This is a genomic window from Allostigmatella hybrida (assembly GCF_020103775.1).
In the GTDB taxonomy this organism is placed as follows: domain Bacteria; phylum Myxococcota; class Myxococcia; order Myxococcales; family Myxococcaceae; genus Hyalangium; species Hyalangium aurantiaca.
Genome location: NZ_JAHXBH010000034.1, coordinates 1 through 55,749, shown reverse-complemented (window position 1 = coordinate 55,749; position 55,749 = coordinate 1). Strand labels below are relative to the sequence as shown.

At 68.6% G+C, this 55,749-nt stretch carries 51 protein-coding genes, 1 tRNA gene and 1 pseudogene (1 of these 53 only partly in view); 26 read left to right on the top strand and 27 right to left on the bottom strand.

All coding sequences use genetic code 11. The annotated features are described in order from the left end of the window. From KY661_RS32635 to KY661_RS32605, 8 genes are all read right to left on the bottom strand, one after another. Positions 1-920 carry the beginning of a tetratricopeptide repeat protein gene (locus tag KY661_RS32635; protein ID WP_225413926.1) on the bottom strand. The gene continues 11,350 nt to the left of window position 1, outside the view, so the window shows 920 of its 12,270 coding nt (coding positions 1-920); the start codon lies at positions 918-920; its stop codon lies off the left edge, out of view. Between the two features lie 116 nt (positions 921-1,036). Beyond that, positions 1,037-2,716 carry a DEAD/DEAH box helicase gene (locus KY661_RS32630; RefSeq protein ID WP_317987320.1) on the bottom strand — a complete coding sequence of 560 codons (1,680 nt, stop codon included), beginning with the start codon at positions 2,714-2,716 and terminating at the stop codon, positions 1,037-1,039. A gap of 2 nt (positions 2,717-2,718) precedes the next feature. After that, positions 2,719-2,916 (bottom strand): hypothetical protein, encoded by a 198-nt coding sequence (locus KY661_RS37440; protein ID WP_263437554.1) that lies wholly within the window; start codon positions 2,914-2,916, stop codon positions 2,719-2,721. Positions 2,917-2,941: 25 nt separating this feature from the next. Continuing rightward, complete coding sequence (gene cglE / locus KY661_RS32625; protein WP_075011277.1) at positions 2,942-3,577, bottom strand: adventurous gliding motility protein CglE; 636 nt, start codon at positions 3,575-3,577, stop codon at positions 2,942-2,944. Positions 3,578-3,679: 102 nt separating this feature from the next. Next, the gene (gltG, locus tag KY661_RS32620; RefSeq protein WP_225413924.1) at positions 3,680-5,596 is read right to left on the bottom strand and encodes an adventurous gliding motility protein GltG; all 1,917 of its coding nucleotides are present in this window, start codon (positions 5,594-5,596) and stop codon (positions 3,680-3,682) included. A 69-nt stretch (positions 5,597-5,665) separates the two neighbouring features. Beyond that, entirely contained in the window at positions 5,666-5,932 is a 267-nt protein-coding gene (gene cglF / locus KY661_RS32615; RefSeq protein ID WP_225413923.1) for an adventurous gliding motility protein CglF, read from the bottom strand. Positions 5,933-6,057: 125 nt separating this feature from the next. Further along, positions 6,058-7,482 carry an adventurous gliding motility TPR repeat lipoprotein GltE gene (gltE, locus tag KY661_RS32610; protein ID WP_398577279.1) on the bottom strand — a complete coding sequence of 475 codons (1,425 nt, stop codon included), beginning with the start codon at positions 7,480-7,482 and terminating at the stop codon, positions 6,058-6,060. Continuing rightward, entirely contained in the window at positions 7,482-11,054 is a 3,573-nt protein-coding gene (locus KY661_RS32605) for a tetratricopeptide repeat protein (RefSeq protein ID WP_225413921.1), read from the bottom strand. Before KY661_RS32605 ends, gltE begins: the two co-directional genes overlap by 1 nt. A gap of 277 nt (positions 11,055-11,331) precedes the next feature. Between KY661_RS32605 and KY661_RS32600 the strand changes: the two genes are divergently transcribed. The 5 genes from KY661_RS32600 (at position 11,332) to KY661_RS32580 (ending at position 15,737) form a co-directional block, all read left to right on the top strand. Next, positions 11,332-11,976 carry a hypothetical protein gene (locus KY661_RS32600; protein ID WP_225413920.1) on the top strand — a complete coding sequence of 215 codons (645 nt, stop codon included), beginning with the start codon at positions 11,332-11,334 and terminating at the stop codon, positions 11,974-11,976. Positions 11,977-12,031: 55 nt separating this feature from the next. After that, positions 12,032-12,985 (top strand): ATP-binding protein, encoded by a 954-nt coding sequence (locus tag KY661_RS32595; protein ID WP_225413919.1) that lies wholly within the window; start codon positions 12,032-12,034, stop codon positions 12,983-12,985. A gap of 142 nt (positions 12,986-13,127) precedes the next feature. After that, positions 13,128-13,565: an Hpt domain-containing protein gene (locus tag KY661_RS32590; RefSeq protein ID WP_225413918.1), complete on the top strand. Its 438-nt coding sequence runs from the start codon at positions 13,128-13,130 to the stop codon at positions 13,563-13,565. Next, on the top strand, positions 13,562-14,656 hold the full coding sequence (locus tag KY661_RS32585; protein ID WP_225413917.1) for a protein-glutamate methylesterase/protein-glutamine glutaminase: 1,095 nt from the start codon (positions 13,562-13,564) through the stop codon (positions 14,654-14,656). The genes KY661_RS32590 and KY661_RS32585 overlap by 4 nt, the downstream gene beginning before the upstream one ends. A gap of 115 nt (positions 14,657-14,771) precedes the next feature. Beyond that, a complete protein-coding gene (locus tag KY661_RS32580; protein WP_225413916.1) occupies positions 14,772-15,737 on the top strand; it encodes a TerC/Alx family metal homeostasis membrane protein in 966 nt (321 codons plus the stop codon). 18 nt (positions 15,738-15,755) lie between these two features. On the opposite strand, the gene KY661_RS32575 is transcribed toward KY661_RS32580, so the two are convergent. Together KY661_RS32575 and KY661_RS32570 are read right to left on the bottom strand one after the other, a co-directional pair. Beyond that, the gene (locus KY661_RS32575; protein WP_225413915.1) at positions 15,756-18,293 is read right to left on the bottom strand and encodes a N,N-dimethylformamidase beta subunit family domain-containing protein; all 2,538 of its coding nucleotides are present in this window, start codon (positions 18,291-18,293) and stop codon (positions 15,756-15,758) included. A 128-nt stretch (positions 18,294-18,421) separates the two neighbouring features. Next, positions 18,422-19,618, bottom strand: a complete 1,197-nt coding sequence (locus tag KY661_RS32570; RefSeq protein WP_225413914.1) for an aspartate kinase — start codon at positions 19,616-19,618, stop codon at positions 18,422-18,424. Between the two features lie 74 nt (positions 19,619-19,692). Here KY661_RS32570 and KY661_RS32565 point away from each other — a divergent pair, with 74 nt between their 5' ends. The 4 genes from KY661_RS32565 to KY661_RS32550 are packed head-to-tail and all read left to right on the top strand — an operon-like array spanning position 19,693 to position 24,291. Next, complete coding sequence (locus tag KY661_RS32565; RefSeq protein WP_225413913.1) at positions 19,693-20,421, top strand: ABC transporter ATP-binding protein; 729 nt, start codon at positions 19,693-19,695, stop codon at positions 20,419-20,421. Positions 20,422-20,452: 31 nt separating this feature from the next. Next, positions 20,453-21,256, top strand: coding sequence for an ABC transporter permease (locus KY661_RS32560; RefSeq protein WP_075011265.1), 804 nt, complete (start codon positions 20,453-20,455; stop codon positions 21,254-21,256). 3 nt (positions 21,257-21,259) lie between these two features. Continuing rightward, positions 21,260-22,813, top strand: coding sequence for a GldG family protein (locus KY661_RS32555; protein ID WP_225413912.1), 1,554 nt, complete (start codon positions 21,260-21,262; stop codon positions 22,811-22,813). Beyond that, positions 22,810-24,291 (top strand): DUF4340 domain-containing protein, encoded by a 1,482-nt coding sequence (locus KY661_RS32550; RefSeq protein ID WP_225413911.1) that lies wholly within the window; start codon positions 22,810-22,812, stop codon positions 24,289-24,291. The genes KY661_RS32555 and KY661_RS32550 overlap by 4 nt, the downstream gene beginning before the upstream one ends. 8 nt (positions 24,292-24,299) lie before the next feature. On the opposite strand, the gene KY661_RS32545 is transcribed toward KY661_RS32550, so the two are convergent. After that, positions 24,300-25,004 carry a metallophosphoesterase family protein gene (locus KY661_RS32545; RefSeq protein WP_075011286.1) on the bottom strand — a complete coding sequence of 235 codons (705 nt, stop codon included), beginning with the start codon at positions 25,002-25,004 and terminating at the stop codon, positions 24,300-24,302. Next, positions 24,988-25,812 (bottom strand): nucleotidyltransferase, encoded by an 825-nt coding sequence (locus KY661_RS32540; protein ID WP_225413910.1) that lies wholly within the window; start codon positions 25,810-25,812, stop codon positions 24,988-24,990. The genes KY661_RS32545 and KY661_RS32540 overlap by 17 nt, the downstream gene beginning before the upstream one ends. Before the next feature lie 260 nt (positions 25,813-26,072). Between KY661_RS32540 and KY661_RS32535 the strand changes: the two genes are divergently transcribed. Beyond that, positions 26,073-26,522 carry a CHRD domain-containing protein gene (locus KY661_RS32535; protein WP_225413909.1) on the top strand — a complete coding sequence of 150 codons (450 nt, stop codon included), beginning with the start codon at positions 26,073-26,075 and terminating at the stop codon, positions 26,520-26,522. Between the two features lie 116 nt (positions 26,523-26,638). Next, positions 26,639-26,914: a DNA-directed RNA polymerase subunit omega gene (gene rpoZ, locus KY661_RS32530; RefSeq protein WP_075011260.1), complete on the top strand. Its 276-nt coding sequence runs from the start codon at positions 26,639-26,641 to the stop codon at positions 26,912-26,914. Here rpoZ and KY661_RS32525 read toward each other — a convergent pair. Genes KY661_RS32525 through KY661_RS32515 form a run of 3 tightly spaced genes read right to left on the bottom strand, consistent with a single transcriptional unit; the run spans position 26,911 to position 28,674 of the window. Beyond that, positions 26,911-27,381: an NUDIX hydrolase gene (locus tag KY661_RS32525; protein ID WP_225413908.1), complete on the bottom strand. Its 471-nt coding sequence runs from the start codon at positions 27,379-27,381 to the stop codon at positions 26,911-26,913. The genes rpoZ and KY661_RS32525 overlap by 4 nt on opposite strands. Before the next feature lie 38 nt (positions 27,382-27,419). Further along, a complete protein-coding gene (locus KY661_RS32520; protein WP_225413907.1) occupies positions 27,420-28,067 on the bottom strand; it encodes a hypothetical protein in 648 nt (215 codons plus the stop codon). 10 nt (positions 28,068-28,077) lie between these two features. Further along, positions 28,078-28,674, bottom strand: coding sequence for a hypothetical protein (locus KY661_RS32515; protein ID WP_177241580.1), 597 nt, complete (start codon positions 28,672-28,674; stop codon positions 28,078-28,080). Between the two features lie 400 nt (positions 28,675-29,074). Here KY661_RS32515 and groES point away from each other — a divergent pair, with 400 nt between their 5' ends. The 6 genes from groES to KY661_RS32485 all read left to right on the top strand — a co-directional run bounded on the left by groES (position 29,075) and on the right by KY661_RS32485 (position 34,788). Then, complete coding sequence (gene groES / locus KY661_RS32510) at positions 29,075-29,365, top strand: co-chaperone GroES (RefSeq protein ID WP_002615502.1); 291 nt, start codon at positions 29,075-29,077, stop codon at positions 29,363-29,365. 42 nt (positions 29,366-29,407) lie between these two features. After that, on the top strand, positions 29,408-31,060 hold the full coding sequence (gene groL, locus KY661_RS32505; RefSeq protein WP_225413906.1) for a chaperonin GroEL: 1,653 nt from the start codon (positions 29,408-29,410) through the stop codon (positions 31,058-31,060). Positions 31,061-31,222: 162 nt separating this feature from the next. After that, complete coding sequence (gene grxC / locus KY661_RS32500; protein WP_225413905.1) at positions 31,223-31,480, top strand: glutaredoxin 3; 258 nt, start codon at positions 31,223-31,225, stop codon at positions 31,478-31,480. Between the two features lie 93 nt (positions 31,481-31,573). After that, a complete protein-coding gene (locus tag KY661_RS32495; RefSeq protein WP_225413904.1) occupies positions 31,574-31,960 on the top strand; it encodes a hypothetical protein in 387 nt (128 codons plus the stop codon). A gap of 220 nt (positions 31,961-32,180) precedes the next feature. Then, complete coding sequence (locus tag KY661_RS32490; protein WP_317987321.1) at positions 32,181-33,563, top strand: sigma 54-interacting transcriptional regulator; 1,383 nt, start codon at positions 32,181-32,183, stop codon at positions 33,561-33,563. Between the two features lie 37 nt (positions 33,564-33,600). Next, positions 33,601-34,788, top strand: coding sequence for a hypothetical protein (locus KY661_RS32485; RefSeq protein ID WP_225413902.1), 1,188 nt, complete (start codon positions 33,601-33,603; stop codon positions 34,786-34,788). Positions 34,789-34,874: 86 nt separating this feature from the next. On the opposite strand, the gene smc is transcribed toward KY661_RS32485, so the two are convergent. The 3 genes from smc to KY661_RS32470 all read right to left on the bottom strand — a co-directional run bounded on the left by smc (position 34,875) and on the right by KY661_RS32470 (position 40,882). Next, a complete protein-coding gene (gene smc, locus KY661_RS32480) occupies positions 34,875-38,474 on the bottom strand; it encodes a chromosome segregation protein SMC (protein ID WP_225413901.1) in 3,600 nt (1,199 codons plus the stop codon). Positions 38,475-38,700: 226 nt separating this feature from the next. Then, positions 38,701-40,062 (bottom strand): hemolysin family protein, encoded by a 1,362-nt coding sequence (locus KY661_RS32475; RefSeq protein ID WP_225413900.1) that lies wholly within the window; start codon positions 40,060-40,062, stop codon positions 38,701-38,703. Between the two features lie 4 nt (positions 40,063-40,066). Next, on the bottom strand, positions 40,067-40,882 hold the full coding sequence (locus KY661_RS32470) for a tetratricopeptide repeat protein (RefSeq protein ID WP_075011250.1): 816 nt from the start codon (positions 40,880-40,882) through the stop codon (positions 40,067-40,069). Positions 40,883-40,945: 63 nt separating this feature from the next. Here KY661_RS32470 and KY661_RS32465 point away from each other — a divergent pair, with 63 nt between their 5' ends. Continuing rightward, entirely contained in the window at positions 40,946-42,124 is a 1,179-nt protein-coding gene (locus KY661_RS32465) for a CapA family protein (RefSeq protein WP_225413899.1), read from the top strand. Positions 42,125-42,161: 37 nt separating this feature from the next. Here KY661_RS32465 and KY661_RS37435 read toward each other — a convergent pair whose 3' ends face one another. Beyond that, positions 42,162-42,287: a hypothetical protein gene (locus tag KY661_RS37435; RefSeq protein WP_263437553.1), complete on the bottom strand. Its 126-nt coding sequence runs from the start codon at positions 42,285-42,287 to the stop codon at positions 42,162-42,164. Positions 42,288-42,441: 154 nt separating this feature from the next. Here KY661_RS37435 and prfA point away from each other — a divergent pair, with 154 nt between their 5' ends. From prfA to KY661_RS32445, 4 genes are all read left to right on the top strand, one after another. Further along, positions 42,442-43,536, top strand: a complete 1,095-nt coding sequence (prfA, locus tag KY661_RS32460; protein WP_075011248.1) for a peptide chain release factor 1 — start codon at positions 42,442-42,444, stop codon at positions 43,534-43,536. Further along, positions 43,533-44,414, top strand: a complete 882-nt coding sequence (prmC, locus tag KY661_RS32455) for a peptide chain release factor N(5)-glutamine methyltransferase (protein WP_225413898.1) — start codon at positions 43,533-43,535, stop codon at positions 44,412-44,414. Before prfA ends, prmC begins: the two co-directional genes overlap by 4 nt. Before the next feature lie 10 nt (positions 44,415-44,424). Beyond that, positions 44,425-45,690 carry a UDP-N-acetylglucosamine 1-carboxyvinyltransferase gene (gene murA / locus KY661_RS32450; RefSeq protein WP_225413897.1) on the top strand — a complete coding sequence of 422 codons (1,266 nt, stop codon included), beginning with the start codon at positions 44,425-44,427 and terminating at the stop codon, positions 45,688-45,690. A 112-nt stretch (positions 45,691-45,802) separates the two neighbouring features. After that, a complete protein-coding gene (locus KY661_RS32445) occupies positions 45,803-46,189 on the top strand; it encodes a zf-TFIIB domain-containing protein (protein WP_225413896.1) in 387 nt (128 codons plus the stop codon). A 43-nt stretch (positions 46,190-46,232) separates the two neighbouring features. Here the strand turns inward: KY661_RS32445 and KY661_RS32440 are convergent, their stop codons facing one another. Next, positions 46,233-47,072, bottom strand: coding sequence for a discoidin domain-containing protein (locus KY661_RS32440; RefSeq protein ID WP_225413895.1), 840 nt, complete (start codon positions 47,070-47,072; stop codon positions 46,233-46,235). 136 nt (positions 47,073-47,208) lie between these two features. On the opposite strand from KY661_RS32440, the gene KY661_RS32435 reads away from it, so the two are divergent. Further along, positions 47,209-49,113 (top strand): ABC transporter substrate-binding protein, encoded by a 1,905-nt coding sequence (locus tag KY661_RS32435; protein WP_225413894.1) that lies wholly within the window; start codon positions 47,209-47,211, stop codon positions 49,111-49,113. 72 nt (positions 49,114-49,185) lie between these two features. Next, positions 49,186-49,258: transfer RNA gene (locus KY661_RS32430), tRNA-Gly, on the top strand. A gap of 226 nt (positions 49,259-49,484) precedes the next feature. Here KY661_RS32430 and KY661_RS37840 read toward each other — a convergent pair. The 7 genes and pseudogenes from KY661_RS37840 to KY661_RS32395 form a co-directional block, all read right to left on the bottom strand. Next, positions 49,485-50,126, bottom strand: a pseudogene (locus tag KY661_RS37840) (tyrosine-type recombinase/integrase); the annotation flags it as partial. A gap of 699 nt (positions 50,127-50,825) precedes the next feature. Then, positions 50,826-51,053: a helix-turn-helix domain-containing protein gene (locus tag KY661_RS32420; RefSeq protein ID WP_225413893.1), complete on the bottom strand. Its 228-nt coding sequence runs from the start codon at positions 51,051-51,053 to the stop codon at positions 50,826-50,828. Further along, complete coding sequence (locus KY661_RS32415; RefSeq protein WP_225413892.1) at positions 51,046-52,107, bottom strand: AAA family ATPase; 1,062 nt, start codon at positions 52,105-52,107, stop codon at positions 51,046-51,048. The genes KY661_RS32420 and KY661_RS32415 overlap by 8 nt, the downstream gene beginning before the upstream one ends. Next, entirely contained in the window at positions 52,104-52,346 is a 243-nt protein-coding gene (locus KY661_RS32410) for a hypothetical protein (RefSeq protein ID WP_225413891.1), read from the bottom strand. Before KY661_RS32410 ends, KY661_RS32415 begins: the two co-directional genes overlap by 4 nt. Further along, positions 52,343-52,582: a helix-turn-helix transcriptional regulator gene (locus KY661_RS37835; RefSeq protein WP_225413890.1), complete on the bottom strand. Its 240-nt coding sequence runs from the start codon at positions 52,580-52,582 to the stop codon at positions 52,343-52,345. Before KY661_RS37835 ends, KY661_RS32410 begins: the two co-directional genes overlap by 4 nt. A gap of 45 nt (positions 52,583-52,627) precedes the next feature. After that, a complete protein-coding gene (locus tag KY661_RS32400) occupies positions 52,628-53,320 on the bottom strand; it encodes a hypothetical protein (protein ID WP_225413889.1) in 693 nt (230 codons plus the stop codon). Positions 53,321-53,645: 325 nt separating this feature from the next. Then, positions 53,646-53,801, bottom strand: coding sequence for a hypothetical protein (locus KY661_RS32395; protein ID WP_225413888.1), 156 nt, complete (start codon positions 53,799-53,801; stop codon positions 53,646-53,648). Between the two features lie 382 nt (positions 53,802-54,183). On the opposite strand from KY661_RS32395, the gene KY661_RS32390 reads away from it, so the two are divergent. Together KY661_RS32390 and KY661_RS32385 are read left to right on the top strand one after the other, a co-directional pair. After that, positions 54,184-55,083, top strand: a complete 900-nt coding sequence (locus KY661_RS32390) for a DUF2381 family protein (protein WP_398577280.1) — start codon at positions 54,184-54,186, stop codon at positions 55,081-55,083. Between the two features lie 22 nt (positions 55,084-55,105). Next, a partial coding sequence (locus KY661_RS32385) for a serine/threonine protein kinase (protein ID WP_225413886.1) occupies positions 55,106-55,749 on the top strand: 644 nt, incomplete at its 3' end.

Below are 55,749 nucleotides of genomic sequence, written 5' to 3'. Positions count from 1 at the left end.
ATGAGGTTGAGGGCCTCGGGCATCCCGGGCCACAGCAGGAAGCTCCGGTCCAGCGCCTCCTTCACCTTGCCGCCCGACGCCGGGTCGTACCAGGCGAAGAGCTTCGCCACGAGCAGCGACAGCCTCGCCGCGCTCTTGCGGTCCCGCTCCTCCAGCGACATCCCGCGCAGCACGCGGACGCGGTCGCGCCACGTCTGCTCGAAGCGCTGCAGCGCCTTCTGCGTCTTGTCCACCCGGGCGTTCTGGGGCTCCATCCCGCGAGCCACTTCCAGCGTGCGTCCGGCCAGCTCATGCTCGGTGGGGTCATCCACCAGCCGCTCGGCGAAGGCCGCGTACTCGTCGGCCATGCCCTCCCCCCCGAGCGCCTCCCGCTCGCTCTCCAGCGCCTCGAAGGCCGCCTGGAAGCGGTCCTCGGACACCAGCAACTGGCGCATGCGCCGGAAGGTGGCCCGGTCCGGCGCGGCCTTCACGGCCTGCTGCAGGCACGCCACCGCACGGTCCCGCCGGTAGAGCTTGGTCTCGTAAAGGTCCGCGGCCTTCACATAGAAGGCGGCGCCCTCGGGCCCGAAGGTCAGGGCCCCCAGCCGCTCCAGCACCTCCGCGAGCGAGGCCACGTCCTGCTTCGCCTCGTAGAGCGCCTTCAGCCCCCGCAGCACCGGCAGCGGCTCCTGCGCCATGAGCAGCGCGCGGCGCAGCAGTTCCTCGGCGCGGGCAGGGTTGCGAAGCCGCTCCAGCACGAGGTCCGCGGCACGCGTCAGCAGACGCGCGGCGTCCGGGGCGGGCACCTCCTTGCCGCGGCCTTCGTAGAGCCGGATGAGCTCTTCGACGCGACCTGCCTTCTCCAGCGCGGCCTCGGTTTCGATGAAGGACCGGTCATCGGTCGCACGCGTGGAGAGTCGCGAGAAGGAGGTCTGTTCCATTGAAAGGCGGGGCCTCGTGGGAAAAGGGGCACAACGCACGGAGGCGCCAGAGGCCGCAACTCTAGCGACCGCAAGCGCCTCCGATCAATTGAGCAAAATTCGCCAAACGGCGAGATTTATTGACTTTCTTGCTCTCCGGGCGAGGAGTCAGGCGCCGGGCCGTCCCCGGAGTCGGAGTCCTTGGACGCCGAGGCAACAGATGGAGGCGGAGCCTCGGGCAGGGCGTTGGCGCGCTCGACCCCCGCGGCATCGTTGAGGCGGGTGTAGAGCTCGATGGCCTTGGCGCGCTGCTGCAGCTCCTCGGCGAGTTGAGCGGCACGGCCCAGGTTGCCCAGCTGCTCGTACAGCGGAAGCGCCTTCTCCTTGCGGCCTGCCTGCTCCCAGGTTTCGGCCGCAGCGGCGGTCTCCCCCAGCAGTTCCAGCCAGCGGGCACGCCCGGCGGGCTTCTTCTCCTCCTCGGCACGGGCCAGCTCGCGCTGCGCGAGCGTCTTGGCCTCTTCATCCAGCTTGAGCCGCTGCATGAAGTGGAACGCCTTGGGGGGCGGCAGCGGGCTGAGGATCTCCACGGCCTCCCGGCGCTGTCCCGCCGCGGCCAGGAGGGTCGCCGCGCCCAGCCGGTCCCCACGCTCCACGAGCGACTTCACCTCAAGCGCCCGGACGCGGTTGGCCCCGGGAAGATCCCGGGCCCGCTCGTAGGCCTTGCGGGCCTGGGTCAGCTTGTTGGCCCGCTCGTACGCAAGCGCCGCCTGGTCGAACTGACGCGCCCGCTCGTACAGACGGGCCACGTTCTCGAAGTCGCTCTTGGCGACGTAGTGCTCCATCAGCAGCTCGTACGCCCCCGCCTTCTCCAGCGTGGGCGCGATCTGGTCCGCGGGCAGGCCGGACACGAGACGGCGTGACGTCTCCTGATCCTTGCCCTGAAGCGCCGCGCGCAGGGCGCTCTTGAGATCGCCCCCCGCCTCGAAGAGGCGCGTGGCCTCCACGAAGGAATTGTTGCGCTCGTGCAGCCGGGCCGCGTCGCGGGTACGGCCCAGGGTCTCGAGCTGCTTGGCCTGCTCGGACCAGTCTCCCGTCAGCTCGGGCATCGGACGGCGCTCGCCGCGCTCGCCTCGCTCGGGCCGCTCGCCGCGCTCCGGACGGGCCGCCCTCTCGGGCCGGGCCGGGCGCTCGCCACGCTCCGGACGGTCCCGGCGCTCGCCACGCTCACCCCGCTCGGGACGGTCCCGGCGCTCGCCACGCTCGGGACGCTCGCGGCGCTCGCCCTCCGGACGGGCAGGAGCCTCCTCCTGCTCCGGGCCGGGCTGACGGCCGCTCACCCCAAACGCCACCTCGGCCCGCTCGCGGTCACCCGCGGCGCGCCACACCTGTCCCACCAGGAACATGACGTTCAGGTAGGCCGTGTGCTTCTCGCGAACGGGATCCCCCGCCGGGGCCGCCGGAGCGCCCTCGGCGGCAGGAGCCGCGCCCTCGGCGGCAGCGGCAGGAGCCGCGCCTTCCCCTTCAGCGGCAGGAGCTGCCTCGGAAGGCGCGGAAGCCGCGGGTGCCTCGGCGGCAGGCGCGGCCTCGGCGGGGGCGGCCCCCTCGCTGGCCGGTGCCTCGGCAGCAGGCTCGGCCTCGGGCGCGGGCGGCTTCGGCTGACGCTGCACGCGCAGCATCGTTGTGATGAGGCGGCCCCTCGTGTTGAGGTCCAGGTCCTCCAACGACTTGACGCGCATGGGACGCAGCGCACGGACAATGGCCTCGAGCGAGCTCTTCTGCGCCGCCAGGTCCCCCTTGGAGAGCGCCTTCTCCAGCACGCTCAGCTCCGAGATGACCCGCTGCCCCGGCCCTCCAAAACCAGGCTCTTCCCGGTCCCGGCCACGGCCACGGCCCGGTCCATCCCCACGGCCCCGGCCTCCGCCGTCACGGCCCCCGAAACCTCCGGGCCCGTCCCGACGAGGACCTTGTCCAGGCCCACCACCACGCGGTCCACCACCGCGCGGTCCACCGCTTCCATTCTCCTGAGGCACGTGTCTCTCCCGCTAGAACGCGTAGCGAAGGTTCGGCGACACCGCGAACCCGAACGATCCCGAGGAGACCAGATAGCTGGCCGTTACCTCGAGGCCCACCGAGAAGTGGCGCAAACGCGTGTAGTACTCCACTCCAGGTCCCGCGAACACCAGAATGTCGGAGTCCGGCAGGAGCAACTTGGGCGAAAACATTGTGTAGCCCACGCCGCCGCGGGCGTAAATCCAGGTCCGCTTCACGTCCTGGTTGTCCTCGAAGCCCACCAGGTGCATCCGCGCCACCGCGCCCGGCACCAGGTAGGAGAAGTCACCGGAGGCCGCCCCGCCGGAGTTACCGGTGTAGTCGGAGCCCGCGCGGTTGGCCGCCCCCATCAGGAAGATGCCCAGCGACAGGCGCTCGCCGATGTCGACGCCCACCTCCACCTGAGCCATCTGCCCCGACGAGAAGGGCCGCTCGCCCTCCTCCGCCGGCGGGTTCACCAGGAAGGACGGCCCTCCTTGCACGGAGAAGTAGAAGCCGCGCTCGATCTCATTGAACGTCGCGGCCGGCCGGTCCTGCACCGAGTTGGTGTCCGAGGTGGACTGCTGGGCACCTGCGAGCGTGGGCGCAGCCAGCGCGGAGAAGAGGACGAAGGGGGCGAGAGCTTTCATGCGGATCGTGACGTTATCGCGTTGGCGGCGTTGCGCGCCGAAAAAGCGACGCGGGCGGCCCCGATCCCGGGACCGCCCGCGCGCACAGCCTTGCGTCCCGCGTTAGTCGCCGGACTGCTTGAAGATGAACGGATAGGTGACGATCACCACCCCGCCGCCCTTGGGCTTGGGGAACTGCCAGGTGCGCACGCGGCCCGCCACGCAGCTCTCCAGCTCCGCGTTGCCCGCGGTGGACTGGGCCACGTCGGAGGAGACCACCCGGCCCTCGGCGTTGATGACGAACTTCACCGCCACCTTGCCGCCCAGCTTCGGGTACTTGGTGAGCTGGCTCTCGTAGCAGAACCGGATCTGGCTGCGGTTGCGCTGAATCACCTGGCGGATGAGTTCCTTGTCCAGCGAGCCCATGACCAGGGGCTCCGACGAGGTGATGCCCACGTCCACGCTCTGCTTGCCGCCGAGCACACCTACACCGGAGCCATAGCTGGAGGTACCGCCGCCACGGCCCTTGGTGCCGATGCCGCCGATGCCGACGGTGTCACCCGTGCCGCCGCCGCCGCCACCGCTGCCGCGGATGCCCAGGCCGCCGAACCCGCCCGAGGCGCCCGCCTTGGCACCGAACATGTTGCCCATGGCGTTCTTGAGGTCACCGCCCAGGCCCGCGCTGCCGAAGATGGCGGCCGCGCCACCCTTGCCGCCGAAGATCTTCTGCGTCAGGGCCTTGGCCTGCGCGGTCTTGTCCTTGGTGGCGGTGCGGTTGTTCGTCTTGACCTCGTCCTTCTTGCCCATCTGGCCTTCGTCTTTTTTCTGCTTGGCGGCCAGCTCTCCGCTCTTCTTCTTTTCCTTCTCGGCCTTCTGCTGGTTGAGCTTCTCGAGGAACTTGTTCTTCTGGTTCTCGGGAGGCTTGATGATGAGCTTGGCCAGGCGCGCGTTGTTGCCCGCCAGCTCGTCGGCGAACGCCTCGCCGTCCCCGCTCCGGTTGGCCGCGCTGATGACGAACATCGTCCCGGCGAAGAACGTCAGCAGGAAGATGTTCAGCGTGCGGTAGTCCACCGAGTCGGCGAACGGCACGTGGACCTTCTTGGGCACCGGCTGGAAGCACACCTCCAGCGTGACGCCGCCCAGGTCCACCCAGCAGAAGTCCTCGGACTCCAGCGTCAGCCCGTACACGCCGCCGTCGTTGGAGGCCTTGCCGGACTCGATGACGCCCTTGAGATCCAACGTCTCGCCCTTGCGGACCAGCTCACCCTTCATCTTCCCCGTGAAGAGCAGCGTGAAGGACTGCCCGTCCGTGCGCATCACCTCCATGCGGGGATTCTCCAGCTTGGAGTCCCCCATGACGAAGTTCACGCCCGCGGCGCTGCCCACCGTGAAGGACTGCTTCTTGCCGGGGGCCAGGAGAAACTCGCCCACCCGCTGATCGCCCCACATGAAGCGCAGGGACGCCCCGAGCGGACCGTTCGACTTGCTCCGGCGCACGGTGCGCACGCGCTCGACGGGGGCCTCCGGCTCGGCCACCTGCGCCTGCACCGTCTCCTGCTTCTGCGTCGCCAGGAACGAGGCGTCCATCGCCGGCGCGGGCTCGGCCACCACGGGCGCCGCGGCCGCCTGGGCCAGGGACGAGGCCAGCGGGGCCTCGGCGATCGGCGCGGGCGCCGCGGCCACCGCCGCCGCAGACTCCGTGCCGGACACCGCGGCCGCCAGGTTCACCGCGGCCATGGCCGCCGGGTTCTCCAGGCGGATGGTGGTGCCACCCACGCGGATCTCGTCGCCGAAGGCAATGCGCCCCTTGTTGACGCGCTTGCCGTTGACGTAGGTGCCCTCGACGCTGCCCATGTCGATGATGGACAACGAGCCGTCCGCCGCCGCCTCGATGACGGAGTGGATGCGGCTGACCTTCTCGTCCTCCAGGCACAGGTGCGCCGAGGACAGGCGGCCGATCTTGATGATGTCCCGGTCGAAGTCCTTCGACGAGACCAGGGTTTCGTTCTTAAAAACTTTGAGCGTCAGAGGAACGGCCATGAAGGCTCCGGTTGACTGTCCGCAGTGTTCGACACCGCGTGCGGTAGAAGGTTCCCGTACGGCGCGGAATTACAGCTCTCCCACCGACTGCATCACCTTGTCCTGAAAATCCTCGCGGATGCGGATGAGGTTGGAGTGCTTCACCTTCTTGCGCGCCTCCACGTACTCACCGTCCGGCTTCGTGAGGTCACCCTCGATGGTGTCGTCCTCGAAGTCGATGTTGGTCGCCTTGTTGTAGCGCACATTGCCCTCACCACCCTGCGCGGCACCGCCCTCATCTTGGGCAAAGGCCGGAGCCATCGAGAGCATCACGCACGCCATCACGAGCTTCCGCATTACTGCCTCCACGGGCCGGTTGGCCCGAATACGTCCACCGATTCTTCCACTATTTCAGGAATCCAAGTGCGGATCACCTGGCGAGGCCCTTCGGTCCTTCCGGGCCCCGCCAAGCGCTGACCGCCCTACATGAAGTCGTCTTCAGGCTCGTCGGAATCCGCCTGAGCTGGATTTTTCGGCTCAGGCGTCCCTGCGCCCGGATCGGCCGCCCCGGCCCCTGCGGCAGGGGCCGCCTGGGGAGCCTGCGCGTTGCCCGCGGCATTGACCGCCGCCCCACCGGCCGGCTTCTGCTTGGCCTCCTCGGCCTGCATCAGCTTCTGCTGCTCGGCCTGGAGCGCCTCCATCTGCTTGGCCTGGGCCTCGGCGGACTTGGCCTCGTTCTTGGCCTGGATGACCAGCTCCGCCTCGCGCAGCAGGTTGAAGACGGGCGCCTCGGCGTTGAGGGCCACGTCGCCCCCGGCCATGCCGATGTACTTCTTGTAGAGCTCCACGGCGCGCTCGGGGGCGTCCTTGGCGCGGTGCAGGATGATGGCGCGGTTGAGGTAGATGGCGGCCAGCTTCGGGTCCAGCTTCTCGGCCGCGTCATACTCCTGCATGGCCTTGTCGTACTGGCCCTGGCCCTTGTAGGCGATGCCCAGGTTGAGGTGCGCGGCGGCGCTCTTGGCCCCCGCCTGGAGGATGCGGCGCAGGTGCTCCTCGGCGCCGGGGTAGTCCTCGGCCTCGAGCGCCAGCTGCGCCAGGACGATGTGCGAGGGCACGTAGTCCGCGCGGGTCTCCAGGGCGCGCTTGAACTGGAGCCGCGCACTGTCCGCATCCCCCTCCTGCTCGAGGATGAGGCCGATGGTGTGGTGCAGCTCCGGGTCGTTCTCGTCGAGCTTCAGGGCGCGCAGGGCCACCAGCTTCGCCATCGCCAGCTGCTTGCGATCGAGGTAGCTGCGCATCATCACCTTGAGCGCCGTGGTGGACTGGGGCTCGCGCATGAGCGCCGCCCGGGAGAACTCCATGGCCCGGTCGTGGTCCCCCGTCTGACGGTAGATCTCCGCCAGGCGGGCCCGGCTCTGGGCATCGTCCGGGTAGCGCTTGAGCACATCCTGGTACAGGGCCACCGCGCCGCCGATGTCTCCGTCGTTCTGGAGCAGGACGGCCATGTTCTCGGAGGCCTGGCGCAGCGACGGCTTCTTCTTCAGCGCGGACTGGTACCAGGCCTTCGCCTCATCCTTCTTGCCCTGCCGCTCGGCGACGACGCCCAGGTTGTAGTCCGCCTCGGCCACGTTCGCGTCCGCCTCCAGGGCGGCCTTGAACTTGCGCTCCAGCGACGGGTAGTCGAACGCCTTGGACTTCTTCTGCGCGTCGAACGCCTTCACCGCGTCCTCGAAGAGGAGCTTGGCGCGGTTCGAGATGGACACAGGCTCGTTGTTGGCCTGCGGCTGCGGGGTGAGGTTCTTCGGGCCCGTGGGGCCCGTGGCCGAGGAAGAGGCGCAGCCCGTGGCGAGCAGCACCACGGCGGCCATCCACAGCGACGTACGGAGGCAACGGGTAGGGTTCATCATTACAGGAAGTCCTCAGGCTCTTCGTCGTCCGCGGACGCGTTCTTGGGCGCGGAGCCGTCCTGGGCCCCGGCCGGCCGGGCACTGACGTCGGTCGCCGTCTGCTCACGCAGCTTCTTGGTGAGGTCGGCCAGGTCCTCGCGAAGCTCCTCGGTGCGCGCCTGCTGGGCAGGCTCGTCCTCCACCACGGGCGGCGGGACGTCCTGAATGGCCACCAGCACATCGCCCCCGAGGGCCAGCTCCGAGCCCTTCTTCAGGGACACGCGCTCCTCGTGCACCTCCGGGTACTGATCCGGACGGTACGTGGTGCGCAGCATCTTCAGGCTCTCGCGCGAGCAGTCGTTGAAGAAGTCCAGCTCCTGGCTCTTGGCCACCGCGGTGGCGAACGCCTCGGTGGCCTTGTCGCGCAGCGGCGTGGCCTGGTTGGAGAACTCGTCGCGCAGCGCCTGCTCGGTCTCCGCGTCGATGCCCGGGGGCATGGGCGCGTTGTTAATCTTGTCGGCGAACTCGTGGTAGGCGAGGCCGATGCGGTGCAGCGCGCAGATGGCGGACTCGGGGGCGCCGAAGGACACCGTCTGCACGTACTTCTTCTGCACCACGTCCAGCGCGCGGCCCTTGTCGGCGATGGAGGCCTTGAAGCGCTCGGGGCTGGCGGGCCGGCCCCAGGAGAACTTCAGGCGCAGGTACTCCCGCCAGTCCGGCTCGACGCTCAGGAACTGAGCGCGCGCCACGGGCGACAGTGCCGTCTTCTCCAGGCTCTTCTGCATGCGGTTGGGCAGCTTGTCGTAGTACTCGAAGATGCGGTCGTAGAGGCGCTTGGTGTCCTTGGCCCGCTTCAGCTTGTTCTCGAAGATGTCGACGATGAGGCCCTCGGCCGTCAGCACCTTGCTGGGCGAGCGCAGGTTGTCCTTCTCGTAGTCCTCCAGCATCTTCATCGCCTTGCCGTAGGCGCCGTTCTTGCCGTGCAGGGACACGATGGACAGGTAGATCTGCTCGGCGTCCTTCGCCTTGGGCCACGTCTCCAGGTAGCGCTCGCGGTTGCGCAGCGCCTGCTTGTACTGGCCCAGACCCTCGCGGTAGGTGGCGGCGTTGAACAGGGCGATCTGCGCCTTGCTCTCCTCCCACTTCTGGGGAGCGGCCGGCTTGTCGTCCGCGGCGCCCTTCTTGGCGCCCTTGGCCGGCCGGGCCTTGCCCGCGCCCTTCTCGGCCAGGCTGCGCTCGTAGCCCTTCACGTACAGCTCGTACGTGTCGGCGGACTGCGAGAAGTCCCCGATGGCCTCCAGCGCCTCGGCGTTCGCGTAGATGGAGTCCGGCACGAAGCGCGAGCGCGGGTACCGGGAGATGAGGTTCTGGCGGACCTCGATGGCCCGGTCGAGCATCTTCGCTTTGAAGAAGTCCACCGAGGCGTTGTAGAGCGCCTGATCCGCGATGGTCGTCTCGGGGAAGTCCTTCACGAAGGCCAGGTAGGCCTCGGCCGCCTTGGAGAACTGCTTCTTCTCCTCGAGCTGGGCCACCAGCGCGAACGAGGACTGCTCGATGAGCTTGGAGAGGTCCTCGCGGAACTTGCCCACCGCCAGCTTGTCGTTGGCGTAGAACTTCCGCGCCCACTCGTTCACCTTCGCGTAGTCCTTCTGCAGGTTGTACGAGTCGAGCACCAGGTTGGCGGCCACCTCGCCGGCGCGCTCGCCGGTGTCGAACTTGTAGTCCGGCTGGTTGAGCGCAATGTCGCTGAAGCGGGCCACCGCCTCGTCGAAGTGGTTGTAGCGGTAGTAGATGTTGGCGGCCTTGAAGTTGATCTCCACCCGCTTCTCGGCCTTGACCACGTACTTGAGGTAGCGCTCACACGCCTCGAGCAGGCCCTTGCGCGGCTCGGGGATCTCGATCTTCTTCTTGCTGTCCCCGGTGGCCGGATCCTTGAGCGTGCCCTTCTGCTCGGCGGCCTTGACGACCTCGTCGTAGGCGAGCACCGCGTTGTAGGCGGCGTTGTTCAGCCACTTGCCGGGCTTGCCGGGCTTGGGGTTGCCCTTGTCGTCCTTGGCCTCCAGCAGCTTGGCGTCCTGGAGGACGACGAGCGTGTAGTTGAGCGAGGCCTTCTCGTAGTTGTGCAGGTGATCGTTGAGCAACTCCGCCCAGAAGAACCGCATGTCGTACGCCTTGGGGTTCTCCGGGAAGAGCGTGAGGTAGTCGCCGTAGATGGAGTCCGCGTAGCGGAACGTCTCCTCGTCGCGCGTCTTCTTGGCCTCGTTGTGCCAGGTGACGGCGAGGTTCGACAGGGTGCGCTCGGCCAGCTCGTTCGCGTCGGCCAGCAGCCGCTTGTCCTTGTCCTCCTTGATGATGCCGGAGGCCTCCACTTCCTTGGTGATCTTCACCAGGCGGCGCACCTGGGCCACGGTGCGGTCCTTGTTGCCCATGCGCAGCACGCAGTCGACGATCTTCGCCTGGAAGCCCGGCGACTCGGGCGACAGCGGCTTCTCCTTGATGAGGGCGTTGTAGGTGATGGCCGCCTCGCGGTCCTTGCCATCGCCGTAATAGAGGTTCGCGAGCTGGCGCATCATCGCGTAGCGGTCATCCGGCTTGGTGGCCACCTTGCTGAAGTCGTCGCGGGCCTGCATCACGTCGCCATCGCGCGCGTAGGTGCGCACGTAGTCCGTGCGGGCCTCGCGCACGAGCGTGTTCTTGCCGCTCTTGCCGCCGTCCTTCTCGATGGCGCTCGCGCCGGCCAGCTCGCCGTAGAGCACCACCGTCTTGAACTTGTCCTTCGCCTTGGCGTACTCGCCCATGTTGAAGTAGCACCAGCCCTGCTTGTAGATGGCGAAGGCGTAGGCTTGGCTCTCGGTGAACTCCGCGGCGCGCCGGTAGGCCTCCAGGGCCTTCTCCAGCTCGGTGCGCTTCCCCTTGGAGCCGTTGAAGTAGTACTCGCCGAAGGCCAGGTACACGTCCGGCAGGAACTTGGACTGGGGGAACTTCTCCACCAGGCGCTTGTAGGCCACCAGCGCCTTGCGGTCCTGGCCGTCCTCCATCAGGAAGTTGCCCAGGAAGAAGAGCACCTCGTCGCTGCGCTCGAAGGTGGGGTACTCCTGGACGATCTTCGTGTACTGCTCCATCGCGTGCTTGCCGTACTCCTTGGCGCGGGCGAGCAGTTCCGCCTTCTCCGCCTTGGCACGCTGCTGGCCCGCCGCATCGTTGCGGTTCATGGCCTGGATGAGATCGTCGTCCTTCCGGTTCGCCTCGAACTCGAAGTGCTTCGACTCTTCCCAGTAGAGCTCGCCCAGGCGGAACAGGAGGCTGGGGGCCTCGGCCTGATCCGCCGACAGGGCGATGATCTTCTTCAGGGACTCGATCTGCTCGCGGCGCTTGGAGGCAACCTGCGTCTCCACGCCCAGGCGGAACTGATCGTATTGGAGGGCCGGAGCGGCCTTCTCCTCTTCCTTCTTCCGGGTGATGTCGCCTGCGAGCGATTTATCCACCGTGGTGGCCGACTTCTTGCCGAGGTCGGCTTCACGAGGCGTCTTCTTCCCCTGAGCATTTGCAACCGATGCCAGGAGCACGAGGCAGACGAGGAGCGTGCGGCCCATGTCTCTCCTATCTCGAAACGTTCGCCCCTGGACGCCTGCTTGGCGGGCAAGTGGCCGGGACTCTTTAGGAATTTCCATTCGAGGGCGGCACTATGCCCAGGGTCCGCAAGGCCGGTCAACTGAGCCTGCTCGGCCGCTGTTGACGGAAAATCAGACTGGAAAAGTGCCGCGACGCTGCGTGAAGAACGTCCGGAACATTGCCATGTCGGACCCAGGGGGTATGGGAGGAGCAGCGGTCGATTGCCTGGCCGCTCTACCTGGGACCGTCCGCCGGATCATGAGCCTCCTGCCCGAAAGCGCCAGCTTCGAAGAGCTGGTCCAGGACTACTTCCTCGCGGTGCGCGGTGCGGGGCTGATGCTGTCGGCGCTCGACACCGAGCTGTTGAACTCCTGGGCCCGCCTGGGGGTGCCCTTCCAGGTGGTGGCCCGGGGCATTGCCCGCTCCGCGGAGAAGGCCCTCTGGGATGCCCGCCCCGGGGAGCCCGTGCTGCGCAACCTCCGGGCGTGCCGTCGGCAGGTGGACGCGGAGATCAAGAAGTACCTGGCGCGCAGCGCGGGCGCGGGGCAGACGGAGTCCGAGCGCCGCAGCCCTACCTGGGAGGAGACACGGCACGCGCGCCTGCGGGCCACCCTGGAGCGGATCTCCGAGCAGTGGCCCGCCCTGGCGCCCACCGTGGAGGAGCTACAGGGCCGGGTGCTCGCCGCCGTGCCCGAGGAGCCCTCCCAGTTCGATGCGCAGGAGACGCGCGTCTTCCTGGCGCTGCTGCGCGCCCTGCCCTTTGACCAGCGGATGCCGCTGTGGCGGGCGGCGCGGCTGGAGGGGGCGGATGCCCAGGCGATGTCCCCCCGCTCGCGCCGGCTCTCGCGGCGTTTCCGGGTCCTGGTCCAGGTGCGCCGCCACCTGGGCGCGGTGGACACCTGAGCGCATGAGACCCACTGAACATCCGGCCAGCAGTTTGCCACCCCGGGGGATTGCTATGGATCGCACCGACATGGGCAACAAATTGAGTGGTGGCGCGTGCGGGATGTGCTGGGGATTGACCTATGTCGTCGCCCGGCAGGGGGACCGGGCCCAGGCGCGGATCTGCGACTGCTCGGTGACGTGCTCCGTGTGCGGCGGCCGGGGCCACATGCTCGTCCAGCGCGAGGAGACCTTCAGCAAGAAGGTGGGCGCGCGCAAGTATGAGGTGCTGGCGCCCTGCGCGTGCACGCTGCGGACGCGGCGGGTGGCGCGCTACAACGAGGTGGGCCTGCCCGGCGTGGTGGCCCACGCGAACTTCGACAACTACCGCTCCGCCAAGCCCGAGCAGGACCGGGCCCGGAGCGTGGCCATGCAGTTCTCCCACCAGTTCGACAAGAAGGGGCCCAACACGGGCTTCATCCTGAGCGGCCCGGTCGGCACGGGCAAAACCCACCTGCTGGCGGCCACCCTGGCGCACCTGGTGCTCGAGGTGGGGATGCAGGCCCGCTACGTGGAGATCTCCCTGCTCTACGCCACCATCCGGCGGGGCTTCCAGGACGGCAAGAGCGGCGGCGAAATCATCGGCCCGCTCTCCGAGGTGGAGGTGCTGGCCATCGACGAGCTGGGCAAGGGGCGCGGCAGCCCGTTCGAGATGGAGACGCTCGATGAGCTGATCGCCCGGCGCTACAACGCCAACCGCACCACCCTCTTCGCGACGAACTACTCGCTGGAGCCGGAGCGCAAGAGCGTGCGCGCGGCGAACGGCTACCACTCCACCGAGGACACGAAGAGCGCGCTGCGCGGCAACGAGCTGCTCAACGAACGCGTGGGAGAGCGCATCTACAGCCGGTTGTGCGAGATGTGCACCTTCGTCGAGCTGCCCAAGGACACCCCCGATCGCCGCCGGACCCGCCAGGAGATGGAGTCGCGGACCTCTCAGCCCGCGCTGGCGGGGCGCTCCGGCCGCTGACATCCCCTCCAGGCCCTGGGGGGCTCGCAGCGGGTCATCCGTGACTCTGGCGGGAGGGCCTCCGCAGCCCGGGACCCGACACTTCCCCCCCATCCCTTGATTCACCGTTTCGCGCGAGTCGCGCTACGCTCTGGGCAAGGGCATGGGGACCAAGGACGACGAAGTTCTGCAGGAATTCCTTCAGGAGAGCCGGGACAACCTCGCTCCGTTCGAGGCGGCCTTGCCACGCCTGGAGGGCGAGCCCCCTTCCCCGCAGCTGCTCATGGACCTCTACCGCTACATCCACAACGTGAAGGGCGCGTGCGGCTTCCTGCGGTTCGGCGGGATGGAGACGCTTGCCCGCGCGGGAGAGGACTTGCTCGAGCTGGCGCGCCAGCAGCGGCTGGTCCTGGAGCCCGGCCACCGGGCCGCCCTGGCCGCCCTGGCGGAGACCCTGCGGAAGGGGCTGGAGCGAATTGAGGCCACCGGCTCCGAGGCTGGGGCGGACGACGCGGAGCTGCTCTCGCGGCTGCGGCGGTTGCAGGAGGGGGCCTCCCCGGCGGTCCCTCCCCCCGCGCGCGCGCCCCAGGGGCGGTCATGACGCCCATCCGCATCCTCGTGGCGGATGACTCCGCGGTGGCCCGGCGGCAGATCTGCCAGATGCTCGGCACGGACCCGTCCCTGGAGGTGGTCGCGGTGGCGGCCACGGGCCGCATCACCCTGGAGAAGGTGGAGGAAGTCCGCCCGGACATCCTCGTGCTGGATCTGGCCATGCCGGACATGAACGGGCTGGAGGTGCTCAAGGTGCTGCGCAACAAGGCACCGCACCTGCCGGTGGTGATGTTCAGCGCGATGACGGAGCGGGCGGGCCCCTTCACCCTGGATGCGCTCGCGCTGGGGGCCAGTGACTACGTCACCAAGCCCTCGGCCAGCATTCCGGAGGGGGCGCCCCTAGAGCACGTCCAGGGCCAGCTCATCTCGAAGATCAAGACCCTGCACGCGCGCAACCTCCAGGCGCACGGCCCCGTGAAGCGGCCCCGCCCCATCGAATCCCCGGTGCCCATCGCCAAGCCCTCGCGCGTCACGGCGGTGGTGATTGGCGCCTCCACGGGCGGTCCCAACATGCTGACGGAGGTGCTCACCTCCCTGCCGCCCAGCTTCCCGGTGCCCATCCTCATCGCCCAGCACATGCCCCCGGTCTTCACCCGGCTCTTCGCCGAGCGGCTGGACACGCTGTGCCGGATCCGCGTCCAGGAGGCCCGCACGGGCGAGGTGCTGCGCCCGGGCCACGTGTGGATTGCGCCCGGGGATTTCCACCTGGGGCTCATCCGGGATGGGGCCGCGGTGCGGCTGCTGACCCACCAGGGCCCGCCGGAGAACTCCTGCCGGCCCGCGGCCGACGTGCTCTTCCGCTCCGCCGCGTCCGTCCTGGGCTCGGGCGTGCTGGCCGTGGTGATGACCGGCATGGGGCAGGACGGGACCAAGGGGAGCCAGGAGGTCCACGAGGCGGGAGGACAGATCCTCGTCCAGGACCCCGAGACGTGCGTGGTGGGAGGCATGCCCCGGGCGGTGATGCGCTCGGGCGTCGCGCACCAGGTGGTTCCGCTGAAGGGCCTGGGGAGCGAAATCCTCCGCCGCGTCACCCGCGCAAGTCCCCTGGGGTTCGATCTCCCCGGAAGCACCAAGTTCTAGGGCCTGCCTGCCTGCCCTGCGGGTAAGGCTCCGGGCCCTCCCAGGAAGCCGCCCGCATGGCTACTTTCTCCCTCATCGCCTCCTGCCGGAATAACGGAGGCCCGGGGTGGAAGAGATGGAAGCAATTCAGGTGCCGGCGTGGGGATGGATAGCGTTCGGGGTGCTCGTCATCGCGCTGCTCAGCATCGACCTGGTGGCCCACCGCGGCCATCACGCCACCTCGAAGCGCAGCGCCATCGCCTGGAGCATCGGGTGGATCCTCTTCGGCCTGGGCTTCGGGGTGTTTGTCTGGGTGATGTACGGCGCCGAGCCCGCCCATGAGTACCTGGGCGCCTGGCTCATCGAGAAGAGCCTGAGCCTGGACAACCTCTTCGTCTTCCTCGTCATCTTCCGGAGCCTGAACATCCCCGAGCTCGAACAGCGGCGGGTGCTGTTCTGGGGCATCTTCGGGGCCCTGGTGTTCCGGGCCCTCTTCATCTTCGCGGGCTTGGAGGCCCTGGCGCGCTGGCACGCCGTCGTCTACGTCTTCGGTGCCATCCTGCTCTTCACCGCCTTCCGGGTCGCCCGGGAGGATCCGCTCAAGCAGAAGGAGAGCAAGATGGTGGGCTGGCTGTCGCGCCGGCTGCCCGTGACGCCCACGCTGGAGGGGACCCACTTCGTCGTCCGGCACGGCGGCAAGCTCCTGGCCACCCCCATGCTCGTGGCGCTGCTCACCATTGAATTCACCGACGTGGCCTTCGCCCTCGACTCGGTGCCCGCCGCGCTGTCGGTGAGCCACGATCCCTTCATCGTCTACACCTCGAACGTCTTCGCCATCCTCGGCCTGCGCGCCCTGTACATCGCCCTGGCGCACGTCATCACCCAGCTGCGCTACCTGCACTACGGCTTGGCCGCGGTCCTGGCCTTCGCGGGCCTGAAGATGGTCATCCCCCACAACTGGGTCCATGTGTCCCCCCTGCTGTCGGTCCTCGTCATCATCGCGTGCATTGGCACCTCGATCGTGGCCAGCCTCGTGTGGAAGCACCGGCATCCCCAGCGCCCGCAGAATCCGCCCCCGGGCAAGCCCGCGCGTGCCCACTAAGCTGCGGGGGCCGTGGTGTCACGGCTTCACGGCCCTCAGCAGCGCATTGCCCGCGTCCGCCACGTAGAGCGTCCCGTCCGCGGCCACCGCCAGGCCCGCGGGCAGGACGAAGTCCGCGGTCCGGCCCTCGCCATCCTGTGAACCGAAGCGGCCCGTGCCCGCCAGGGTCGTCACCTCGGAGGGCTTGCCACCCGCGGTGAAGAGGATGCGCCGGAGGCGGTAGTTGCCCGGATCCGCCACCACCACCGAGCCGTCCTTCAGCACGGCGATGCCCAGGTAGGGCAGGAGCTGGGAGTTGGCCGGAGCACCGTCCGCGTAGCCCGGCGTGGAGCCCGCGATGACGGAGACCACCCCCTGGCGAAGCTCCAGCACGCGCGCCATGCCCGTCTCGACGACGTAGAGCGTCCCGTCCGCCGCCGCCGCCACCGCCGATGGGCGGTACATCCACTTGTCCGCCTGCACCGTCGTCACCGGGTTCCCGGGGGTGGCGAGCTCCACCCGGCGAATGACGCCGTTGCCCAGATCCGCCACCAGCAAATCACCGCCCGGCGTGAAGGCCAGCCCGGCGGGCTGGTTGAAGCGCGCCGCCTTGGCCGCGCCATCCGTCTGGCCGGGCGCCATGACCGCGCCCGCGAACACCGTCGCCGTCCCATCGGGCGAGAGGCGGCGGATGCAGTGGTTGTCCGAGTCCGCCACGTAGACGTTGCCCCAGGCATCGGCGGCGACGCCCATGGGCCCGTTGAGGCCGGTGAGAACCGTGTGGATTGCCCCCAGGGGGGAGACGCGCTTGACGGAATTGGCGAGCGCATCGGCCACCACCCATCCGCCCCCGGGCAGCACCGCCACGGCGACCGGGGCCCCCAGCTGCCCCGTCCCATCCGGGCCGTCGATGTTTCCCCGCATCCCGGCTTGCCCCGCCACGGTGAAGACGCGGCTCGCGAAGGGGCCCCGGGGCGCCACGGGCTCACGCGGCCGGAAGGACACCAGGTCCCCGGGCACGGGGCGGCCCAGCGCGCGGTAGAGCACGTTGGCCACGATGCGGGCCCCCCGGGGATCCGCGGCCTGCGTCCCCGCCAGCACCTGCACGAAGTCGATGCCTCCCGAGGAGAAGATCCACGCCGTGCCCTGCTGCCGCACCACCATCTGGCTGAAGCCAAACGCCCCCTGCAGGGACAGGGAGGGCGAGTCCGCGAGCACTTCCACGCCCGGGGGCGTCTGGCCGTTCGGGACGATGGCGTCCTGCTCGTAGCCGTTCGTCATCCAGAGGGTATCGCCCTTCTGGAGGCCCGTTCCCTCCAGCGCCCAGTGCCCCGGGTGGGTGATGACCGTCGGGAACGCGAACTGATGCCAGCGGCTGTTGAACATCACGCCAAACAGCGCGTTCTCCGGCCGGGACAGCGGCGCATCGCGGAACTTCACGGTGCGCAGCGGGCTCCGGGCGCCCACCGGCTCGCGCGAGTCGCCCTTGTAGCAGGTGATGAGGCGCCGCGGACGGCCGTCCTTCGAGGGCTCCAGCCGCACGTGCCAGTAGGCCTGATTGGCGCCGAGGTTGATGAGCGAGCGGCCCTCCGCCACGGCCTGATCCGCCCGGTCCCGGAGCGTGCCCGTCCAGTACTCGTCGTGCCCGGACAGGAACAGGACCTTGGCCGCGCTCAGGAAATCGCCGCTCGCATCGAGGTCCTCGTTGGTGACGTAGCCCACGTCCAGCCCCTGGGACTCCAGCCACTGGATGAGCCCCACGTCATCCAGCATCAGGTGCCCGGTCCCCTGCCCCCGGTAGTACGGCCGGTCGTACGAGACCTGGAACGCACGGCTGACGCCGTACTTCTTCATCACCCCGAGCTTGTCGTCGTAGAGGCTCGTGCCCCCCCAGGTGTTGTACGCCGACCACGTGGCCGTGGGGATCAGCGCCACCACCTCCGAGCGGGGGCTCTCGTCCCTCACGAAGAACGGCACGTAGCGCTGGTAGTTGTCCTCCCGGACCAGCTTCACCACGTACACGCCGCGCACCCAGTCCTCCTTCGTTTCAATCTCGAACGTGGGCGTCCACTGACAGGCCACCACCCCCGTGGCCTCCTCCGCGGGGCATGGCGGCTGCCGGGCGCCCGGAACGGCACCGCCCCGGGCGACTTCCCGCGCCCCCAGGCCGCCATAGTGGCCGAGCCGGTAGACGAACCACCGGAAGGCGCGCGGCTCGGACACGTTGACCGCCACGGGCACGCGCTGCCCCGGCGTGACCGTGGTGACGAGGGGGTAGCCCTCAATCTCTCCGTTGTGGGCGTTGCGCGTGATGCGCCAGTCCCGGGCCCCCGGCCGCTGGTTCTCCTTGAGGATGGCGGCCGCATCATAGGAGGGCGGCAGGGGCTGTTCTGGCGTGCTCCCGTTCCCCTCTCCTGGGGCCGCCGGGGGGGGAGAGCCTTCCAGCGGAGGCGTGTCGCTCCGGCTGTCCGGGGGGGCCGGGGAGAGGTGTGTTCCGCCCTCCTGGCAGCTCGCCAGCCCCAAGAAGAGGCACACCACCGCCGCCGCCGTTCCGCCCCACCGCCACCCCTGTGTCATGCGGACCTCCGCTGCCTGGAACCTCGACGGTAAGCATGTCCTCCAGGATGAGAAGCGAACCGCCTTCCAGGGGAAGCAGCGTCAACACTCCTACGCCCTCCAGGGCCAGGCCCAGGGCCGCCGCGCGCTCACGCCCCGAGAAATTCCCGGTGCAGCCGGGCCGTGAGGCGCTTCAAGCACACCTTCTCCACCAGCAACGAGAGCTGCAGGGGCGAGGTATGGATGGCATGAACCCGGGCGTCCGTCTCCTCGGCGGCCAGCAGCGCCCGGCGCAGGTGCATCCAGTCCGCGTTGATGCCCGCGCCTACACAGGTGACGGTGCCCAGCTCCTCCTGAAGGGACACGGCCTCGCCAAAGCGCATGGCCAGGTCCTTTCGCACCACCTCCAGCCCGTGCACATCCTGGAGCGGCACCGCGATGTAGGTGCGCGCCTCCCGTCCCAACAGGCCATCGAAGCTCAGCGCCCGCCCGCGCACCCCACGCGCGTCCAGGAACTCAAGCAGCTCGGGCAGCTTCACCTGCGCCGAGTCCGCCGCGAGCACCGCCATCTCCTGCTCCGCCGTCACCCCTTTGACGCGAACGTCGGGCGTGGCCGCCAGCTCTTGAATGGCCGTCCCCGTGCCCTGGCCGTGCGCCGTGCGCGCCAGGATGACGATGCCCTTGGCCTTGGCGAACTCCACCGCCTGGGCATTGAGCACCTTGGCCCCCGCGCTCGCCAGCTCCTGCATCTCGTCATAGGAGAGCGCCTCGAGCTTGAGCGCGTCCGGCACCACCCGGGGATCCGCCGAGAAGATGCCGTCCACGTCGGAGTAGATTTCACACGCCTCGGCCTCCAGCGCCGCCGCCAGCGCCACCGCCGTGGTGTCCGAGCCGCCGCGCCCCAGCGTCGTCACCTCCTTCTTGAAGGAGACGCCCTGGTAGCCCGCGACGATGACGACCTTGCCGCGCCCCAGCTCATCGAGGATGCGGTAGGGCCGCACCTCGACGATGCGCGCCTGGGAGTGCGCATCGTTGGTGATGATGCCGCTCTGGCTGCCGGTGAAGCTGATGGCGGGCACGCCCTGCTCCTGGAGCGCCATGGACAGGAGCGCCATGGAGATGCGCTCTCCACACGTCAGCAGCATGTCCAGCTCGCGCCGGGGCGGATCCGGTGAAACTTGCTTGGCCAGCGTCAGCAGCTCGTCCGTGGTGTCCCCCATGGCCGAGACCACCACCACAAGCTGGTAGCCCGCCTCCCGCTTGGCCTTCACCCGCTGGGCCACCTTGCGCAGCTTCTCCACATCGGCGACCGACGAGCCGCCGTACTTCTGGACCACGATGGGCATAAACGCTCCAAGCTCCGTTCCCGGACGGCCGTTACCTTGACACGCCGGGGAAGCCCTTCCATGACAGCTTCTCCATGCCGATGATCGAGGTCCAGAACCTCACCAAGCGCTACCGGGACCGTACCGCCATCGATCAGCTCACCTTCCGCGTCAACGAAGGGGAGGTTCTGGGATTCCTGGGCCCCAACGGGGCAGGCAAGTCCACGACGATGAAGATCCTCACCGGGTACCTTCCTCCCTCGGAGGGGACGGCCCGGGTGGCGGGGTTCGACGTGTTCGAGCACCCGCTGGAGGTGAAGCGCCGCATCGGCTACCTGCCGGAGACCCCGCCCCTGTACCCGGAGATGACGGTGCAGGGGTATCTGAAGTTCGTGGCCTCGCTCAAGCAGTTGCCCGGGCGCGGGCTGAAGGCCGAGGTGGACCGGGTGGCGGGGCTCACCGGGCTGACGGACGTGATGGGCCGCGTCCTGCAGAACCTGTCCAAGGGCTACAAGCAGCGCGCCGGCATCGCCCAGGCGCTGCTGGGCGCCCCGCCCGTGCTCATCCTGGACGAGCCCACCGAGGGGTTGGACCCGGTCCAGCGCTCGGAGCTGCGCGCCCTCATCAAGGGGCTCGCGGGCAAGCACACGGTCATCCTCTCCACGCACATCCTGCCCGAGGTGACGATGACGTGTGAGAAGGTGCTCATCATCCACCAAGGGAAGATCGCCGCCTACGAGGAGCTCCAGAAGCTGGCCACGGTGCACGGCCAGCCGGAGAGTGCCTCGCTGGAGGAGATCTTCATCAAGCTGACCGCCGCCTGAGCGGCACCGCGCGACTGTCGAGAGGACCCGCATGCGTACCGCCCTGGCGATCGCCCGCAAGGAGCTGTCCATCTATTTCACCACCCCGTGGGCCTATGCGGTCTTCACGGCGATGGTGGCCATCTCCTCGGTGTTCTTCATCAGCCTGCTCCAGGCCTTCCAGGCGGTGCAGGAGCAGGCCCGCCAGGCGGGCTGGTCCAAGCTGCCCGCGGAGGCCGCCGTCTACCGCAACCTCACGGATGGGGTGGTCATCCAGCTGTGGGGCATCGTGATGATCATCACCCTCTTCGTGGCGCCCTTCCTCTCTATGCGCCTGTTCGCCGAGGAGAAGCGCAACAAGACCTTCGAGCTGCTGATGACGGTGCCGGTGCGGCCCCTGGAGCTGGTGGTGGGCAAGTACCTGGGTGGCCTGGGCATCATCTCGGCCACGCTGGGGCTCACCCTGGTCTTCCCGCTGCTCCTGTCCGCCTTCGGGACGAGCACCTCGGGCACCGTGCTGGAGTGGCCCACGGTGCTGCTGGGGTACGTGGGGCTGCTGCTGTGGGGGGCCACCTGCATGGCGGTGGGGATGTTCCTCTCCGCGCTGACCGAGAGCCAGATGGTGGCCGCGCTGCTCACCTTCGTGGTGCTGCTGCCGTGGATGCTGCTGCGGGGCCTGGTGCAGAGCGTGGAGGAGCCCCTGCGTACCTTCATCAGCTACCTCTCCTTTGACACGCAGCTCCAGAACCTCCTGCGCGGGGTGCTGGATGTGAAGTCCCTGGTGTTCTTCCTCTCCGTCATCCTCTTCTCGCTGCTGCTCACCCACCGCACGGTGGAGGCGCAGCGCTGGGCTTGAGCCATGAACAAGGCCAACGTCGGCAAAATCCTTGGCGCGCTGGGGCTGCTGCTCCTGCTGTCCAGCCCGTTCACCCTGTTCATCACCTCCGGTTCGCTGGTCCTCACGGCCGCCAAGGCCTGCTTGGGGCTGGTGCTGCTGGGCCTCTACGCCGCCACGAACTTCCAGCAGTTCGGCCAGTTCGCCTCGCGCCGCTCCAGCCTCTTCGCCGCCTCGACGGCCGCGCAGGTCCTGGTGGCCCTGGCGGTACTGGGAGGGCTCAACTACCTGGCGTTCAAGACGAACCCCACGTGGGACTTCACCCGGGAGAAGCTCTTCACGCTGGCCCCCCAGACGCGCACCACGCTGGCCGGGCTCCAGGAGCCCGTGCGCGCCATCGCCTTCCTGCCCCCCAATCACCCCTCCTACGACGCGCTCCAGGAGCTCTTCGCGCGCTACCACGCCGAGGCGCCCGGGAAGTTCGAGTACACCTTCCAGGACCCGGTCCGGCACCCGGAGCTGGCGGCGAGGTACCAGCTCAACCCGGGCCAGACGCTGGTGGTGCTCACGCGCGGTGAGGGCGCTCAGGAGGCCCACACCCCGCTGCTCGCCATCTCCGAGCAGGACCTGACCAACGCCCTGCTCAAGCTCAACGCCGTGGGCTCCCAGAAGGTGTACTTCGTGGTGGGCCATGGCGAGTGGTCCCTGGAAGGGAATGCCGGCGCCAGCCTCACGGGGTTCCTCAAGCAGCTGATCCGGGAGGGGTACACCCCAGCGGTCCTCAACCTGGCCGGCCTGGAGGAGGTGCCGAAGGATGCCGCGCTGGTCCTCATCGCCGGCGCCAGGGCGCCCTACACGCCCCCCGAGGAGGACGTGCTGCGCAAGTACCTGGCGGTGGGGGGACGGATGCTCTACTTCGCGGAGTTCAAGGCGGAGCCCCGGCTGAACGCGCTCCTGGAGGAGTACGGCGTGGAGGTGGACAAGGGCGTCGTCGCGGATCCGCAGTTCAACGCGGGCAACCCCTACGCCCTGCTCTCCACGTTCTACGGCGAGCATGAGATGACCGCGCCCCTGCAAGCCCAGCAGCTCAACACCGGACTGCCCACCGCCCGGGGGCTCACGCTGCTGCGCCATGGGCTGGCGCCCGGGGTGAAGGTGGAGGCCGTGGTGCTCACCTCCCCCTTCGCGTGGATCGAATCCACACCCGAGGCCGACGCGACCCTCTCCGACGGGGAGAAGTCCGGCCAGATGACCCTGGTGTCGGCCAGCACGCGGGACACGAAGGCGGCGCCGGGCAAGCGCTTCGATGAGGCGCGGGTGGTGGTGATGGGAGACTCGGAGCTGCTCCTCGATTCGAACTGGGGCCACGAGGGCAACCGCAACCTGGTGATGAACGCGGTGGGCTGGGCGGCCCATCAGGTGGAGCGGATCACCGTCCGCCCGCCGGACCGCGAGGTGTCCACGCTGGAGCTCGACCCGGACATGCTGGACAAGCTCCGCTTCGTGTCCACGGACGTGCTGCCCCTGTCCCTGATGGGCCTGGGGCTCGCCATCTGGCTGTCGAGGCGCAACGCATGAGCCCCCTGACCCAGCCCCTGCGGCTCCTGTTCGCCCTCACGGTGGCCTCGGCGGGAATGAGCCTCGGGGCGTGCCAGAAGAAGTCAGGGGACGCAGCCCCGCCCCCCAAGGAACAGATCTTCGCGGCCACCGGCCCCGAGGGCGCCTCCGAGGATGGCGGTACGGCCGCGCCCGTCTTCACGCGCATCACCGTGCAGTCCCAGGGCAAAGCCACCGTCCTGGAACGCCAGGAGTCCACCTGGCACATCACCGCCCCCGTCGCGGCCCGCGCGGACAAGTGGACGGTGGACAACCTCCTCCGCCAGCTCCAGTCCGCGAAGTTCAAGAGCACCGTGACGGAGGCCCCCACGGAGGCGGACCTCCAGAAGTACGGCCTCCAGCCCCCCGTCTTCTCGGTCACGGCCCAGGCCTACCTTCCGGATGCCCGTGGGGGGGGCCAGGAGGATCCGGACCGCCAGCGGACGGTGACGTTGCACGGGGGCAACGAGAACGCCTTCGATGGCTCCGTGTACGTGCGCCGGGAGGGAGACCCGCGCGTCTACGCCGCGGACGGCTCCGTGCGCTACGCGCTGGACAAGGACCTGTACGCCCTGCGCGAGAAGGAGTTCCTCGGCGTGGAGGAGCCGTCGCTGAAGGCCCTCACCGTGACGGCGAAGGCCGGGGGCTACACCCTGGAGCAGGACGCGGACAAGGCGTGGCGGTTCACGAAGCCGTCGCCCCTTCGCGCGGACGCGGCCAAGGTCAAGAAGATGATCCAGTCGCTCCGGGAGCAGCGGGCGCTCGCCTTCCCCCCGGACACGGCCGGGGAGCGCGCGCGGCTGGGCCTGGACACGCCCCAGGTGGAGGCCCTGTTCTCCCTCACGGAAGGGGAGCCGGTGCGCGTGCGCCTCTCCCGGGTGGAAGGGCCCACTGGCGCCACGGTGTACGCCCTGCGCGAGCAAGGGCAGGAGGCCCTCCTGGCGCAGGTGCCAGAGGCCGCAGCGGCCGTGCTGACGCCAGGGATTCCCGCGCTGCGGGACACCACCGTGCTCGCCTTCCGCCGGGAAGACGTGAAGCGCCTCGTCTTCCACGGAGGGCCGGACGTTGCCCCCATCACCCTGGAAAAAACGGGCCCGGGAACAGGGCCGCTGGATGCGTGGCAGGTGGTGTCACCCCAGCCCGGCAAGGCCAAGACCCACAAGGTGGCCGCGCTGCTCAAGCTCCTCGGCACGCTCAAGGCCGCGGCCATCGGCGAGCCTGCCGCGAAGAAGTGGGCCGCCTACGGCATCACCCCCACCGCCCGGGGGGCCGTGCTCCTGGACGCGAAGGGCCGGGAGCTGGCCCGGCTGAGCCTGGGCCGTGAAGTCCCAGGCCGCAGCGAGCACGTGTACGCCCGGGGCTCGGGCGACGAAATCCTGGAGGTGGAGCAGGCACGGCTGGCGGAGCTGCCCTCACGTCCCGAGGACGTGCTGGAGGCTCCGCCCACCGCCCCGCCCTGACCGCCCGGTCAGATCTCCAGCAGCGCGAACCGCTGATCCGGGGTGTGCTTGGCCATCAAGGGCATCGCCACGTTGTAGACGGGGATGCCGCCCCGGGTCTTTCCCTCCCGGGTGCCGTGGTGCGCATGGCCATGGAACACCGCCTCGGCGCGGTAGTGGTCAATGGGCATCGCCAGACGGCTCGTCCCCAGGAAGGGCCGGATCTCGATGTTCTCGCCCTCCAGCGTCTCCGGAATGGGCGAGTAGTGCATGATGACCACCCGCTTGGGCGTATCCAGGTGGCTCATCGCGGCCTCCAGCTTGAGCGACTCGGCCACCGCCTCCTGGACGAAGGACTTCGTCTGCCCCTCGCCGAAGGCCTGCAGCGTGGCGTTGCCGAACCCGCCGCCAAAGCCCTTCACGCCGGCAATGCCCAGCACCTTCTCGAAGATGAAGTGGTCCCCATCCAGCACGTGGACCCCCACCTTGGACAGCTCCGCGCAGATGTCCTTCACCTGGCCATGCTCATAGTCATGGTTGCCCAGCACCGCGGCGCAAGGCACGCGCAGGGCGGACAGCTCCTCCGCCAGCACCTTGCCCTCCTCCAACATGCCCCGGTCCGTCAGGTCCCCACACAACAACAGCAGGTCCGCCGAGGCGTTGACCTGCTTGACGAACTGTCGGAACCGGCCGTGCTGATCCTCGCGGCAGTGAAGATCACCGACCGCTGCCAGCCGTATCTTCGAGCTCGGGTCTCGCGCCACTTTTACCTCCCTGGTGTCTCTGGTTCTCGTCCCATGCGCGGCCGTTGCGGTACCCCCAGTGGCTGATGTCCACGTGGTAGTTCACCCGCGAGATGATGTTGCCGCGGCAGATCTTCTCTTCCCAGTTGCCTTCACGCACCGTGTCCAGCGTGCGCGACATCAACTCCACCATCACCCAGTCCGGCACGCAGTCGCGCTCACACGGGTAGGCGTACCGGAACATCATCACGTGGCTGAGGAGCACCTCCCAGTACCGGTCGAAGCGCCGCATCAGGCGCTCCCAGTTCATCTGCCGGCCCATCTTGAGCAGAAGGTGGTTCACATCCGCGCCGTCGTAGCGCTCACGCTCGTTGACGAAGCACTTGGACCAGATGATCTCCTCGGCCGGTGCCACCAGGCACTCGTGGCCGAAGATCATGGTCTTCTTCGCATGCTCGAACCATTCATCGTCCACCACGGCCACGCCGTTGCCGGACGAGAAGATGAAGTCGACGAAGTACTCGCCGCAAAACGCCTTGTAGAGCCACACATCGTCGGTGCGCTCGGTGCGCCACCCGTCCAGCTCCAGAATCTCCAGCGCCTTGCCCGCGTCGCGCTTGCGCGGAAACAGGTCCAGATCCTTGGTATCGCGGTAGATGCCGGTATGGGCGGCGTAGGCGTAAGCGCCACCGACGACAAAGGGGACGCCCGCCTCGGTCAGCAACCCGATGGCACGGGCCCGCGCGTTGATCTCGTCGGGAGCCCTGGATTGCTCGGCCAGGGCCGCATCAAGGCCCATCTCCCCGGGATGGTTCGGATGGCGCTTTTCCATGAGCCAAAAGTAGGAACGGCCCCCCTGCCCGTCCTCCACCGCGCCGCGAACGCCTGGAGGGCAGGCAGCCGCCCTCCAAGTGCCCACCATCACTGGCTTTTTCCTCACTAGGACCCGGGGACAGCGGAACGCCGGCTCCGCCGGACAGGGTAGAAAGGGAACAGCACAAGCTGCTAGGCAATGCGCCCTGCCGTGTCCTCAAGCACCTTGATCGGAGTGCACCTGCCATGAAGATGAATCGGTTCCTGCTCGCGGCGGTCCCAGCGTTGGCCCTCGTGGCGTGCGGGGGCAGCTCGGAGTTCACCGCATCCCTGACGGGCGCGGCGGTGAGGCCCGAGCCGGTCACCACCAACGGCTCGGGCAGCGTGACGGTGAAGCTCGACGGCAACACCCTGGAGGTGTCCGGGCGCTTCACCCAACTGGCCAGCAACGTGAGCGCCGCCCGGCTCCGGGGCCCGGCCGATGAGAACAGCACCGCCGAGCCCCTGTGCCTCCTGGGGGCCCCCCAGGCCACCAGCGGCACGCTGACGCTGGGCTCGGGGCCGGGCTCGTGCCGGGAGTTCACGCCGAGCGACGCGCAGGCCACGGATCTCGAGAATGGCCGGTGGTACGTAACGCTGGAGAGCCGGACCCGGGAGCACGGCGAGGTGCGCGGCCAGCTCCGGAAGAAGGAGTAGTGCCCGGGAGGGCACCGTCTGTCCGCCTGGCTGCCCCTCCCTCGTATCCTTCCTTGACTCGCCCGGGCCCCCTCTTTAGGTTCCGGCACTTCCCCATCGAAGCCTGAAGGGATTCCATGGCTCGCATTACCGTCGAAGACTGCCTCCCCCTGGTGGACAACCGCTTTGCCCTGGTGCTGCTCGGCGCCAAGCGCGCCCGCCAGCTCATGGCCGGTGCCCGCCCCATCATCGAGATCTCCAAGAACAAGCCGCCCGTGCTCTCGCTGCGGGAGATTGCCACCGGCCGCGTGAAGTTCGACCGGGACGTGCGCGAGGCGCTGTCCGGGAAGTACGCCGGCGAGGAGGCCTCGAAGGCCCCCGCGGGTGGCGCGCCCAGCACCCCGGCCGTCTAGCCGCGCGTCTCCTCCGGCGGCGAGCCCGGGGGCGTGGAGTCCGCCGCGCGCAGCAGCTTCACCGCACGCGCGGCGATGGACTTCTCCCCCTTGTAGCCCAGCAGCGACACCAGCTGCGCCAGCGGCACCCAGCGCACCTCGTCCACCTCCACCCGGGGGCCCGGCGGCAGCGCTCCCAGGTCCCCCGCCTGGTACCGGAACAGGAAGAAGTGGACGCGCTTGAAGATGCGCTGTCCCCGGAACTGGTACACGTAGCGAATCTCCCCCAGCGGGGCCATCCGCGTGACGGTGAGGCCCGTCTCCTCGTGCACCTCGCGCATGGCGGTCTGCTCGGGCGTCTCGCCCGGGTCCACGTGCCCCTTGGGCAGGGCCCACAGGCTCCGCCCGTGGGGGCGGATGACGGCCACCTCCCACCCTTCCGCGTTCTCGCGGATGACGACACCTCCAGCGGACGCCTCGCGCGGCATAGCGCCGCCCACCCTACCCGAAGCGGGCCGCTTGTGTGTCACATCCCGTGCGCCATGTGGCGCAGCTTGGCCTCCGCCCCCAGCCGGTAGGCATACCGGAGATCCGTCAGGAGCCGGTCCAGCCGCCGCCCGGACACATGCCCCATCAGCCGGGTGCAAAAGGAGCGCGACAGGCGGTTGGCCTCCTCGTACCGCCAGCGCTCCTGCGAGGAGAGGCGGGGCCGGTAGGACACCCGCTCGAAGAGCCGCAGCAGCAGCTCCTCCGCCCAGGGGCGCACCCCCTCCCCCCACCGGTGCAGCAGGCACATGGCGAACTTGTCCACCTCCGCCTGGGCCTCCAGCTCCAGCAGGGACAGCGCCCGCCCGTGCGCGGCCGTGTGCACCACATAGAGGAAGTGCGAGACGCCCTCGGCGAGCTGGCAGTACCCGTCCAAATCACTGTCCAGCAGGTGGCCCACGGGGCCGGACTCGTAGGGCTTGAGCCGGTCCAGGAGCGCCGGGGACAGGTACAGGGCCACCTCCAGCTCGTCCCCGTTGCCCCCGCCGGACACCAGCAGCTCCTCCTCCGCCCGCCCCGTGGCCCCCAGCCGCACCGCGGACTCCGTGTCCACCATGAAGGTCTCTGCGCGGGCCTCGCAGGTGATGCCGTAGATGGCCGTCAGGTGCTCCTGGACGCGTCCAATCATGAGGCCCCCTTCAGTTGGACAGGTGCCCCTTGGGCATCAGCACCCCGGCATCCACCAGGACGCGCTCCAGCTTGTTGCTGCCGGTGCGCACCCACGTCTCGTACACCTTGAGCGTGCCCGAGGGGCCGCCCTGCACCATGCCGCGCGCGGCGATCTCCTCCAGCACCTCCACCAGCGCCCGGAACTTCGAGCACAGCTCGCGGTACACCTCGGCGAAGCCCGCCCCCGGGGCCATGTCCGCCAGCTGGCCGTACGCCGTGCCCCCCATCTGGATGTAGTAGTCCGGGCCCACGGCGCTGGAATTCAAGGAACTGGCGAAAAAGCCCGCCTTGTAGAGCGACACGTCGCCCAGGCGGCGGAAGGTGCGGATGCGCTCCTCGCGCTCCTGCTGGAGGGCGCGGTGGTAGAGCATGGCCAGGGGCTCGTGGTCCCTTCGCCCACCCTCCTCCTGGGTGAAGAGCTTGTCCGTGGTGGCGAACTCCGTCAGCAGGTTGACGAGGTAGAAGCCCGTGAGCTCCGCGACGACGACCTGTTGGCGGCGAATGACTTCCTCCAGGACCGTCTTGAAGAACTCCTTCAACGAAGCACCTGTCACCAGTCCACTCATGCTCATCCACCCTCCGTGCTCACCGGAAGAACCGGGGAATGAAGAAGAAGTGTAACCCCAGAGCAATTTATCCGCAAAAGCGGACACCAGTTATTCCAAGGACTTACGCTAGCAATCGAGGGGTGAGAGTGCCAATTCCGCCGCCAGGAGGACGGATGCCTGGGGGGAAAGGGAGGCGTGGACCGCCGGCCCAAAAGGCAATTGGGACGCCTATTTAGCAAAGTCCCCCCCCTTGGGTCTGACTCGCTTGACGGAGGTGGTTCCCTGGTTATTATCCCGCGCGTTTCGGACTTAGCACTCGCGGGTGATGAGTGCTAATCGCCCAGGCCCACGAGGCCTCGCAAGCCCCCGGGCGTCCAGGACCCACTGGGCGCCCCTCTGACCAGTAAGGAGACCCACCATGAAGATTCGTCCCCTGCAGGATCGCCTCATCGTCAAGCGCGTTGCCGAGGAGAACAAGACCAAGGGCGGTCTGTTCATCCCCGACACCGCCAAGGAGAAGCCGCTGGAGGGCAAGGTGGTCGCCGTCGGTAACGGCAAGATCCTGGAGGACGGCAAGGTGCGTCCCCTGGACATCAAGGCCAACGACACCATCCTCTTCAGCAAGTACGCGGGCACCGAGATCAAGATCGACGGTGAGGAGCACCTCATCCTCCGTGAGGAGGATGTGCTCGGCGTGATCGAGAAGTAATTCCCCCCCGCTCTCTTCCCTCTTTCCTAAGGATACAGACACATGGCGAAGGACATCATTTTCGACGTACGCGCGCGTGAGGCGATTCTCCGCGGCGTGAACATCCTGGCCGACGCGGTCAAGGTCACCCTGGGGCCCAAGGGCCGCAACGTCGTCATCGAGAAGAGCTTCGGCTCGCCGACGATCACCAAGGACGGCGTGACCGTCGCCAAGGAGATCGAGCTCGAGAACAAGTTCGAGAACATGGGCGCGCAGATGGTGAAGGAGGTTGCCTCGAAGACCTCCGACGTGGCCGGCGACGGCACCACCACCGCCACCGTGCTGGCGCAGGCCATCTTCCGCGAGGGCGCGAAGCTGGTGGCCGCGGGCCACAACCCGATGGACATCAAGCGCGGCATCGACAAGGCCGTCGCGGCGGTCGTGGCCGAGCTGAAGAAGATGGCCAAGCCGACGAAGGACAAGAAGGAGATCGCCCAGGTCGGCACCATCTCCGCCAACGGTGACACCACCATCGGCCAGATCATCGCGGACGCGATGGAGAAGGTCGGCAAGGAGGGCGTCATCACCGTCGAGGAGGCCAAGGGCCTGGAGACCACCCTGGACGTGGTGGAGGGCATGCAGTTCGACCGCGGCTACCTCTCCCCGTACTTCGTGACGGATCCGGAGCGCATGGAGGTCGTCCTGAACGACCCCTACATCCTCATCAACGAGAAGAAGATCTCCTCGATGAAGGACCTGCTGCCCATCCTCGAGCAGGTGGCGCGCTCTGGGAAGCCGCTGCTCATCATCGCCGAGGAAGTGGAGGGCGAGGCGCTGGCCACCCTGGTGGTCAACAAGATCCGTGGCGTGCTGAGCGTGGCGGCCGTGAAGGCGCCGGGCTTCGGTGACCGCCGCAAGGCCATGCTCGAGGACATCGCCACCCTGACGGGCGGCCGGCTCATCGCCGAGGACCTGGGCATCAAGCTCGACACCCTGACGCTGGCCGACCTGGGCCGCGCCAAGCGCATCACCATCGACAAGGACAACAGCACCATCGTCGACGGTGCCGGTGCGCAGAAGGACATCGAGGCGCGCGTGAAGCAGATCCGCGCCCAGATCGAGGAGACCACCAGCGACTACGACCGCGAGAAGCTCCAGGAGCGCCTGGCGAAGCTCGTGGGCGGCGTGGCGGTCATCAACGTCGGTGCGGCCACCGAAACCGAGATGAAGGAGAAGAAGGCCCGCGTGGAGGACGCGCTCAACGCGACCCGCGCGGCCGTCGAGGAGGGCGTGGTGCCCGGCGGCGGCGTGGCCTTCATCCGCTGCATCAAGGCGCTCGAGGCCGTGCAGGCCGTCGAGGGTGAGAAGTTCGGCGTGGACATCATCCGCCGCTCGCTCGAGGAGCCCCTGCGCCAGATCGTCGGCAACGGCGGCCTGGAGGGCAGCGTGGTGGTGAACAAGGTCAAGGAGAGCTCCGGTTCCCACGGCTTCAACGCCGCCACGGGCACCTACGAGGACCTGCTGGCCGCGGGCGTCATCGACCCGGCCAAGGTGAGCCGCACCGCGCTGCAGAACGCGGCGTCCGTCTCCTCCCTCATGCTGACCACCGAGGCGATGGTGGCCGAGCGTCCGAAGGCGGACGACGACAAGGCCTCCGCGGGCGGCGGCATGGGCGGCATGGGCGGCATGGGCGGCATGGGCGGCATGGGCATGTAGTGCCCCCTGCCCTGGCGGCCGCATCGCTGGGGTGAGCACGGCCTCCGGTTCCCTTCGTGGAGCCGGGGGCCGTTGTCTTTTCCGGGGAAAGTGGCGCCCCGCCCTCCAGGCCCTTAGTTTTCTGGCCAGAGACTGCTGCCAGAACCCTTGAGGAGGTTTGGAATGAAACCCGTGAAGATCTACACCACCACCTATTGCGGCTTCTGCGTGCGGGCCAAGGACCTGCTCAAGCGCAAGGGCGTGAATTACGAGGAGCTGGACGTCACGGGGGATGACGACATGCGCGCCAAGCTCGTGGAGATGAGCGGCGGCCAGCGCACCGTGCCGCAGATCTTCATCGGCGACACCCATGTGGGCGGCTACTCGGACCTGGCCCAGCTCGACAAGGACGGCCGCCTGGAGCCCATGCTCCAAGGCTAAGCAAGCAGGCAGCCAGGCGTTGCCTTCTGGTGCCCCTCCCGCGTGCCTAGGTTCCTGTCATCGGCAGGAACACTTTTCAGCAGGAGGTACATCATGGCTGGCAACGAGCAGCAGACCGGGACCCGGGACGAGCACTACAACCTCATCAGCGCGCTGTACCACCTGCTCGAAGGCGCCTCGACGTGCGAGCAGTACATCCGCGACGCGCAGGAGGCCGGAGATCAGGAGCTCGCCCAGTTCTTCAAGGACTGGCAGGACGAGCAGCGCAACCTCTCCGAGCGCGCCAAGAACCTGCTGGGCTCGCGCATCCTTCACGCGGGCGCGGGCATCGGGCGCACGCAGGAGGCGGCGCCGGCCAAGTCCAGCGTCAAGAGCCCCACCAACGCCAGCGTCAAATCGGGCGGCAACGCGCAGGACGATGCCGTCGATGAGCAGTCCAAGGAGTCCTTCCCCGCCAGCGACTCGCCCGCGAAGTACTAGCGCCGGAGAACCTCTCCGGTAGGGTCTGGCGTGCCGGACTCGGGATGGAAAATGGGCGGCGCGGCTCCCCCGGGGGCCTCGCTGCCCATCTGCCGTTCGCCCCGGGGGGTGCACAGGCCAAGAGTTTGTCTTGCCCCCCATGTCCCAACGCCCGTAAACAGGGCTCCCCCAGGGCGAACGGGCTCCTGCCCGCCTCCCCGGGCATGGAAGGCGAATGGCCATGACCGACAAGCCCGAAGTCACCCAGTCCGTCCAGATGGAATCCGAAGGCCGCCCCGTGCGCATCCAGGTGCGCGAGTGGACCGTGGAGGTTTCCGCCGGGCCGGACAAGAGCAAGAAGCTCACCACCCAGGACTCGCTGGTGCGCGTGGGCTCGGACCCCTCCAGCGACCTGGTCCTCACGGATCCGACCGTCAGCCGCCGGCACCTGGAAATCGAGCGCACTGCCAAGGGGCTGCTGCTGAAAGACTTGGGCAGCCGCAACGGCACGTACCTGGACGGCCGGCAGGTGTTCCAGGTGCTCCTGCAGGCCGGTGACAAGGTGCAGCTCGGCAAGACGCGGCTCACCATCAAGCCGGACACCCGCACCACCGAGGTGGAGGTGCCCTCCGGGGCGGACTCCTTCGGCTCGCTGGTGGGCACCTCCGAGCGCATGCGCCTGGTGTTCTCGGACCTGCGCCGCATCGCCCGCGAGGACATGAACCTGCTCATCGAGGGGGAGACGGGCACCGGCAAGGAGCTGGCCGCGCGCGCCGTGCACCAGCACTCCTCGCGCCGCCACGGCCCCTTCAAAGTCGTCGACTGCAACCTCATCACCGAAGAGAAGGCCGAGCGCGAGCTGTTCGGCTCCATGCGCTCCGTGGAGGATGGGGACAAGGGCGGGCGCGGCGTCTTCGAGGCCTCCCAGGGCGGCACCCTCTTCCTGGACGAGGTGGGCGAGCTGCCCCTGGCGCTTCAGCCCAAGCTGCTGCGCGTGCTGGAGCGCCGCGAGGTGCCCACGCTGGATGGCGGCGCGGTGCCCGTGAACGTGCGCGTCATCGCCTCCACCCACCGCAACCTCGAGGAGGATGTGCGCCAGGGCCGCTTCCGCGCGGACCTGTACTTCCGGCTGGCGGTGGCCCGCGTGCGCCTGCCGCCCCTGCGCACCCGGCGCGAGGACATTCCGGTGCTCTCCCAGTCCCTGCTGGACTCGCTGAAGTCCTCCTTCGAGCTCACCCCGCAGACGATTTCCCTGTTCGAGGGCTACGAGTGGCCCGGCAACGTGCGCGAGCTGCGCAACGTGCTGGAGCGCGGCGCGCTCATGCAGGAGACGGGCAACACGAGCTGGCTGGACTTCATGGCCCAGCCGCCCCAGAAGAGCGAGGGCCCGCCGCCCACCAGCGTGGGCGCGCTCGTCACGGGGATGAACTACCACGAGGCCAAGGACCGCGTGCTGGCTGACTTCGAGCGCCTCTACTTCGCCGAAGTCATGAAGGAGGTGGGCTTCGACATGAAGACCGCCGAGCAGCGCACCGGCCTGTCCATGCAGAGCCTCTACCGGCTGTTGAAGAAGAACGGCTTGCGCCTCAAGGACCTCAAGAACGCCGAAGGTCTTGATAAGTAGGCGCCGCACGCAGTCTCAATTGGAGGGGTACATACCTATGTTGCGCCGACTCGCCGTAGCCTCCGTCCTCGTCACCGCCGCCTGCGCGGGCCAGCAGAAACCCGCCGCGGGCAGTGCGCCCGTCAGCAAGGAAGAGCGCACCCGCATCTCCAACCAGCCTTCCTTCGACGTGGCCACCTGCAAGCCCCACCCCGTCACGTTGCTCCAGCCCCCCAACCAGGTGTACCTCGTGGGCGCGCTCATCTCGGCCCGGCCGCAGATCATGGAGTGCCTGGTGGGCCCGGCGAGCCGCTCGGGCGCGGAGTCGACCCAGGTCACCGTGAAGACCCGCCTCACCCCCACGGAGGCCGCCCACGCCGTCTCCGGCACCAACCTCACCCCCGAGGGCCAGAAGTGCATCCAGGACGCCATCAACGCGCACGTCCCGGTCCAGCCGCTCGCCCAGGGCGCGCAGCCGCTGGAGGCCACGGCCGAGTTCATCCACGAGCGGAACAACCGGACCACCGTCACGATGGGCCTCAACGAGGGCTCGGACTTCTCCGCCGCCGTGCGGCTCGCCCAGCCCCAGTGGTGTGAGTGCTACGCCACCTACGCCACCCAGGCCCCTCCCCTGCTCAACGCTCGCATCAAGCTGACGCAGGCCTCGCAGACGCCCGCCGAAGTCACGTTCGAGCCCAGCGGCAGCACCGAGGGCGATCAGCTCGCCGCGTGCCTGAAGGAGAAGATTGCCGCGCTGCCCGCGAAGACCGCCTCGCAGGAGCTGACGTTCCCCTACCGCTTCGTCCACTTCAACTCCCAGGCCACCGAGGCCAGCGCCTCCATGCCGGCAGACCTGCGCTTCCTGCAGCAGGAGCTGGTGCGCAACCAGCGCACGGCGAACACCGCCCTGGCCATCGGCGCACGTGAGAACGCGGCCGCCGTCTACGAGGTGCTCGCCAACAAGTACCGGGAGAACCCCCGGAAGAACTACACCCTCATCCCCCAGCTGCGCGAGAAGTGCGCCGCGCTGGAGACGGCCGCCCAGGCCTGGGTGACGGCCGTCGAGGCCCAGCTCGCTGGGGACCAGCAGACCCTGACGCTCATCCAGGAGCTCAAGGCCAAGGACCCGGCCTGGACCGACGCGGAGACCGCCGCCCAGACCGCGCTGAGCAAGACCCAGGCGGACCTCCAGACGGCCCAGAAGGGCCGCCAGGACGACGCCAACGTCTGCAAGCCGCTCAAGTAGCCCCGGCGGGCAGCCGCTGAAAACGGCGAAGGCGCGGGACCCAGCCGGGGCCCGCGCCTTTTTCATGCCCGGGAGGGCGCCCCGCCTCAGGCCACGGAGGCGTTGTCGTTGGCGGCGGCTGCCTCGTGCAGCTTCACGCTCACGAGCTTGGAGATGCCCGGCTCCTCCATCGTCACGCCGTAGAGCGTGTCGGCCACTTCCATGGTCCGCTTGTTGTGGGTGATGAGGATGAACTGCGACTGGCGGCTCATCTCCTTCACCATGTCGTTGTAGCGGCCCACGTTGCCCTCATCCAGCGGCGCGTCCACCTCGTCCAGGAGGCAGAAGGGCGTGGGCTTGATGAGGAAGATGCCGAAGATGAGCGCCACGGCGGTGAGCGCCTTCTCGCCACCCGACAGCAGGTTGACGCTCTGCAGCTTCTTGCCCGGCGGCTGGGCCACGATTTCCACGCCCTGCTCGGCGCCCGGCCCCTCGTTGGTGAGCACCAGGCTGGCCCGCCCCCCGCCGAACAGCCGGGGGAAGACGGCCTGGAACTTCTCGTTCACCACGTCGAAGGTCTGCTTGAAGCGCTCGCGGCTGGTGGCGTCGATGCGGGAGATGGCCTCCTTGAGCTGCTCCAGCGAGGACGTCAGGTCCTTCTTCTGCCCCGCCAGGAAGTCGTAGCGCTTGGCCAGCTCCGCGTGCTCGTCGATGGCGGTGAGGTTGATCTCCCCCATTTTCTCCACCTGGGAGCGCAGGTCCTTCAGCTCCGCCTCCACCTCGGGCGCCAGCGGGGCCAGCAGGTGGTAGTGGTGCAGCTCGTGCGCCAGCTCCACCTGGTGCCGCTCCCGGATGCCCGCCGACAGGTGCTCCAGCTCCAGGGCAATCTCCCGCTCCTTGAGCGAAATCTGCGACAGGCCCTGCATCAGCTCGTCCAGGCGGCCGCGCAGCTCGCGGAACTGCGTGTCCTGCTCGCGCACCTCGGTGGTGGCCGTGGTGTGCGCGGTCCGGCGCGTCTCCAGCGCCTCGGCGCCCTGACGGTACTCCTCGGCCCGCTTGGCCCGCCCGTCCTCCGTCGACTCGATGCGCCGCCGCAGCTCGTCCACGCGGCCCGTCCCCTCGCCCACCAGGGCCTGGAGGCGGTGGACGCGCCCCTCCATCTCCCGGCGCTGGGTGAGCAGGCTCTCCAGCTCCTTGCGGGCCGACTCGCCGCGCTCGCTGCCGGAGGCGACTTTAATCCGCAGGGCCATCAGCTCCGCGGACAGCGTGTCCGCGCGCTGCTTGAGCGTCTCCATCTCCCCGGAGAGCTGCCGCACGCGCTCCTCGCGCCCCTCGCGATCCGCCTGGCCGTGGGCCACCTCGCCCCGGCTGTTCTCCTCCTCGTTCAGCAGGGCCCCGTGGGAGTGGGAGAGCTGCGCGTCCTCGGAGTCCAGGGTGGAGAGGCGCTCGCGCACCCGCGCCAGGTCCTCGCTCGCCTTGTGCAGGTCCTTCTGCTGGCTGGCGAGGTTCAGCTCCTCGGCGTGCTGGTTCTTCGCCAGCCCGCTCAGCACCCCTTCGGTCTGCCCCATCTGCTTCTGGAGCGAGTAGTGCCGGGTGAGGATTTCATTGTAGCGCTCCTCGACCTGGGCCACCTCGGCGGCCAGCTCGGCGATCTCCCGCTTCTTCTGGAGCGCGCCCACGGCCGCGCCCTCGCGCTCGCCGCCGGTGAGGGTGCCATCGGCGCGCAGCACCTCGCCCTCCAGCGTCACCAGGGTGCACGCCGGGCCCCCCGCGGCCTCGTAGGCGCGCGCCGAGGCCATGTCCTGGACGATGATGACGTCGCCCAGCAGCAGCCGCATCGCCGGCTGGAGCGCCTCCTCGTACTTCACCTCGGTGAAGGCGCTGGCGAGCACGCCGGGCCGGCCGAAGTCCGGCGCCACCACCGGGGGAAGCTGCTCGCCGCCCGGCATTGGCAGGAAGCTGCCCCGGCCCTCGGCGGCCGAGCGCAGGTAGTCCACCAGCTCGAAGCCCTTCTCCCGGCTCTCGACGATGACGTGCTGCAGCCGCTCGCCGAGCGCCGCCTCCACCGCGCGCTCGTACCGCGCCGGGGCGGTAATCACGTCCGCCACGAGGCCGAAGATGCCCTGCTCGCGGAACTGCTGCCCGGCGCGCACCATCACCGCGCGCACGCCGCGGTCGAAGCCCTCGTAGTTCTTGTGCAGCTCCTCCAGCGAGGTGAGCCGGCTGCGCTTGTCGGCGAGCCCCTCGCGCAGGCTGATGACCTGGATTTCGCTCTCGGCGAAGGCGGCGCGGGTGCGCGCCAGGGCCTCCTCCTCCTGCCCCTTGCGCTCGGCGAGCTCCAGGGCGTTGTGGCGGCTCTCCTCCACCCGGCGCAGCACCTCGGTGCGCACCGTGTCCAGCGCCTGCTCCTGGGCACGCAGGGCCTCGGCCTCGGCGCGGTTCTTGGCGCGGCGGGCCTCCAGGTCCGTGCGCTGCCGCGCCAGGTTGACGAGGTTGGACTCGTGGTTGGCCAGGCGCGCCGCCACGGCGACGAGCCCCGCGCGCTCCTGCTCCAGCCGCATGGACACTTCGGTCTGCAGGTGGGTGCTGCGGCGCATCTCCTCCTGCGCCACCTGCATGGCCACCTCGTCCTCCTTCCACGCCCCGGCGATGCCCGACAGCTCCGCCTCCCGGGCGGCCATGGTGCCGGCCACCTCCGCCTGACGCTCCAGCAGCACCTTCAGCTCCGCCTCGGCCTGGGCCACCCGGGCGCTCGTCTCCTCCAGGTCCTTGCGCGCGTAGGCCAGGTCCTGGTCGTCGCGCTGCACGGCGCTCTCCAGGGCGTGGACCTCGCCGGCCAGCGTCTGCAGGGCGGTGGCCTCGGCCTCCAGCTCCGCGCGGCGCCGGGTGATGGCCTCCTCCAGCTCGCGCACCCGGTCCACGCTGCCGCGCTCCTCGGTGTCCAGGCTCTCCAGCCGGGCCTGGAGGACCTTCTTCTCCGAGAGCAGCTCCAGATAGCGGTGCGAGGCGGCGTGCAGGTCAATCTCCCGCATGCGCGACTTGAGCTTCTTGTACTTCTCGGCCTTCTTGGCCTGCCGGGTCAGCGTCTCCAGCCGCTTCTCCAGCTCGTTGGTGATGTCCGTGACGCGCAGGAGGTTGGCCTCGGTGGCCTCCATCTTGCGCTCGGCGGCCTTGCGGCGGGCCTTGTACTTGGTGATGCCCGCGGCCTCCTCGATGAGGGAGCGCCGGTCCTCGGGCTTGCTGGAGACGATGAGGCCCACCCGGCCCTGCTCGATGATGGAGTAGGCCTTGGTGCCCACGCCGGTGCCCAGGAGCAGCTCGGTGATGTCCAGCAGGCGGCAGGTGGTTTTGTTGATGAGGTACTCGGAGTCGCCGTTGCGGAACAGGCGCCGGGTGACGGTGATCTCCGGGAAGCCCTGGTACGGGGGGGCCAGCTGGTCCGTCTCCTCGATGAGGAAGGTGAGCGACACCTCGGCCATGGACAGCGGCGGCTTGGACTCCGAGCCGTTGAAGATGACGTCCTCCATGCCCCGGCCGCGCAGGTTCTTGGCGCTCTGCTCGCCCATGGCCCAGCGGATGGCGTCCACCACGTTGGATTTGCCGCAGCCGTTGGGGCCGACGATGCCGGTCACCCCGTCATCGAAGCTGAAGACGCTCCGGTCCATGAACGACTTGAATCCAGTGATGTCCAGGCGCTTGATTCGCATCCAGCGGGCTCCCGTGCGGCGGTCGGTGCGAGGAGGTAAAACCGCTCCGGGGCCGAAAATTCGGCCTCGGAACGAATGCAAGGACTACCAGCCGCCCGGCGGTGGATCAAGCGTGACCATGCCACGCATGACCCTACGTGGGGTCAGCCGACGTTCCCTTGCTTGCCTTCTTGCCCCGAAGGGTCTGCAACCCTGCCGTTGTAGCCGGCGGGTCTGACATGCCCTCTCAGGCGCCCGGGGGCGCCCCGGGGGTGCCCGCCGGCGGCACGGAGGGCTTGGTGGCGGACTGGGGCTCCACCGTCACCCGCACTACCCGGGGGCCCTCGACTTCCTCCACCTGGATGCGCCACATGTCCAGCTTGAGGGTGTCGCCCTTCTCGGGCACGCGCCCCAGCTTCGTCATGAGGTAGCCGGCGATGGTCGTCACCTCGCCCTGCTCGTCCTCGCTGAGATCAAAGGAGACGTCCAACCGGTCTTCCAAGTCGTCCAGCTGCGCGGTGCCGGGCAGCTCGAAGCGGCCCCCGGGCAGCGAGCGCACCTCGTCCATGCGCCGGCCCAGCTCCGCCACGTCGCCCACCACCTCGGCCACCACATCCGCGATGCTCACCAGCCCCGAGGTGCCCCCGTGCTCGTCCACCACCAGCGCCGTCTGGCGGCGGCGGCGGCGGAACTCCGCCAGGAGCTGCTCCAGGCTGACGTTCTCGGGGATGAAGAGCACGGGGCGTTGAACCTGGGAGAGCGCGCGCAGCTCGCCCTTGGAGAGCAGGAAGAAGAGGTCCTTGGCGTTCACCACGCCCTCCACCTCGTCCATGCTGCCCCGGCACACCGGCAGCCAGGTGTGCCCGGCGGCCCGCGCGTCCGCGATGCACTTCTCCAGGGGCTCCTCCACGTCCAGGTACTTCACCTGGTTGCGGGGCACCATCACCTGGCGGGCCGTCTTCTGGGCCATCTCCAGGGCGCGCTCGAGCAGCTCCGCGCGCGAGGTGGTGATGGAGCCGGCCTCCGCGGAGCTGTGGAGGATGACGCGCAGCTCGTCCTCGTTGTGCGCCTCGTGCGCCTCGCTGGCCGCCTCGATGCCGAAGGCGTTCAGCAGCTTCCGGGCAATGCCGTTGAGCAGCCAGATGGCCGGGTAGAAGAGGAAGTAGAAGGCGCGCATCGGCAGCGCCACGGCGAGCGTGGTGGCCTCGGCGCGCTGGATGGCCAGGCTCTTGGGCGCCAGCTCCCCCACGACGATGTGCAGGAAGGTGATGAGCGCGAAGGCGATGGCCACCGCGGCGCTGTGGGCCACCGTGCTGCTGGCCCCCTCGGGCACGAGCCCCACCAGCACGGGCTCCAGGAGGTGCGCGAAGGCGGGCTCACCCAGCCAGCCGAGCCCCAGGGAGGCCAGGGTGATGCCGAACTGCGTGGCGGAGAGGAACGCGTCCAGCTTCTCCACCATCTTCATCGCGTTGCCCGCACCGGGCCGGCCCTCGTCCACCATCGCCTGCAGGCGCGTGGCGCGGACCTTCACGATGGCGAACTCCGTCGCTACGAAGAAGCCATTGGCGAAGACGAGCAGGAGCGCCAGTCCGAGAAAAAGCCATTCCATCGCGTCAGAATAGCGCTTCGAACTCGGCGTCGCCCTTGAGCGCGTCGAACATGGGGTCCGTCGACAACCAGCCCATCACCTTGGACTTGTCGGCCGTGAGCGCCTGGCGCAGGAAGGTGACGGCATCCTTGGGCCGGCCCCACAGTGCGTAGAGCGCCGCCAGGTTGTAGTTGAGGAGCAGGTCCTCCGCGTTGAGCCCCCGGGCCTTCTCGTAGGCCCGCTCGGCCTCGGCGTAGAAGCCCTTCTGCGCGTAGCAGATGCCCAGGTCCAGGTGGGCCTCGAAGTTGTCCTGCTCCAGCCGCACCACTTCCTTGAGCTGGGTGATGGCGGAGCGGTAGTCGCCCTCGTCCATCTGCAGGGCGGCCAGCTCGTGCCGGGGGAAGGCGTCCTGAGGATCCAACTCGATGGCCGTCTGCAGCTCGCGCATGGCCTCCTCCACCCGGCCCTGGTCCGCGTAGGTGAGCCCCAGGTTCAGGTGCGCGTCCGGGTACTCCGGATCCAGCTCGATGGCCTCCTTGTACTCCTCCACCGCCATCTCGGCGGCGTGCGTGGAGAGGAAGCAGGCGAGGTTGTAGTGCGCCGTGGCGCTCTCGGGCTCCAGCTTCAGCGCCGTGAGGTACTCCCCCAGCGCCTCCCGGAAGAGCTTCTTCTCGGCGTAGACGGTGGCCAGGTTGTCGTGCGCGTGGGCCGAGGACGGATCCAGCTCGATCGCCTTCTTGAACTCCTTGATGGCCTCGTCCAGCCACCCACGGTCCGCCAGCTCGATGCCACGAGAGTTGTGCTCGTCGGAGAGCGCGATGTTGTCCTTTTCCCGGGCCATTGGAGAGCGCGGCAATCTACGCGCCGCCATCTTCCCGGCGCAAGGTAGAGTTTCCCTCCCCTTATGCACCGCGCCATTCTGCTCCTGCTCCTGCTCTCCGCCGCCTGTGCCCACCGGGCCCCGCCTCCCTCCGAACCCCCTCCGGCCCCGCCTGCCGCGCCGGCCGTCACCCAGCCAACACCACCGCCCCCCCCTGCCGAGCCGCCGCCCCCTGCCCGCCCGGTGAGCCTGCTGGTGGGCGGAGACGTGACGATCGGCCACCACTACCAGACATACTTCGACGAGCAGGTGGCCAAGGGGCGCTCGCGCGAGGAGATGTTCGCCCACGGCTTCCAGGGGGTGAAGGCGGTGGCCGAGGCGGCGGACCTCTTCCTCGTCAACCTGGAGTGCCCCTTCACCGACGGCGGCGAGAAGCTGCCCAAGAACTTCAACTTCCGCGCGCGGCCCGAGCTCGTCCAGACGCTGCTCGCGGGCAGCGTGGACGTGGTGAGCCTGGCCAACAACCACATGATGGACTACGGCCCCCAGGGGCTGCTCGACACGCTGGCCACGCTGGACGCCGCGCGCATCCCCTACTTCGGCGCGGGGCGCACCCTGGCCGAGGCGCGGCGCCCGGCCCTCGTCACCGTGGGCGGCGTGCGCTTCGCCTTCCTGGGCTACTTCTTCCTGGGCACCCGCAACATCGAGCCGCCCCAGGTGTACGCCACGGAGAGCACGCCGGGGGTGGCGGGCCACTTCTCGGACATCACCGTCATGGAGCGGATGCTGCGCGAGGACATCCTCGCCGCGAAGGCCCAGGCGGACGTGGTGCTGCCCTACTTCCACTGGGGGCGCGAGGGCACCTTCGAGCCGGAGCCCTACCAGCTCCAGCTGGCGCGGGTGGCGATTGAGGCGGGGGCCTCGGGGGTGCTCGGCAGCCACCCGCACGTGCTCCAGGGGATGGAGCTGTACCAGGGCGCGCCGGTGGTCTACTCGCTGGGGAACTTCGTCTTCGGGGGCAACTGGAACCCGCGCGAGAAGCGCAGCGCGCTCTTCCAGGCCCGCTTCACCCCGGAGGGCTACGTGTCGAGCGAGATCTTCCCGCTGCGCACGGACCGCTATCCCGAGGTGCCCATCCAGCCGGTCATTGTCACCGGGCCGGAGGCGGAATCGGTGCTGCGGCTGCTGGCCACCAGCTCCGAGAAACTCCCTCGGATGCTGCCCGAGCTGGAGCCGTGGCGCCCGGCAGCCCCGCCCCCCTGAGAACAGGGGAGCGGCGGGCCCTTCTCAGGCGAAGCGCCTAGTGCTTGGCCTTGTTGCTCTGGCCGCGCTTGGCGCGCGTGCGGCGGCGCTTGAGGGCGCCCTTCCGGACCTTGGCGCGGTTGGACAGCTTCTTCTTCGAGCGATTTCCCTTTTGGGCGGGCATGTGGAAGGACTCCGGTGAAGATGTTGAGCCGCAGTGAAGCGGCAGCGGGCGCCCTTCTTTCACGCTCCTGGGCACCCTTCCAAGGAATTTCTTTCTTGACGACGCCCACCCTTGCCAGCGGGCGGCCAACGGGGCAATACCCCCGGGAACGACGATGATTGACAAGCTTGAAGAGGTTGAGCGCCGGTTCGAGCGCCTCACCGCCGACCTGTCCAACCCCGAGGTGCTCGCCGACTCGGCGAAGCTCCAGAAGGTCTCCAAGGAGCGCGCCGCGCTCGAGAAGCTCGTCGAGACCTTCCGCACCTACCGCAAAGTGCTGGGCGACTTGCGCGAGGTGGAAGCCTGGCTGGACGGTGGGGATGCGGACGAGAAGGCGTACGCCCGTGAGGCCCTGCCCGGGCTGAAGCAGCAGCGCGAGGAGCTGGAGCAGGCGCTCAAGGTCCTCCTGCTCCCCAAGGATCCGAACGACGAGAGGGACGTCATCCTGGAAATCCGCGCCGGCGCGGGCGGGGACGAGGCGGGCCTGTTCGCCGAGGAAGTCATGCAGATGTACCTCCGCTACGCGGCCCGGCAGGGCTGGAAGGCGGACATCGTCGACATGAGCCCGGGCAGCGTGGGCGGCGTCAAGGACGTCACCATCACCCTGTCGGGCCCCGCGGTCTTCAGCAACATGAAGTACGAGTCGGGGGTACACCGGGTGCAGCGCGTGCCCGCCACCGAGACGCAAGGGCGCATCCACACCTCCACCATCACCGTCTCGGTGATGCCCGAGGCGGAGGACGTGGACGTGCAGATCAACCCTGCGGACATCGAGATGCAGGTGATGCGCTCCACGGGCTCGGGTGGCCAGAGCGTCAACACCACGGACTCCGCGGTGCGCCTCATCCACAAGCCCTCGGGCATCGTGGTGAAGTGCCAGCAGGAGAAGAGCCAGACGAAGAACCGCACCCAGGCCATGCGCATGCTGCGCACCAAGCTCTATGAAATCGAGCAGGAGCGCATCCGCTCCGAGCGCGACTCCATGCGCCGCGGCCAGGTGGGCACCGGCGACCGGAGCGAGAAGATCCGCACCTACAACTTCCCGCAGGACCGGCTCACCGACCACCGCATCAGCCTCACGGTGCACAACCTGCCGGGCGTCATGGCCGGGGGCATCGAAGACGTCATCACCGCCTGCCGGACGCACTACCAGGCGGAGGCCCTCAAGCAGCAGACCGGCGGGGGCCAGCCCCGCTCCGAAGGCCCATGAGCAGCGAGACCTGGACCATCCGCAAGGTCCTGACCTGGACGGCGCAGCACTTCGAGAAGCGCCAGGTGGACTCGCCCCGGCTCACCGCGGAGGTGCTCCTGTCGCACCTGCTGAACCTGGGCCGGGTGCGCCTGTACGTGGACCTGGACCGGCCGCTCTCCAAGGAGGAGCTGGCCGCCTACCGCGCCCTCATCGAGCGGCGCATGGCGGGCGAGCCCACCCAGTACCTCACGGGCACCAAGGAGTTCTACAACCGCCCCTTCAAGGTGGATGCGCGCGTGCTCATCCCCCGCCCCGAGACGGAGCTGCTCGTGGAGGCGGCCCTGCACGCCCTGCCCAAGGACGCGCCCAGCCGCGCCCTGGATGTGTGCACGGGCTCCGGCTGCATCGCCATCAGCCTGGCCGCCGAGCGCCCCCAGGCCGCGGTGACGGCCACGGACCTGTCCCCCGGCGCGTGCGCCCTGGCCCGGGAGAACGCCGAGGCCCTGGGGGTGGCCGGCCGCCTCACCCTCCTCCAGGGGGACCTCTTCGCCCCGCTGCCCCCGGACGCCCGCTTCGCCCTGGTGGTCTCCAACCCGCCCTACATCGCCTCGGGGGAGATTCCGGGCCTGTCGGCGGAGGTGCGCCGCGAGCCCCCCCTGGCGCTGGACGGGGGCCGGGACGGGCTGGACTTGATTCGCCGCGTCATCCAGGGGGCCCGCCGGCACCTGGAGCCTGGCGGACTGCTTGCAATGGAGATTGGGGAAACCCAGGGGGCCGCCGTGAAGGAGCTGCTCCAGGCCGCGGGCTACGAGAACGCGCGCGTGGAGAAGGACCTGGAGCGGCGGGACCGCCTCGCTTTTGGGACACACCCCGTGGCCACCGGGCCGCGGGGGTGACACGGGACTGATGGACAAGATCGTCGTGAAGGGCGGCCGTGCGCTGCATGGGGAAGTGCAGGCCTCGGGGGCGAAGAACGCCGCGCTCCCCATCCTCGCCTCCTCGCTGCTGGCCGATGGACAGAGCACCTACCGCAACGTGCCGGACCTGGTGGACGTGGCCACCATGCTCAAGGTGCTGCGGACCATGGGCTGCGGCGCCGAGCGCCTCACCGAGTCCCGGAAGGACGTCTGCGAAATCACGGTGGGCTCGGGCATCACCCCCGAGGCCCCGTACGATTTGGTCAAGACGATGCGCGCCTCGGTGCTGGTGCTGGGCCCGCTGGTGGCCCGCTACGGCCGGGCGCGCGTGTCCATGCCGGGCGGCTGCGCCATTGGCGCCCGCCCCATCGACCAGCACCTCAAGGGGCTCAAGGCGCTGGGGGCGGACATCACCCTCACCGAGGGCTACGTGGAGGCCCGGGCCGAGCGGCTGCATGGGGCCACGGTCAACTTCGATCTCATCACCGTCACCGGCACGGAGAACGTGATGATGGCCGCGGTGCTGGCCAAGGGGCGCACGGTGCTGGAGAACTGCGCGCGCGAGCCCGAGGTGGAGGAGCTGGCCCGGGTGCTCGTCAAGATGGGCGCGCGCATCGAGGGCGCGGGCACCTCCGTCATCACCATTGACGGGGTGGACCGCCTGAACCCGGTGGAGCACGCCATCCTGCCGGACCGCATCGAGGCGGGCACCCTGCTGGTGGCGGCGGCCATCAGCGGCGGCGACGTGCTGGTGAAGCACGCGGTGCCCGAGCACATGGAGGCGGTGGTGCTCAAGCTGCGCGAGGCCGGGTGCACCGTCACCACCGAGAACGGCGGGGTGCGCTGCAAGGCCCCGGAGACCCTCCGCCCGGTGGATGTGACGACCACCGAACACCCGGGCTTCCCCACGGACATGCAGGCGCAGCTCATGGTGCTCCTGAGCGTGGCAAACGGCACCTCGGTCATCTCCGAGCACATCTTCGAGAACCGCTTCATGCACGTGGCGGAGCTGCACCGGATGGGGGCGGACATCACCATCCAGGGCCCTACCGCCGTGGTGAAGGGGGTGCGGAAGCTCTCCGGGGCCCCCGTCATGGCCACGGACCTGAGGGCCAGCGCCTCCCTCATCCTGGCGGGCCTCCGAGCCGAGGGGCGCACGGACGTCCAGCGCGTCTACCACCTGGACCGGGGCTACGAGCGGCTGGAACTCAAGCTCCGGGGGCTGGGGGCCGACATCCAGCGCATGAAGGCCTGACGGCTCGTTTGCAACAGAATGGTCCGCAACGGTTGCATCCCAAAATTCGGGCGCCCTATCATCGGGTTCTCACCAGGGAGCACGCTCCCGTTTCAGGAGAGTAACCCGTCCCATGATTTGCCCCGGTTGCAACGTCGAGATGTCCGATCTCGAAGGGGATGACTTGACGTTGCGGAAGTGTGGAGAGTGCGGCGGCCTGTGGATCGACGTCGCGGACCTCAACCGGGTCCTGCTCCACAACAACCTCCCCGGGCTGGAGAGCCAGGGCGGTAAGCTGGACGCGGACGCGCTCACGGGCCAGTGCCCCGAGTGCCAGGTGGACCTGGTGCGAGTGACCGGTGGAGACCGGCACCACCCGCTCCAGTACGACACCTGCGAGTCCTGCGGTGGCATCTTCCTGGAGTCGGAGTTCGCGGACGCGACCGACGCCAAGGTCGCTGTCTCGGAAATCATCGCCTTCTTCCGCTCGTTCAGCGCGAAGAAGAAGACCGCCGTCTAGGCCGCCCGGCCGCAGCCTCTGCCCCCCTGCCCGGCCGCCCTTCCTAGGGCCGGGTCCGGAAGGGCTCTTTCCAAGGACCGGACTGCTCGCCCGGCAGGGTGAGCGTGTGTCCATCGGCCGGCGTCTCGCCCGGCTCCAGGGTCAGGGCCGTCTTCCCCTTCTTGGGGATGTCCAGCGTCAGCTTGGCGCCCGAGGCCGCATACGTGCCCGTGAGCGTGGTGGGCGCCTCGCCCCCCAGGGGCTCGTGGACGAGCTGGTACGTGCCATCCACGTAGAACGACAGGAAGCGGTCGGGCGCGCCCTCCAGCCCCGCGTACCAGGTGCCCAGCAGGGGCGCGGTGCGCGCGTCGTACTTCAGCTTCGGGGCCAGGAAGGTGCCGTTGAGCGGCTTGCCCTCCGAGTAGAAGACGATGTCCGTGAGGCACACCGGGGCGTCCGCCTCGTTGCCGGGGAAGGTGTCCACCACCTCCAGGGTGAACCAGGCGCCGGAGATGGCCGGGTTCAGGGGCACCGTCTGGGTGCCCCGCTTGTCCTCCACCGTGAAGGTGCGCGCGCTCTCCTTGCCCTGCAGGGTGAGCTTCTTCACCCGGGCGAAGGCCTTGAAGGCCTGCCGGTCCGAGCCGTTGCCTGTGTAGACGCGCACCTCGTCCACGGTGGCCACCCCCTTGAAGCCGACGGACAGCGGGCGCTTGCCCCCTGCCGGCGCACACCAGACGGTGGTGTCGCGCCCATCCAGGATGTTCAGGGGGGTGTAGCGCTCGGGGCGCGAGTCCTTCTCGAGGTAATCCGCCGCCTGGGCGTAACCTGCGGAGGGCTGCGCGGCGAGCGCGGGCAGCGGGAGGGCGAGGGCCAACAGCGGGGAGAGCATCGGGATGCGGCGCATGGGGCCATTTTGGACCGGTCCGCGCCGCCCGCTCCAGTCCACGGCAGTCCTGGATGAAAATGCCGCCCGCGTTGTTTGCGGTGCTTGACACACGCCGCCCCGGGGCAAGAGTACGCCGCCGATGCGAGGAGAGGTGATGCGACGTCTGGTCTGGATTGCTGTGTGCGCCGCACTGTCCGGCTGCCCCAAGGGCAAGGAAGAGGTGCCCGACGCGGGCCCGCCCGTCGACGCCGGACCCGACACGTTGACCGAGAAGGAGCCCAACGAGCGGCCCGACCAGGCCCTGGCCCTCGTGCGGGACGCGGTGGTGAGCGGCGCCCTCTCGGCCGACCCCTCCAAGCCGGACGAGGACTGGTACCGGCTGGCGCCCGGCGCCGCGCGCACGGCGGACCTCACCCTGTCCGGGATTCCAGGCGTGGACGGGGTGCTGGAAGTCTACGACCGGGACCGCAACCGGCTGGGCAGCGTGAACAGCGAGGGGGACGGCAAGCCGGAGCGCCTTCCGAACCTCTACGTCGAGGGCGAGCGCTTCGTGCGCGTGTCCTCTGCGCGCAAGGGCAGCGGCGGGGCCTACACCCTCACGCTGAGCTACCGGCGGCCCAATGATGGCGAGGAGCGCGAGCCCAACGACCGGGCCGTGGACGCCACCCCGCTGACGCTCGGACAGGCCGTGGCGGCCTACATCGGCCACTCGGGCGACGAGGACTGGTACCGCATCGAGCTGCCCTCCCCGGAAGCCGAGGCCCCGCCCACCGAGGCGCCCCCGGCCGCCCCTCTGGAGGCCGTGCCCCCCTCCCCCACCGAGGCCGCGCCCCCGGAGCCCCCCGCGGCGCCGCCTCCCGGCGACGCGCCTCCCACCGACGGCATGGCGGCCCCGCCCGAGGAGACGGCCCTGCCCACCGAAGGCCTCGTTCCGCCCGGGGTGCTGGGCGGCGACGCCGGTGTGGTGGCCCAGGCGGATGCTGGCCCGGCGCTCCCGCCCGAGCCGCCCAGCGTGGCCCTGAAGATCGAACTGTCCGCCCTGAACGGCGTCCGGCCGGAGCTCTCCGTGCTCTCCGCCGCGGAGGCGCCGCTGTTCACCTTGCGCGGCAAGGAGGGCGAGGCGCTCTCGCTGCGCAACATCGGCGTGCGCGCCACGGACCGCGTCATCTACGTGGTGGTGAAGAGCGGGTGGATGGGCACGGGCAAGGAGGCCCGGCGGGCCTACAACGCGGAGAGCGCCTACACCCTCTCCGTGTCGCTGGAGGAGGCGGGGGCCAACGCGGAGCTGGAGCCCAACGACGAGCTGTACAAGGCCACGCCGTTGACTTCAGCGGGGTTCAAGGAGGGCTTCCTCGCCCCGAAGACCGACGTGGACCACTACGTGCTGCGCACGAGCGAGCCCGTGCTGGCCAAGGTGGAGCTGTCCGGGGTGGACCGGTTGGACCTGGTGCTCTCGGCGGTGGAGCCCCCCGCGGGGGACGGCACCCAGGAGACCGTCACCCTGCGGGCCAACGACGGCGCGGTGAAGGAGCCCGAGCGCCTCAACAACGTCTCGTGCCGGGGCACGTGCTACTTCCGCGTGGAGAGCGCCACCCGGAAAATCGAGGGCAAGTGGGTGAAGGACTTCGAGAACCCGGAGGTGCCCTACCGCATCTCCGTCACCACGGTGCCCGACAACGGCAGCGAGGAGAGCGAGCCCAACAACACGGCGGCCCGGGCCACGGCGCTGACGTTCGGCAAGCCCCTGCGCGGCACGGTGTACCCGGTCAAGGACGTGGACTACTACCGGCTGGATCTGTCGGACCGGCCGGTGCGCACCTCCCTGAGGGCCACGCTGCTGGGCATCCTCAAGGTGGACGTGGGGCTGTACCTCCACCGCATGGGCGAGGACGGCAAGCTGTCGCTCGTGCAGACGGCCGACCGGGCCAAGGGGGACCAGCCCGAGAGCATCCGCTACAGCGCCGAGCCGGGGGTCTACATCCTGGAAGTCCGCGACACGAAGAACCGCGAATCCAACTTCCAGGATTCGTACCAGCTGTCCGTCGAGGAGGGGGACTGAGAGACCTCCACGCCCTCGACACTTCCCGTTGACAAGGCAGGTCCGGGCCCCTACTTTGGGCCCGCTTCAGCCGCGGTGGTAGCTCAGTTGGTAGAGCACGAGCTTCCCAAGCTCGGGGTCGAGGGTTCGAATCCCTTCCGCCGCTCACTCGTAAAGGCCGGTAGTTCCTGGGGAAACTGGGGACTACCGGCCTTCGTGTTTCTGGGCTTCGGAGCACCTTGCAGCAAGGATGCAGCAAGCGGAGCGAAACCGGCCCCGCTGCTCCCCTCCCCGGCTTGTGCCTCCGGCCACGCCCCTTGCTGCTCGCCGGAGGCAGGACCAAAGGACAGTTTGTTGATCTCCTGACGCAGGTAGGCCGGGTCCATGTGGGCGTAGCGCCGCATGGTGAGGTTCGGATCGGAGTGCCGCAGGACGCTCGCCACGGCAGCCGGGCTGGCCCCTGACTGGATGAGCAGCGAGGCGCAGGTGCCACGCAGGTCATGGAAGCGCAGCCTCCGGGGTTTCGGCTTCGCCCAGAGGCGCATGTCGCAGCGGGGGCACCGCTTCGCCTCGGCCTCGGCCGCCTCCTCCAGGTAGCCACACCCCTTCCGGCGGCAGACGAGTTTCCAGCCACTCACGATGCCCGCCCGACCCAAGGCCCGCTGGAGGATGGCCTGGGCCTTGAAGTCCCGGCGGCGCATGGAGCCATCCGGCGCCGGGAAAAGCAGCTCGGAAGGAGAGCCCGCGATGGCCTGCTGAAAGTATGGGACGGACTCCTCGGCTATCGGAATCACGTCCGCGCGGTTTCCCTTGGTGGTGTCCCGGTCATAGGAGCGCGCAACCCGCAGGAGGCGCGCCCCAAGGTCTACGTCCTCCTTCCGGAGTGCGAGCAACTCGCCCTTGCGCAGGCCGGTGTAGATGGCCACCGCGAACAGGGGACGCAGTTCCGGGCTCAAGGCATCCACAAGGCGCGGCACCTCGTCTGCCCGCAGGTAGTCGTACTGCCTGCGAGGAACTCGCCGGGTGTCCACCATCAGGGCGGGGTTCTCGCCCGCCCACTTGCCCGCCTTTCGCGCCTTGTTGAGGGCTCGGACCAAATAGCCCCGGAGATGGTTCAGGCTCTGCGGGCCGAGCGCCTGGGCCTTGCCCTGCAACCAGGTCTCAATCCTCGCGGCGCTCAGTTCCCGGACGGGTAGGCCGCCAATCTCGGGCGCGATATGGATTCGGAGCGCTCTCATGGTGGGTTCATAGGACGGTCGATCCTTGAGGTACGTGTCGCAGTACCAGCGAACGACCTCTTCAATCGTCAGCGCCTCCCCACCCTCCTCAAGTGGGCGCGGCTCCAGACCAAGCCGTTGACGCTCGGCCTTCCTCTCCAGCTCATCCGCGATGCGCCGGGCCTCGGTTTTCGTGCGGGCCTGGGTCACCTTGTCGCGCCACCGTCCACCCGCGTCCTTGACGCGCATGTACCACTTGCCCGCTTTCTCGTAGACGCTCGCCATGGCTACTGCGCCCCCTTCCGGCGGGCTCGCTTCACGGGCGCGGCTGCCTCATTGGCGAGGTATCCCCGGCCAGTGAGCCACTCGGCCAGGATGTGAACCGCCATGCCGGAGGAGGAGCGAAGGTCTTTCGCCGCCGCTCGGGCGAGCGCCTCTTTCACTGGCGCTGGCAGCCGTAGGTTCAAGGTTGAGTCTCTCTTCATGGAGGAAATGTAACACAAGTGGCAGCTTGGCTCATAGCTTGGGCTTCCGCGAGAGTGGCACGATACGGGCGGAGGGCGAGTGCTCTCCCCGAGCCCAGGCGCGGATTGTCTCTGGCTCGAAGCGCACGAGTCCGCCGACATGCAAGCAGGGCAACTCGCTTGCTGCCGTCTTCTGGTACACCCACGAGCGACTGACCTTGAGGAAGCGTGCCACGTCGTTGGCATCCCACAGGCTCTCAACGGGCAGGGAGTCAGCCATCCTCGCCCTCCTGTCCGGAGGTGACTTCGAGGCCGGTAGCAGAGGCCAGCGTGTACCCGTCACCTTCCCGCTTGAGTTCGCCCCGGGCTTCCATGCCGTTGATGACGCGGAGAACATCTTGGCGCCTCCCGCGTACCATCCCGGCCAGTTTCGTCTTGCTGAGCGGGTTGGCAGCAGACGCAAGCGCCTGGCGCACCTCCTGAGCTTTGTCCTGCGCGGATGCCTCGCTCACAGCCTCCTGGAGCACTGTGCCGTTGAGAAGAGAGAGGGTGAAGCGGTAGCGCTGATCTGTCTCCCCATCCCGCCCCTTGGCCACCTGAGCCACGAAGGCGAGCTGGCCCTCTCCGCGTGGGGTGTTCTCGCGCGTCAGGTTCACTTGAACGTCTGCCCACCCAGGAAGCACGGTGCTTCCTCGTGCAGCGTAAATGGCTGGCCCCTCGCCTCGCTCGCCAGCCTTCGAGGTGTGATGCAGGACCGCGATGAGCGCCCGAGGGTTGATGGTGGCGAGAGCTTGGATGTGCTCCTTCGCCTCGTTCACGGCCCTCGTATCGTTCTCGTCTCCGAGAAAGAGAGAGGAGAACGGATCCAGGATCAGCACAGGTGCCTCATGAGAGCGCAGATGGTTGGCCATATGCGTCCGTACCGCTTTGTCGTCGAGGTGAACGCCTTTGCGGTGGGCGATGAACACGGGAGCATCCGTGCGGAATGCAAGGGCGGTGAAGCGGTCGAAGATGCTTCGCGGTCGGCCCTCCTCAAGCACGATGAAAACTGGCCGGTCCATGTCCGCTGCCGTCTTGGCGATGTGGAGCGCAAAGAGCGTTTTGCCCACCCCTGGGGCTGAGACAAGCAAGAGATTGCCGGAATCGGGCACAACCCCATCGATGAGCCAGGAGACGGGGGGCAGGTCTTTTGTGCGAGCGAGGAAGGCTGCAAGGGGCTCGAATGGATCAGTTCCGCTGGTTCCCGGCGGTTCCGGGAACTGGTTCCCGGTTCCTAGGTCTATGGGCGGAACCGGAACTGCTCTGCTGAGGTGAGACGTGCCGTTGCGCTTCACGCGGCACCTCCCCAGCGCCCAAGATGGCGCAGGATGTAGTTCCCCATGTGGAACAGCGCGAACTGGGCGCGTTCAAGTTCATCGCGCGTCTCGCAATCGCCCGAACTCCCCGGCAGTGCAGCCTCGCTCTGGGCCTCTGCCAAGGCCAGTTCAAGCGCCTCGGAGTACGATTGGACGCGCCAGAGAGCGAGCCGCAGCCGGGGAGGCAGACTGGATGCCGCTGGGGTTGCTCCGCTCATGACCCCCTCCCATTCGCTCGTGCGCGGCCGATGAGCGTCGCGATGTCCTCAGCGCGCCATGCGGTGATCCGAGGCCCAAGCTTGATGGGTTGTGGAAATCGCCCCGAGCGCACCCCGGCCCACCACGTTGAGCGGCTGACCGGGATGAGCTTGAGAATGGCTGGGAGCCTTAAGAGTACAGGGGGTGTTTTTTCGTCCGACACGAGGTGCCTCCGTCCTGCGAGATGTGAGGCCATCGTGAATCGTCCGGCCCGCTGATTACCTGGGGACGGCTGCCGGTTTTACGAGGAGGTTGTCCCCCCCTTACGTTTCGCCCCCCGTCGAGATCTCGCAGCCAAGGGGCGTGAAGGGCGGCTCGCTCGCGTCAGAGCCTTTTTCCATTTGTCGAGGAGCTTCTCCCAGTCGGAATCACGAGCATCCGCGTCTTTCGGCAGTTCCAGGCCGTGCGCCACCTCTAGGAGTGCCGCAATTTTCTTCGTGATGGGCCGCTCCCACTCCGAAGAGACTTTGATGAGATAGCGGGCAATTGCCGTAGTCTCGGCCTCACTGGTTCCAGCAACTTCCCCCTTTGGTCTGATTCGGTTGGCCTCCTTCAAAAGCTCATCCCACTGACTGAGCCAGGGTTTCAGCCTCTTAAGCAAGTCGCGCACCGCGTAGGATCCCACAGGAGAAACCTCCAGTTCCTCCCATGAATCTTTGATGCCCTCGCGACGTCCCGGCGAAGGTGTAGCGTCATCGCTTGCGACAACCCAAGCCTCCTTAACGGACTTCTTAAGATCGCGTATGCCAGGACTGAGCGCATTCAAACCCTTCCAGAGCGCCACGGTCTCGCTCAGACGCCTTGGGAGACGGACCTTGCGCCGAAGTCCTCTCAACACCGCCGTGCAGCGCTTCTTTCCGAGGAGTCGCTTGCATTCGGCCAGCGCCAGTTCCGCGTTCGACCATGGCGGGTTCTCCCGCTTCTTCCTACCCATGTGCGTTCCCAGGCGCCCCCATCAAGGCCAGGAGCGCGGACAAGCAAGGGCAAGAACCATAGCCGGCCGTCCGGCCGCATCCGCGCGACGTTCTTCTTCCCGATGAGCTACCTGGGAGAGCCCCCCCAGAATGGAGGCGCATCGAGCGGCCGGGACAGAGGCAGTTTGATGACGACCGCGAAATTATCTGGGGCGCGAGCCTCGAACTCGTTGAGCCAACGCTCGGCGGCGGCTTGGTCATCGTCGTCGTACAGACTCACCACGGCCACGGCGGGCGCATTTTCCCTGGCGCGGCGCTCAAGGGCCTCAATCCGGGAGCGAAGCCTCACCGGGCGCACAGCACGCCCCCGGTTCGGCCAGGGCCCTCCTGCCGGGCTGCCGCCTCCAGCTTGGAGAGGCGTTCCTCCAGTTCGGTTCCCTGGATGATCCCGGCGAGCACCGAGTACCCGTAGATGAGCGCGCGTGCCTTGCTGGGATCCATGGTCCCGTCCTCCAATGCACGGAGGCAGTCAGCGAGCCCGGTTTTCACGTTCCCCAAACTCGCCAGCCGTCGCCTCCGCTGCCGGGGGGAGGGGGGGGCAAGGCGGTCCGGATTTTCTCTTGTGGTCACGGCCACTTACTCCCAACGGAACCTGCACCGAAAGGCCCATTCTACGCCAAATAGGGGGCTTTTCAGCCCGCCATGGTGACGGTTAGCGCTCGAAGTGGACACACGCCGCTCGGTCCCCATGGGGGGAAGGTGGCTGCGCGAAGGACACTGACCACTCAGAAAGGGGACCACTGCCCGACGTGGAACCGGGTCCCTGTCTGCTAGGCTGCCGGGCAACCCTGGAGGTCTGCTCGCCTTGGTCCTACTCAGACCTGTGCATGCCATCGCGCTCGCCTCCCTGCTGGCGAACCTTGCTGCTACAGCACAAGCCGCGCCCGTCGAGAGCCCAGCTCCACGTTCCATCGCGCTCACAGGCAAAGCGGGCGAGTCTCCCTTGCTCTATCTCGCGCCTGGCTCCTTCACTTTTATCATCCTGGACGCGCCGATCCTCCGCGAGTCCGTCGCGGTGGAGGACCGCGCCCGCTTTGCCCGGGTGGATCCATCCGATCAGGGCATCACGCTTGCGCTCCGGGAGCCGCTCGGGCCCACGGAGCGGCTGACGCTCCGGTTCACCTACCGCGAAGGTTCCCCTTCAAGTGCCGTGCTTCTGCTCACGGGGCGAGCCGGTGAAGTGGACACCGTGGTCAACGTGAGCCGCCCGCCACAAACCGTGGAGGCGTGCCGTGTGGAACTGTCCGTCACGCGCGAGCGCTGCGAGACGCAGGGCCGGGAACTGGAGGCGTTGAGGGCCCGCTCGCTGACAGTGAGTCCGGCTGCCGTGGCGCTCGCGGAACTCGTGGACAAAGAAGGCATGAAGGCTGAGAAGTTCAAGGAGTCCTGTCTCGCTGCGCCGGGAGAGTTTCTCCCCATCCGGTGCAGGGCGCTCGGGGCATCCAGGTGGACCGTGTTTGTCTTCGAAGTGAGCAACGGCGGAGAGGCGCCTTGGGCGCCCGCGTGGGCCGAAGTCACGCCCGACTCTGGAGGGGTGCCACGCCGCGCCCGTGCGGTGCTCGCCAGACGGGTCACCATTCTCCCAGGGGAGGAGGTGAGCGTGGCGGTCGAGGTGGAAATGCCAGTGCGTAAGCCGCAAGAATGGCTGGAGGCGCCGCACGCGTTGAGGCTGTGTGACGCCGCCGGAAGCCGCTGTCTGTCCCTCTCCCGGGTGCTGCTGTAGCAACAAGCGAGAGGTGTTTGGCGTGAAGGTGGCGAGGGTGGCGCAAGTGGACCCAAGGGATCTTGAGCCCGGCCAGTGGGTGGACGGCTGGCGCATCGTGCGGCGCATCGGCAGCGGCGCCTACGGAGTTGTCTACGAGGTAGAGAAGGACGGGCAGCGCTTCGCTCTCAAGTTGACCTGCCACCGTGAGCAGAGTGGAGACCCGAGACAGACGGATGCTCGCGCAAAACGCGAGGTGGCCTGTCTCCAGCAACTCCATCACCGCCACATCATCCGCATGTGGGCCCACGGCCGCTGGCCAGAGCCGCGCTCGGGTTTTCTCTACATCGTCCTCGATTTCGTGGATGGCTACACGCTGGGGCAGTGGGTGGAGCGAACCCACCCGACGCCGCACGAAGTGGCCGTCCTGTTCCTGAAGTTGTTCGACGCCTTGGAGCACCTGCACGGGCGGGGTGTCCTCCACCGGGACTTGAGCTTGCGGAACATCATGGTCTCCCAAGATGGGGAACCGGTGATCATCGACTTTGGCGCGGCGGACTACACGACCGCCGAGGAGCTGACGGATGCCCCACTGCCTCCCGGAACCCCGCGCAACCGGAGCCCGGAGGCCGTGAGTTTCTGGACGGCCAACCGTCACAACCCCGAGGCGCGTTACCCCTTCAAGGC

Excerpts from the sequence above, each read along its gene's own strand:
- KY661_RS37440 (WP_263437554.1), bottom strand. The coding sequence starts at position 2,916 with ATGGAAGCGGTGGACCGCGCGGTGGTGGACCGCGTGGTGGTGGGCCTG.
- cglE (WP_075011277.1), bottom strand. The coding sequence starts at position 3,577 with ATGAAAGCTCTCGCCCCCTTCGTCCTCTTCTCCGCGCTGGCTGCGCCC.
- gltG (WP_225413924.1), bottom strand. The coding sequence starts at position 5,596 with ATGGCCGTTCCTCTGACGCTCAAAGTTTTTAAGAACGAAACCCTGGTC.
- cglF (WP_225413923.1), bottom strand. The coding sequence starts at position 5,932 with ATGCGGAAGCTCGTGATGGCGTGCGTGATGCTCTCGATGGCTCCGGCC.
- gltE (WP_398577279.1), bottom strand. The coding sequence starts at position 7,482 with ATGATGAACCCTACCCGTTGCCTCCGTACGTCGCTGTGGATGGCCGCC.
- KY661_RS32605 (WP_225413921.1), bottom strand. The coding sequence starts at position 11,054 with ATGGGCCGCACGCTCCTCGTCTGCCTCGTGCTCCTGGCATCGGTTGCA.
- KY661_RS32600 (WP_225413920.1), top strand. The coding sequence starts at position 11,332 with ATGAGCCTCCTGCCCGAAAGCGCCAGCTTCGAAGAGCTGGTCCAGGAC.
- KY661_RS32595 (WP_225413919.1), top strand. The coding sequence starts at position 12,032 with ATGGATCGCACCGACATGGGCAACAAATTGAGTGGTGGCGCGTGCGGG.
- KY661_RS32590 (WP_225413918.1), top strand. The coding sequence starts at position 13,128 with ATGGGGACCAAGGACGACGAAGTTCTGCAGGAATTCCTTCAGGAGAGC.
- KY661_RS32585 (WP_225413917.1), top strand. The coding sequence starts at position 13,562 with ATGACGCCCATCCGCATCCTCGTGGCGGATGACTCCGCGGTGGCCCGG.
- KY661_RS32580 (WP_225413916.1), top strand. The coding sequence starts at position 14,772 with ATGGAAGCAATTCAGGTGCCGGCGTGGGGATGGATAGCGTTCGGGGTG.
- KY661_RS32575 (WP_225413915.1), bottom strand. The coding sequence starts at position 18,293 with ATGACACAGGGGTGGCGGTGGGGCGGAACGGCGGCGGCGGTGGTGTGC.
- KY661_RS32570 (WP_225413914.1), bottom strand. The coding sequence starts at position 19,618 with ATGCCCATCGTGGTCCAGAAGTACGGCGGCTCGTCGGTCGCCGATGTG.
- KY661_RS32565 (WP_225413913.1), top strand. The coding sequence starts at position 19,693 with ATGCCGATGATCGAGGTCCAGAACCTCACCAAGCGCTACCGGGACCGT.
- KY661_RS32560 (WP_075011265.1), top strand. The coding sequence starts at position 20,453 with ATGCGTACCGCCCTGGCGATCGCCCGCAAGGAGCTGTCCATCTATTTC.
- KY661_RS32555 (WP_225413912.1), top strand. The coding sequence starts at position 21,260 with ATGAACAAGGCCAACGTCGGCAAAATCCTTGGCGCGCTGGGGCTGCTG.
- KY661_RS32550 (WP_225413911.1), top strand. The coding sequence starts at position 22,810 with ATGAGCCCCCTGACCCAGCCCCTGCGGCTCCTGTTCGCCCTCACGGTG.
- KY661_RS32540 (WP_225413910.1), bottom strand. The coding sequence starts at position 25,812 with ATGGGCCTTGATGCGGCCCTGGCCGAGCAATCCAGGGCTCCCGACGAG.
- KY661_RS32535 (WP_225413909.1), top strand. The coding sequence starts at position 26,073 with ATGAAGATGAATCGGTTCCTGCTCGCGGCGGTCCCAGCGTTGGCCCTC.
- rpoZ (WP_075011260.1), top strand. The coding sequence starts at position 26,639 with ATGGCTCGCATTACCGTCGAAGACTGCCTCCCCCTGGTGGACAACCGC.
- KY661_RS32525 (WP_225413908.1), bottom strand. The coding sequence starts at position 27,381 with ATGCCGCGCGAGGCGTCCGCTGGAGGTGTCGTCATCCGCGAGAACGCG.
- KY661_RS32520 (WP_225413907.1), bottom strand. The coding sequence starts at position 28,067 with ATGATTGGACGCGTCCAGGAGCACCTGACGGCCATCTACGGCATCACC.
- KY661_RS32515 (WP_177241580.1), bottom strand. The coding sequence starts at position 28,674 with ATGAGTGGACTGGTGACAGGTGCTTCGTTGAAGGAGTTCTTCAAGACG.
- groES (WP_002615502.1), top strand. The coding sequence starts at position 29,075 with ATGAAGATTCGTCCCCTGCAGGATCGCCTCATCGTCAAGCGCGTTGCC.
- groL (WP_225413906.1), top strand. The coding sequence starts at position 29,408 with ATGGCGAAGGACATCATTTTCGACGTACGCGCGCGTGAGGCGATTCTC.
- grxC (WP_225413905.1), top strand. The coding sequence starts at position 31,223 with ATGAAACCCGTGAAGATCTACACCACCACCTATTGCGGCTTCTGCGTG.
- KY661_RS32495 (WP_225413904.1), top strand. The coding sequence starts at position 31,574 with ATGGCTGGCAACGAGCAGCAGACCGGGACCCGGGACGAGCACTACAAC.
- KY661_RS32490 (WP_317987321.1), top strand. The coding sequence starts at position 32,181 with ATGACCGACAAGCCCGAAGTCACCCAGTCCGTCCAGATGGAATCCGAA.
- KY661_RS32485 (WP_225413902.1), top strand. The coding sequence starts at position 33,601 with ATGTTGCGCCGACTCGCCGTAGCCTCCGTCCTCGTCACCGCCGCCTGC.
- smc (WP_225413901.1), bottom strand. The coding sequence starts at position 38,474 with ATGCGAATCAAGCGCCTGGACATCACTGGATTCAAGTCGTTCATGGAC.
- KY661_RS32475 (WP_225413900.1), bottom strand. The coding sequence starts at position 40,062 with ATGGAATGGCTTTTTCTCGGACTGGCGCTCCTGCTCGTCTTCGCCAAT.
- KY661_RS32470 (WP_075011250.1), bottom strand. The coding sequence starts at position 40,882 with ATGGCCCGGGAAAAGGACAACATCGCGCTCTCCGACGAGCACAACTCT.
- KY661_RS32465 (WP_225413899.1), top strand. The coding sequence starts at position 40,946 with ATGCACCGCGCCATTCTGCTCCTGCTCCTGCTCTCCGCCGCCTGTGCC.
- KY661_RS37435 (WP_263437553.1), bottom strand. The coding sequence starts at position 42,287 with ATGCCCGCCCAAAAGGGAAATCGCTCGAAGAAGAAGCTGTCCAACCGC.
- prfA (WP_075011248.1), top strand. The coding sequence starts at position 42,442 with ATGATTGACAAGCTTGAAGAGGTTGAGCGCCGGTTCGAGCGCCTCACC.
- prmC (WP_225413898.1), top strand. The coding sequence starts at position 43,533 with ATGAGCAGCGAGACCTGGACCATCCGCAAGGTCCTGACCTGGACGGCG.
- murA (WP_225413897.1), top strand. The coding sequence starts at position 44,425 with ATGGACAAGATCGTCGTGAAGGGCGGCCGTGCGCTGCATGGGGAAGTG.
- KY661_RS32445 (WP_225413896.1), top strand. The coding sequence starts at position 45,803 with ATGATTTGCCCCGGTTGCAACGTCGAGATGTCCGATCTCGAAGGGGAT.
- KY661_RS32440 (WP_225413895.1), bottom strand. The coding sequence starts at position 47,072 with ATGCGCCGCATCCCGATGCTCTCCCCGCTGTTGGCCCTCGCCCTCCCG.
- KY661_RS32435 (WP_225413894.1), top strand. The coding sequence starts at position 47,209 with ATGCGACGTCTGGTCTGGATTGCTGTGTGCGCCGCACTGTCCGGCTGC.
- KY661_RS32420 (WP_225413893.1), bottom strand. The coding sequence starts at position 51,053 with ATGGCTGACTCCCTGCCCGTTGAGAGCCTGTGGGATGCCAACGACGTG.
- KY661_RS32410 (WP_225413891.1), bottom strand. The coding sequence starts at position 52,346 with ATGAGCGGAGCAACCCCAGCGGCATCCAGTCTGCCTCCCCGGCTGCGG.
- KY661_RS37835 (WP_225413890.1), bottom strand. The coding sequence starts at position 52,582 with ATGGCCTCACATCTCGCAGGACGGAGGCACCTCGTGTCGGACGAAAAA.
- KY661_RS32400 (WP_225413889.1), bottom strand. The coding sequence starts at position 53,320 with ATGGGTAGGAAGAAGCGGGAGAACCCGCCATGGTCGAACGCGGAACTG.
- KY661_RS32395 (WP_225413888.1), bottom strand. The coding sequence starts at position 53,801 with ATGGATCCCAGCAAGGCACGCGCGCTCATCTACGGGTACTCGGTGCTC.